We start from the raw sequence: 57080 nt of genomic DNA, 5'->3' as shown, positions 1-57080 counted from the left end.
AGCACCACCACCATGAAGGCGTCGACCACGTAGCCGGTGCCCATATCGGGCGAGACGCTCTTGAGCGGCGACACCAGCGCGCCGGCGAGTCCGGCAAGGCCTGCGCCATAGGCGAAGGTCAGCGCATAGACCCGCTTGGCGTTGATGCCGAACGAGGCGGCAACCGAGCGGTCCTGGATGATGGCACGCAGCTTCATCCCGACCGTGGTGCGGTTCATGAGCAACCAGGTCGCCCCGAACAGTGCGATCGACACGACGAACAGGAACACCCGGTACGACGATATCGGGATGCCGAACACGTCCATGCTGTCGGCCAGCGCCGGCGGCAGCTGCACATAGCGGAGTTCGCTGCCGACCATCAGCCGCACCGCCTGTTGCAGCATGATGCCGACGCCCCAGGTAGCGAGGATCGTGTCGAGCGGCCGGTTGTTCAGCAGGCTCAGGACGTAGCGTTCGATGACCCAGCCGAACGCGGCCACCACCAGGAAGATCGGAACGAGGCTCGCCAGCAGGCCGAGCCCGAGATAGGTGTGGAACACCCAGGCGGCGTAAGCGCCGAGCATCACGAACTCGCCATGCGCGAGATTGATGATGCCCATCGAGCCGTAGATGATGGACAGTCCCAGCGCCACCAGCAGCAGAATCGACCCGATGCTGAGGCCTGTGACAATTTGTTCGATGAGTTGGTCCACGTCGGGATCCGCTTTCGAAGTTGGTTTGGGCGCCCTGCACCCCTCGCATGTGTGCGAGAGGCCGCTTTCGTTGCCGGAAGCCGGCCGCCGGCGCCGCACGCCGACGGCCGTCGTCAGCCCCCGTCAGCTCTTCTCGACCAGGCCCTTCTCGGTGCAGGACTGCCCGGGATAGGCCGCGTACGGCACCGGCTTCAGCCAATCCTTGGCCTCGACGAGAATCTCGAACTGGCCGTTCGACTTCGCCTGCGCGATCTTGGGCCACAGCCAGGTGTGCAGATTCTCCGGCTCGATCCGGACCTTGCCCTGCGGCGCGATCACTTCCTGGCCCTTGACCGCGTCGCGGATGTTCGGCGGCGTGAGGTCGCTGGTCGCGAGCTTCTCGACCGCCTGCTTGAACAGATAGGTCTGGAAGTAGCAGGCCTCGGAGACGAAATGCGTCACCTTGTCGGCGCCCCAGCGCTTCTTGTAGGCCTCGACGAACTTCTCGTTCTCAGGCGACTTGTGCACCATGAAGTACGGCGCCGAGGTGAAGTGACCGGCGGCAGCCTCTCCGCCCATCGCCGCGACCTCGTTCTCGGAAGTCGTCAGGCTCGCCATCGGCATCTTCTCGGGATCGAGACCGGCCGCCTTGTACTGACGATGCAGTGCGACCACGGAATCGCCGACCACGGTGGAGAAGATCACGTTCGGCTGCGTCGAGCGGATCTTGTTGATGACGGAAGAAAATTCGGAATGGCCGAGCGGCACATATTCTTCCGCCACGACCTCGCCGCCGAGCTTCTCGAGCAGCTTCTTGCAATAGTTGTTCTCTTCCTTCGGATAGATGTAGTTGGAGCCGATCAGATAGAACTTCTTGCCGAACTTCTTGACCAGCCAGGGCACGAACTCGTCCTGCTGCTGGTTCGGCACCGCGCCGGTGTAGATGACGTTCTTCGAGCACTCGCGGCCCTCATAGAGCGTCGGATACCAATAGAGATTGTTCTGCCGCTCGAAGACCGGAAGCACCGCCTTGCGGCTCGCCGAGGTATAGGAGCCGAACACGCTCACGCATTTGTCGCCGACGACGAGCTTGCGGGCCTTCTCCGAGAAGGTCGCCGGATCCGACGCAGGATCCTCGACGATCGGCACGATCTTGCTGCCCTTGATGCCGCCGGCGGCGTTGATCTCCTCGATCGCAAGCAGCGTCGCCTTGTTGAGCGATTCCTCGATGATCGCGGTCGTTCCCGTCAGCGAGAACAGCACGCCGACCTTGATCTCGCCGCCCGCGGCGTACGCGAGGTCGGCGTTCTTGATCCAGATATGCGGCAGTCCGGCGCCCGCAAATGCGCCGAGCGCCGCGGTATTCCTCAGCAAAGTCCGCCGTGAAATGCTCATCCCTAGCTCCCTTCAGGACTGAAAAACAAAAAGCCCTCCCGATGCGCGCTTACGCGAGCATTGGGAGGGCTTTGTTGCCGGTTGTGTCGAAGGCGGCGCTGTCGCCGCCGGCCCCGCTATTGGGGCTTACTGTTGATGATCGTAGCCAAGCAGTTCGAACGAGTCAACAATCGCCGCGGCGACTGCACTTGCCGACACGCGACGATCCATCGCCTGTCGTCTGATGAAGCCATAGGCTTCGGTTTCCGGCATTTGGCGCGTCGCCATCAGGATGGCCTTGGCGCGTTCCACCGTGCGCATCGAGCGCAGATTGTCGTCGAGCTTCTCGATCTTGCTGCGAAGCCGCCGTTCGTAACTGAACTGGCTGCGCGCCAGCACGAGGCTGGACAACACTGCATTCTGCGTGAACGGCCGCGGCAGAACGGCGTTGGGCGTTGCGTGACACAGCGCATCGGCGTGAACGGTCTCCGTCGCCGGCAGGATCACGACCAGCGCGGAACGTGCATCGCCTGGAATCCACGGCAGGCGCCGTGCCAGATCCGGCGAGTATTCGCAGTAAACCACGTCGGCATCGGCCGGCACGCTCTCCGGCATAGGCCAGACCTGACGCACCCGCATCCTGAATCGCTGCAATTCGCGCAGCAACATGCCGACCTGATCGTCGACCGGCGCGACCACCACGGCCGACAGATCGGCAAGTTCCTGAACCATGGTCTTGCGTCCGCCGACGTCTCGGCTCAGCGACGGCTTACGCGACTGCTCGTTCATTGGACGCTTCCTGTTTGCGTTGCACGACCATACCCGATCAGGAACGGATCTGCATGCACCGGCTCCTTCGACTGGCTGACCACATCGAACTGTCCCTGGCGGTTGGCGCGCCCGATGCGTGTCCACAGATCGGTGTGGCCCGACATCGGGTTGACGGTGACGGCACCTTGCGGTGCATCAAAGCTGGTGCCGAACACCATGGAGCGGAGCACTTCCGTGTCGAGCGAATTGACCTGCTCGAGCGCCTTCGCAAACAGATGCAGCTGGAAATAGGATGCCTCTGCGCACATGTTGGTCGAGATATCGGCGCCGAACCGCTTCTTGAAGCGCTGCACAAACGCGCTGTTGGCGCTGCCCTCGACACCCTGGAAATAGGATGCCGCGGTGACGTGTCCTTCGCCGACGTCGAAACCCATGGCGGCGATTTCGGCTTCCGTCGTGGTCAGGCTGGCGATCGGCACTTGCTTTGGATCGAGCCCGACATTTGCGTAGGCCTGATAGAGGAAGACCGTGCCCTCCCCCACGACGGTCGAGAAGATCACGTCGGGCCTGACCCGCTTGATGTCCTGGATGATCGGGACAAAGTCCTGCCAGCGCGCGTAGACATTGACGTAGCGTTCGCCCACGACCGAGCCGCCATTGCTCTTCAGCAGTTCGCGCATCACCCGGTTGGACTCGCGCGGATAGATGTAGTCCGACCCCACGAAATAAAATCGTGTTCCGAACGTATCCATCAGATAGCGGCACAGCGCGAGGCTGTTCTGATTCGGCGAGGCGCCGGTGTAGATGACGTTCGGCGACGCCTCGAAACCCTCATAGAGCGTCGGGTACCAAAGCAGGCCGTTCAGCCGTTCGACCACCGGCAGCACCGCCTTGCGGCTCGACGAGGTGTAGCAGCCGAATATAGTGCTGACCTGATCCTCCACCATCAACCGTTTGGCGTAGTGGCCATAGGCGGCCGAGTCCGAGCCGGGGTCGTAGGCGACGGGAACCAGCTCGCGGCCGCAGACCCCGCCCGCCTCGTTCACCTCCTCGATCGCAAGCTGCGTGCCCTGATACTGGGTCTCCTCGATCACCGACATGAAGCCGGTTCGCGAGAACAGCACGCCTATCCGCCATGGAGCGGAGGTCGCTTGGGTAGGATTCGACATGATCAAGCCCTCGACAGAATTGGAGGGACGAGAGGGATTATTGTTCTTGTTGCTCTCGAACAGCATTGCCGGGGGCGAAAGATTGCATGTCATCTGCCGCGAGACAAGGACCCAGGCAGCTCATCCTGTCAGCGCCGCTGACGCGAAAGCAGGCAAACCGCATGTCACCCGCGAATGATCACAGGTGCAGCGATCCACGGACCATCTATCTCCGGTAGACGCGCGATCGATTGCCCGCATCGAGCGCAGGGATCGATAGTAACTCGGGGGAAACCTACGGCCGGCGCCATTGCAGCAAGGAATAAGGCGGGTTCGACTCCGGGTGATGCTCGAAGACCCCTTCGACATCAGCGCCGATTGCAACCGCCTGTTCGGGATCGCCGAGCAGATTGCCGACCATGCGAATGCAGCCGGCATGCGGCAGTTCGACAAGCACCGCGATGTACGGTCCATGCCCTTTCAGCGCCGCATGCGATGGATGCCACGCGCGTTCCCAGCTGAAGATCCGGCCGCGCGGCGCGACCTCGGTCCATGCCGGGTCGAAGGCGTGGCAGTGGTGGCAGAGCCACTCGGGTCCGAACTGCCACGTGTTGCAGCGGTCGCAGCGTTGCACCAGCAGCTTGCCCTGACGCACTCCTTCCCAGTAGGGCGCGGAGAGGCCGTCAGGTTCTGCGACCGGGATCGGCAGACCTGCCGGGAGATAGCGCGCGCCCGGCTTGCTCATATGGTGGCCTCCGAACCCAAAATGAGGTTGCTCGCAGGAGAGACCATCGGACCTCCAATGACCATTGCGACGTCGCTCCGTCGAGCCTGGCTCGTCGAGGTGCCGCGCACCTGGCGAACCGCTTCCAGCACGAGCTCAAAACCGTGCATGTAGCATTCGGCGAGGTTGCCGCCACTGGTGTTGAGCGGCAGCCGCCCGGACGGCGCGATCAGGTTCTCGAAGGTCAGGAAGTCGTTGGCTTCCTCCGGCTTGAAGAAGCCGTGCTCCGCCAGCGCCATCACGACACCGCCGGTGAAATTCTCGTACGCCTGGACGACGCAAACATCGGACGGCCCTACCCCGGCCATGCGATAGAGATCGGGAGCGACGGTGTCGAAGCTCGCCGTGGCGTAGAGCGGCGCATTGTGCGCCGTCGCCGCCGCACGATGTCCGGATCCGAAGGCGGCACCGAGCAGATAGGCCGGCTTGTGCCGGAATTCATTGGCGCGCTCCGCCGATACCAGCAGCAATGCCGCTGCACCGTCATTTTCCATGCAGCAATCGTAAAGATGGAACGGCTCCACGATCCAGCGCGAGGCATCGTATTTCTCGACGTCCAGTGGCCTGCCGTGCATCACGGCGCGCGGGTTGGCCTGGGCGTGGTGATAGGAGGCGAGCGCGATCGCGCGCAACGCCTCTTGCCGCACGCCATGCTCGTGCATGTAGCGCTGCACCCGCATGGCAAAACGCTGCGGCGGCGCCAGCACACCATAGGGCATCAGGTAGGACCGTTCGCCCGAAACCGTGTGGATGCCGCCCGCCTGTCCAAACCGGCCATATTGGCCCTGCGCCAATGAGCGGAACACCACGACACAATCGGCGAGGCCCGCGACGATCGAGGCCGCCGCGTTGGCAACCGCAGCACAGCAACCGCCGCCGCCGCCGCCCCATTGCATGGTGGCGGAGCGCAATCGATGTGTACCCAGCGCCGCGGCGAGCCGCGACGCCTCGCTGCGATCGTCGCTGTAGGACGAGAACCCGTCGATCTCGCGCGGATCGAGCCCGGCATCCTCGCACGCCGCCAGAATGGCTTTCAGCGCGAGCTTGAATTCCGGGTCGGGAGAAGCGCCGTGGCGATAATATTCCGTTTCACCGATCCCGATCACAGCCACACGGCCCCGCAGCGTCCGCTCGTCTCGCCCGCGCGCCGTCACGGCCTGGCATCCTGTCGCGCGGGCTGGCTGCCGAAAGCCCCGCCTGCGGCGAGGCGCGCAATCTCCGCCTCGTCGTAGCCGAGTAACTCACGCAGGACATTTTCGGTGTGCTGCCCAACGGCCGGTGCCGCGACGGGATCAACGATCGGCGTCCGCGAATAGCGGATCGGCAGGTTCACGTTCGGCACCCAACCCACCGTCTCGTGCGGGATCCGAGTGACGATGCCGCGCTCCCTTGCCTCCGGGGAACGGATCGCCTCGCCGACGGTGCGCACCTGACCGCACGGCACCCCGGCCGCCCGCATCCGCGACTGCCAGTGCGACCAGGGCTGCTGCGCAAAGGCGTCGCCAAGGATCGCGAACAGCTCCTCGCGCCGGCGGATTCGATCCGGGCCGGTTGCATAGATCTCGGCCGCCGCGAGGTCCTCGCGCTCGAGAACCTGCGCCATCAGGCGTTGGAAGATCTTGTCATTGCCGCAGTTGATATAGAAGGCGCAATCGCTCGCCAGGAACACACCCGACGGACAGGTGTCCGGGCTGGTGTTGCCGCTTCGCTTCGGATCGGTGCCGCTGAAGAGCGACTGCATGGTCGCGTAGCCGGTCATCAGGACGGCATTCTCGAACAACGACACCTCGATGGCCTGGCCCTGCCCGCTGCGCTGCCGCGCGAACAACGCGCCGAGGATCGCATTGCTGGCCATCATCGCGGTGCTGATATCCATCACCGGCGACAATGCCCGCACGCCCTCCCGGTCGGCATAGCCATTCATCGCCACGAAGCCGCTCTCGACCTGCGCGATCGGATCGAAGCCGAGCCGGTCCGAAAATGCCCCGTCACGGCCATAAGCCGACACCGAGCAATAGATGATCTCGGGTTTGATCTTGCGGCAGCTCTCGTAGTCGAGCCCCAGCCGTGCCATCACGCTCGACGAAAAATTCTCGACCAGAACGTCCGCCGTCGCGATCAGCTCGCGCGCGACCTTGAGGCCCTCAGGCGATTTGAGGTCGAGGGCTATGCTGCGCTTGTTGCGGTTGGTCCAGAGGAACGGCGCACCGTGCCTGAGGTCGGGATGCACCGGGGGATAGCGGCGCAAATCGTCACCGCGGCCCGGCGCTTCGATCTTGATTACCTCGGCGCCCATGTCAGCAAGGATCATGGTCGCAAACGGTCCCGCGATGAAGTGCGAGAAATCGATCACCCGGACCCCCTCGAGCGCCCTTGGCGCATCGACAGGGCGCGGCGTGTGCTCGGGGAAGTCGGCTTCAAGCTGATCCAGCATCGGGGCATCCGTCAGTTTGAGAAGTGTTGATCCGAGGGCCGCAGCCGTCGTCGTCAATTGCTCTTCGGCGGCTCGACGAGCGAGCATCCGCCCTGGTCGAGCGGCCGAAACGCCTCCGGCCCGGACAGCACGCCGACCTGCTCCAGCAGGTCCCACTTGCTCTTCGACGCATTCGGGCTCTTCACTTTGAAGATGTACATGTTGTGAATGGTGCGGCCGTCCGCGCGCACCACGACCGGCCCGAACAAGGCGTCGTCGATCGGCTTCTCCTTCAACTTCTGGATCACGGCCGGCGCGTCATTGGTTCCTGCCGCCGACGCCGCGTTCAGGTAAGCCAGCACAGAGGCGTAGACACCGGCGTGGAACGCCGTCGGCGATTGCCCGTGCTGACGCGCGCTGAACCTGGCCGACCAGGCATGGCTGGCATCGTTGAGGTCCCAGTAGAACGGCTGGGTGATGATCAGTCCCTCGCCGACCGCAAGTCCGCTGGACTCGACATCGTTGGTGGTGGTCAACAGCGCCGCGAAGGTGCGTCCGCTCTGCTTCAGCCCGAACTCGGCGGATTGCTTGATCAGGCTGACCGTGTCGCCGCCGGCGGTCGCGAACGCGATCACGTCGGCGCCGGAGCTCTCGGCCTGCAGGATGAACGACGCGTAGTCCGCATTGTTGATCGGCACATTGACCGATCCGAGAACGGTGCCGCCGCCGGCGCCGATCACCGCGGTGCCGTCGCGTACCATCGACTTGCCGAGCGCATTGTCGGTCGCGATGAAGTACCATTTCCTGGCGCCGTGACGCACGAGATAGGCACCGATGGTGTGCGAGGCGGCCCAGGTATCGAAGGTCCATTGGATCGTGTTGGGCGAGCAGTATTTCCCGGTCAGGTCGGAGGATGCCGCGCTCGATGCAATCAACGCCGCCCTGGTGCCGCGCACGACTTCGTTGACGGCGAGACCGACGGCCGAGTTCGGCACGTCGGCGACTGCGTCGACCTTCTCCTGATCGATCCAGCGGCGCGCGATCGCCGCGCCGACATCCGCCTTGTTCTGATGATCGGCCGAGACAATCTCGACCTTGAAATCCGGATGAAGCCGCATGAAATCCTCGGCAGCCATCCTGGCCGCCGTCACCGAGCCTTCGCCGGCATTGTCCGAGTAAGGGCCGGATGCGTCGTTGAGCACGCCGATCTTCAAGGAGCGCGCAGCATCCGCCGACGCGGGCGAGCCGGCGCAAACGGCCAGCAGGGCCATTCCGGCAATATGCGAAAGATACTTCATTGGTTCCACCCGTCGTATGTTGTTGTTCTAGAGATCGAGCACGAGCGTGCGGGACTTGGCGCCCGAGCAGCAGATCATGACGCTCTTGTTCGCCGCCTGCTCTTCCTTGCTCAGAAACTGGTCGCGATGGTCGGGCGTGCCCTCGAGCACGCGCGTCTCGCAGGTGCCGCAGACCCCTTCGGTGCAGGCGTAGTTCGCGGTGATGCCGGCCTCCAGTAACGCATCGAGGATCGTCTTGCCTGGCTCGACCGCAATCGTGCGATTGCTTCGCGCGAGCTTGACGTCGAAGCCGCCCTCGGTTGCGGGCGCTTCCCGCGCCTGGAAGTATTCGACATGCACGCGATCCGACGGCCGATCGGCCGTCGCCGCCTCGAATGCCGCGAGCATGGGCACCGGACCGCAGCAATAGAGATGCGCGTGGGCCGGCACGTTTCCGACGATTGCCGGCAGATCGAAGATGCGCCCCGATCGCTCGTCGTCGAAATCGACATGCATCCTGGGGCGAAGATCGGATCGGAATGCGTCGAGCTCGTCTAGGAATGCGGCAGCGGCGCGCGTCCTCGCGGCGTAGAACAGCTCCCAGCGACGTCCGATCGCCTCCAGACGCCGGATCATCGACAGCAATGGCGTGATGCCGATGCCGCCGGCGATCAGGACCGAATGCTCTGCCTCTTCGTGCAGCGCAAAATTATTGCGCGGCCCGGAGATCGTCATGATGTCGCCGACCTTCACGGAGTCGTGGACGAAGCTGGAGCCGCCCCGGCTCTCAGCATCCTTGTTGACTGCGATGACATACCGGTGCCGCTCGCGCTGATCGTTCACCAGCGAGTAGCTCCGGATCATGCCGTTCGGCAGATGCAGGTCGATATGGCTGCCGGCCGTGAACGACGTCAGCTCTCCGCCCGTCCGTACGATCAGCTCATAGGAATTGATCCGCTCGGCCTCGTAGCCGATGCGCTTGACCAGCACGTCCTGCGTCACCTCAGCCATGGCCGGACGCGCTCACAGCTCGTATCCGAAATCGGCGCCGAGCTTCGCCCGCATGAACGGCGCGCCGACATCGACCCAGGAATCCTCCGGCGGCAGCCGCAGCGACACCGCCCGCACCATGAACACGTCGGGGTCCAAGACACCCTTCGGCTTGATCGCGTGATCGCGATACGCGCCGAGCGCTTCCAGAATGAAGCGCCGCGTCATCGCGATGCCGGTATCGCTGGAGCAGAGCGTCTCCCTGGTGCGATCGAAGATCGGCGAGATGCCGCTCTGGCAGGCGCCGTCCTGCACCCACAGCCCCGGCAGGCCCGAGAACCAGGTGGTCCGCTGCGCCTCGTAGTCGAATTGAAAGCCGTTCTGAGGATTGTATTTGGTCCAGTAGCCCGCATACGGCACCGTCACCGGGTGCTGGACCAGCGCGTGGCGGCTGGCATGACCGCTCTCGCGGCCCTTGTGTCCTTCGGCGAAGACCTGCCGCGTCTTCTCCAGCAGCGGCTCCGACGGATGATAGGAGAACATGATGCAGAGCGTGTTCTCGTCATCGATCGGCACCCAGGCGTGCCCGCTCAGATCCGGGAACGGCGACAGCGGGGGCACCAGCGTATAGAACGGCAGCATGAACTGGTTGACTCGCCAGTACAGCGTGTTGGCATCGTAGTTGCGACGCGCGGCGATGCTCATGCCGAAGTCTTGCTTGATGCATTCGAAGGTCGGTCGCAGGTCGCGCTTCTGGATCCAGGCGCTCGTCGTGCCCTGGGCGTCGAGCCGACCGTGAAGCAGCGGCGCGTGCGCCGAGTCGATCTCGCCTTCGACCGCCTGCAGCCAGTTGCACTCCTGGACGCGAACCGAGATGTGCACCTGCTCGGCCGGCACCAGATTCCATTCGAGGTTCGGCAGCGGCGGAAGCTCGGCCTGGTCGGGACCCATATAGGTCCAGATCATTCCGTTGCGCTCCTTGCAGGGATAGGCCTTGATCCGCACCCGCTCCTTGAGGCGGCTGCGCATCGGCTCGGCCGGCATGTCCGTCACCGCGCCGGTGACGTCGAATTTCCAGCCGTGATAGACGCAGCGCAGCCCGCAATCCTCGTTTCGTGCGAAGATCAGCGGCGCGCCGCGATGCGGACAGGCCTGATCGACCAACCCGACCCGTCCCTCGGTGTCACGGAAAGCAACCAGATCCTCGCCGAGCAGCCGGATGCGCTTCGGCTGTCCGTCCTTGGCGAGGTCGGCCGACGGCAGGAAGGGAATCCAGTACAGCCGAAACAGCTCGCCGAGCGGCGTTCCCTTGCCGACCCTCACCAGGCGTTCATTGTCTTCGCGCGACAGCATGGATTTGCCTCCTTCAATTGCGTGTGGCCGGGCCCGCCGCACCGCCGAGAAGCGCGGCGACACGGTCAGACAGTCCGAGATCCTGAGCGGTCCAAAGCGGATCGGATGCGGTGAGCGGCTTGCGTGGAACGGGAGGCTGCTTGCCCTCCTCCATCATGCCGACGATCAATTCGATGCGGCGCCGCTCGAGCTGCCGCAATGCGTCCTCGACGACGGCGGCTTCCGCTGTGCATCCCGGCAGCTCCGGATAGGCAAGGCGAACCCGCCACTGCCCCGGCTCGGTTTCGACGGCCTCGGCCTCGAGCAAATAGGGGATCGACAGCAGCTCACGCAGGTCCAAGTTCAACCTCCCTGCACGATGTCTTCGCATCGCATTTGATACGTATACGTACTACATTGCCGGATGGCTGACAAGGACCGAACGCAATTGCATCGGGCCGTGAACAGGCCGGGTGCGGTTCACCGCAGGGTTGAGGACGTCAGGCCAAGCTGCTAACGGCTAACGCGAATTCGAAAAATCGGAGTCCAACGACGGCATGGCAGCCGACAAGGGTATGAAAGCAAGCTCGGCAACGGACATTGCCCGCGACTGGCAGCTCGAAGGCGGCGTCGGGTTTCTGCTGCGGCTGCTGGAGGCTCGCTACGACGGGCTCTATCAGAGCATGACGCGCCAGAGCGACATCACGCCGCGGCAGTTCGGCGTGCTGATGGCGCTGTACCAATTGGGTCCTCTCACCCCCTCAGTGCTGGCGGAACGGATCAGCTGCGACCGCAACACGCTCAGCGAGATGCTGAAGCGGATGGTCGCGCGCCGGCTGGTCTCGAAGAAGAACAATCCGGACGACCGCCGCTCGCTCCAGGTGCAGATCACCGCCAAGGGCGAGGAAGCGCTTCTGGCCGTTATCCCCGCCGCCGCCGAGCTGCAAAACATCATGCTGGCTCCCCTGCGCAAGGAAGACCGCGCGCATTTCCTGAAATGCCTGCTCGCGATCGCGAAGGCTCCGCCGCCGGACGCTCCGTCCGATACCTGAGATCGCCGGCGTCGCCTGCCTAGGCCTGCGCCCTGCCGAACGTGCCCGCAGCCGCGAGCGCCGCGATTGCCTGCGGCGACAATCCCAGGATCCGCGACAGCACATCGTCGCGCTGCGCGCCGATCCCGGGAACGTGACTTCCGATCGAGATATCGGCCCCGGACATCTGCCATGGCGCATTGACGCCGACGAATTCGCCGGCACCATCCGAGACCGTCCCAAACACGCCCCGTTGACGCAGATGGGCATCGGTCAGCGCCGCGCCGGGCGTCCGGTACTCGGCGCAGGGAACGCCGGCGCGATCCAGCGCCGCAATGCATTCAGCGACGGTGTGACGTTCGGTCCATTTTTCGATCACCTGCATCATGGCGGTCCAGTTGGCACCGCGCGCCGGAATGGTCGCAAAGCGTGGATCGTTCGCCAACTCATCCTGCCCCGTCACCTCACATAGCGCCGCAAAATTGCGCGGCGTGACCGGGGCGATCAGGATATCACCATCGCGCGTGCGCACCGGCCCATAGGTCGGACGCGGCGAGCGGATCGGGAATTGCGCTTCCTGGAGTTCATAGACCAGCAGGTTGAGCATGCAGTCCATCAACGCCACATCGACGAGCTGCCCCTTGCCGGTGCGTTCGCGCTGGACCATCGCGGTCTGGATCGCGGAGTAGCCGAAGATGCCGCCGAGGATGTCGGCGACGAAGATCGCTCCGGCCGCGGGACGTTCCCGGTCGCCGGCATAGCGCATCAGCGAGGTATCGAATCCGCTTTCGGCATGCACGATCATGGCGTAGGCCGCGCGCTCGGCGGCAGGGCCCGACTGGCCATAGCCCGAGATCGAACAATAGATCAGGCGCGGGTTGATCTCGCGAAGCGCGTCATAGCCGAGGCCGAGCCGCTCCATCACGCCCGGACGGAAGTTCTCGACGAGAATGTCCGCCTCCGCGACCATGCGATGCACGAGCTTGATGGCATCGGCGTTCTTCAGGTCCAGCGCGAGGCTGCGCTTGCCGGCATTGAGCTGGCCGAAATAGGTGCTGTGGCCTTCGCGCAGCGGCGTCCGCAGCCGCATGTCGTCGCCTTCCGGCGGCTCGATCTTGATGACCTCGGCACCGACGTCGGCGAGCAGCCGCGCGCAATAGGGCCCCGCCACCATGATGGAAAAATCCAGCACCCGCACCCCGGCGAGCGGCGCCCTGTCGCCATCTTTCTGCATCCGATCTCTCCTATCTCGGCAACCCGAGCGCGCGTTGCGCGATCAGGCTGCGCTGAATCTCGTTGGTCCCGATGCTGATGACCCACATCAGCGAATGCCGCAGGTTCTGCTCGAAGCGGCCGTTGTCGATCGCGCCCGGCATCTGTTCGGACAGCGCGGCGCGCATCCCGAGAATGTCGAGCGCGGCCTCTCCGAAACGCTCCATCAGCTCTCCGGAGAACACCTTGCTGATCGCGCCATACTCCAGCGGAGTCATGCCGTCGGCTGCGAGCTCGGCACAATGCATCATCAATAGACGGCCGATTTCGATCTCGGATGCCAGGATCGCCATCCTGTCGCGGACGATGGGGTCATCGGCCAGAGACCGATCGCCCTCCTTGGTCATCACATGCGAACGCAGCTGCTCGAAGGCGTGCGCGACCTTCAGGACGATCCCGCCACCGACCAGCCCTCGCTCGAAGGCCAGCGCGCCGGTCAGCACCTTCCAGCCGCCATTGACCTCGCCAACCAAATTCTCGGCGGGAATGCGGACATTGTCGTAGAAGATGTTGGCAAACGTGCCGTCATACATGGTGACAGATGGACGGATGGTGATGCCCGGCGTATCCATCGGCACGATGAACATGCTGATGCCGGCATGCGGCGGCTTTGCATCCTTGTCGGTCCGCGCGGCGAGGAACATGTATTTGCCCCACCAGGTGGTGGTCCAGATCTTCTGGCCGTTGATCACCCAGTGATCGCCGTCCCTGATCGCGCTGGTGCGCAGCGCCGCGAGGTCCGAGCCCGCCTGGGGCTCGCTGTAACCCATGCCGTGCACGGCTTCGCCGCGCAGGATTTCCGGAAGGTATTTTTGCTGCTGCTCTGGCGTGCCGAACATCATCAGCGCGTTGGCCTGGATCGCCGCACCGATCCGTGGTGCCTCGCCCCGCTCCATCGTCTCCATGAAGGCGATCTGCTCCAGCGGAGAGCGAGCCTGGCCGCCGAACTGCTCCGGCCATCCGAGCCCAATCCACCCGGTCTCGCCGATATCTCGGGCGAAGCTCGCATCGAACTCGCGCTTGGCGAACGGCCTCTGGTCGAACGCCTGCTTCGTGTCGCCGGTCCAGTTTTGTTCGAGCCAGCGCCGGACCTGCTCGCGAAACGCATTTCCGGCGGACCCGAGGTCGTATTGCGGCAGCCCGGCGCCGCCCGCATCCAATAGCCGACCGGCAAGTCTGGGCTTTGCATCCGAGGCGCCGCCGAGCGCGATCATATCGAGATGCACGCGCTTGAAATGGATCGGCGCCTCGTGCTCCTCGGCGTAGCCGATCGCACCGAATGTATGCTGGGTCTCCAGCGAGACCTGCCGCAGCGCATTGCCGGAGAACGCCGATGCGCAATCGGCGAAGTAGCGCCAGTCATCGTCGCCGCCATCATGCAGTCTGGCGGTATGCTCGAGGATCAGCCTGACGCCTTCGAGCGCGATCAGGCAGTTTGCCAGCTTGTGCTGGATGGCCTGGAACTTGCCGATCGCTTGTCCGAACTGGTGCCGTTCCTTGGCGTAGTCCACCGCCAGCTCAAACGCACGCTGCGCCGCGCCGTAAGCGCGCGCGGTCAACGCCGCCTTGCCCCTGATGCGGAGATCGTCCAGATCGGCCGTCCCGACGGGAATGCGCGTGAGCGGCGCGGCGTTCAGCCTGACCTCGGAGAGTCCCCACGCCCCCATCGCGCGGGTCGCGACGCATTCGACACCGGGACCGCCAAGATCGATCAGCGCAAGATGGGCCTGATCGAGCGCGACCAGAAGATGCGTGGCAGCTCCCGCGGCCTCGACGAAGCGAAGCACGCCCGTTGCCTTGAAGTCCGCGACTTCCACCGAGCCCGCGCCCGGATCGCGATCCAGCGCGCCGAACGAGAAGGCGATGATCGCCTTCCCGGAATGCAGCCGCTCCAGCAGATCCACCACGACGTCGTCCGGCGATCCGGCGATCGCAAGATTGGCGAGCGCCGCAGACCACATCGGCGCCGGACACCCGGCGCGGCCGAGCTCCGCCATGACAACGAGGATCTCGGCGAGCCCGCCCTCGCCGCTCGTCGCGCCGAGCGCGGCAACACCCTGCCCGACCAGCCTGCGCCAGATCGCCGACCCCTCGTCCGGCGTTGACGACGCCGTTGCGCCGCGCGGACGCCAATGCTCGTCAAGGAAGCCGCGCAAGGAATCGCGCAGCATCCCCGCGACATCGTCGTTCGACGCTTCGGTCGCGGCCATGGCCCCAACCCCCGAGCTATGCCTGGCCGAACCTCGGCTTGCGCTTCTCCTTGAACGACATCGTCGCTTCCTTGTGGTCGGCGGTCTCGAACGTCACCTGCTCCAGCGCCATCGACGCCTCCAGCAGCATGTTCACGCGCTCCTTGACGATCTGGTTGATCGACAGCTTGGTCCAGCGAATGGCCCAGGTCGGACCGTTGGCGAGCTCGACCGCGATATCGCGAGCCTTGGCCAGTACCTCCGCGCGCGGCGCGACATGGTTGACCAGCCCGATCCGCTCCGCCTCCTTGCCCTTCAGCAGCGTGCCGCGGATCAGGAATTCCTTGGCCTTGTTGATGCCGACCAGCAGCGGCCAGATCACCGTGCCGCCGTCGCCCGCGACCAGGCCGACGCGCGAGACGTGGGTGTCGCCGATCCGCGCATCCTCAGCCATCACGGTGATGTCGCAGAGCAGCGCATGGGTCGCCGCCAGGCCGATCGCGTCGCCGTTGATCGCCGCGATGATCGGCTTGTCGAGCTCGAGCTGCCGGGTAACGCCGCGCCGGCTGATCATTGGATCGTGCACCTCGCCCTCTTCGAGCACATCGCCGCCCGGCCGCTCGGACATCGCCTTCACGTCACCGCCGACGCTGAAGAAGTCGCCGGCGCCGGTCAGGACCACGGCATTGACGGCGTGATCGTCGGCGAGGTCGTCCCAGATCGTCCGCAGCTCGCGGATCAGCTTCTGGTTGATGGCATTGCGCGCCTCTGGGCGATACAAGGTCACGGTCGCGACCTTGTCCGCGACTTCGACCTTCAGGCATTCATACTTGGCGTAGTTGGACACGTTTGCCTCCATTGTTATCGCTGTTTGAGTATTGATCTATTCGCCGGCGCGGCGCGCTACCGGCGCAGCCCGGGCTGCACGTCGGCCAATGCGACATGAAGCGACATGGCTCCCGGGTCCTGCTCCAGCATGCGCTGCACGGATTCCAGGTGCGATCGCAGCAGCCGGCTTGCCAGCGCCACGTCTCGCTCGCTCAGCGCCGCCAGGAATTGCCGCCGCTTCTCGGCGAGCCGCGCCATCGCGACCCCGCTGGAAGCGACCTTGGCGTAGACGAAGCGCATGTGGATCTCGGTGACCGAGTCCACGATCATCGCGATCACCTTGTTGCCGGTCGAGGCCGCGAGCAACTTGTAGAACTCGCGCGAGCATTCGACCCGATCGAGCAGCCTGCCTTCCTTCGTCGCAAGCTCGGTTCGCTCGATATTGGCTTCCAGCGCATCGAGGTCGGTGCGCCGGGCATTTGCACACGCCAACTGCACCACGAGGTCGAGGACGTGGACCCGCGCCTCCGACAATTCCCGCACCGAAATCGTCCCGAGGCTCAGCATGTCGCGCATGACCTCGTTCATGCGTCGGGTGTCGCCCTGCTGGATGAAGGCGCCGCCCTTGACGCCCTTCTGCAGCCGCAGCACGCCGGCCATCTCCAGGCTGCGCAGCGCCTCCCGCAGCACATTCCGGCTGACGCCGAGCTGCTGGGCAAGCTCGCGCTCGGCCGGCAGCTTGTCGCCGGGTTTCAGCACGCCGAGCGCCAGCTGCTCGCGAATGCGCTCGCAGATCTCCTCGAACGTCCGCCTGGTGTGGATCGGCTTGAATGTCGGCGTGGCCGCGGAGCCGGCGGCACGGAGATCGGTGGCCCGCTCCCTGCGGTTCGGCGAGGCGGTGCGGGGGCGCTGCGGCGCGCGAGGGCTTGACTTGGTGCTCATGCGGTGAGTTATTAAATGGATCACCCATTCAATGGAAGCCCCTTTTTTGGCTTCCGGCAAAGAAAACAGACGGGGAGTCCGTATGAGTTTTTCCGAGGAGCAGGTCGCCTTCCGCGACAATTTGCGCAGGATGGTCGCCAGGCATGTGGCGCCGATCGCCGCCGAAATCGACGAGACCGACCGCTTCCCGCTCGAGCTGGTCAAGCTGTTCGGCGAGATGGGGCTGATGCAGCTCTGGGTGCCGGAGCGCTATGGCGGCCCGAACGGCAACCTCACCATGGCCTGCATCGCGCGCGAGGAAATCTCGAAGGTCTCGCCTGCCTGCGCATCGATCGCGGCGCTCAACACCATGTTCATCATGCCGTTGCTGCATTTCGGCTCGGAAGAGCAACGCCAGAAATATTTGCCGATCGTCGCCGAGGGCGGCGTGGTCACGGCGATCGCGATCTCGGAGCCGCAGGCCGGCTCCGACGTGGCCGCACTCAACACCCGCGCCCGCAAGGACGGCGACAGCTATGTCCTGAACGGCCGCAAACAGTGGTGCAGCTACGGCGTCGTCGCCGACTACATCGTGGTGATGGCGCGGACCAGTGACGGCGCCGGCGCGGACGGAATCAGCGCCTTCATCGTCGAGCCGAAGAAGATGCCGGGCATCACGTTCGGCCGCCATGAGCGCAAGATGGGCTTTCGCGGTGCCCCCAACACCCCGATCTTCTTCGACAATGTTCGGGTCCCGGCCGAAAACCTTGTCGGCGAGGAAGGCAAGGGTTTTCGCGCGTCGATGCGCGCGCTCGACCTCAACCGCCCGACCATCGGCGCACAGTCGGTTGGCCTCGCCCAGGGCGCGCTCGATGCGTGCATCGCCTACGCCAAGGAACGCAAGCAGTTCAAGCAGCCGATCGCCGAATTCCAGGGCGTGCAATTCATGCTCGCCGACATGGCGATGCAGATCGAGGCGGCCCGTGCGCTGGTCTACGAATGCGCCCGCGCCGGCGATGCCGGCGACTGGAAGCGGCTCAACGTGCTGGCCAGCATGGCTAAATGCGTCGGCAGCGACATGGCCATGAAGGTGACGACCGACGCGGTCCAGATCTTCGGCGGCTACGGCTACACCATGGACTACCCGGTCGAACGCATGATGCGCGACGCCAAGCTGACCCAGATTTTCGAAGGCACCAACCAGATCCAGCGCGTGGTGATCGCCCGCGAGCTGCTGCGCTAGCGCAGATTGATTGCAACAAGAAACGAATTACAGGGAGGAACGACCTTGAACCAGATCATCGACCGGGCGTTGGCGGCCGTCGCCCTGTCAGCCCTGCTGGCGGCGCCTGCCTACGCGCAGAAGGCTTATGGACCCGGCGCCAGCGACACCGAGATCAAGCTCGGCCAATCGACGCCGCTGAGCGGCCCCGCCTCCGCCTTCGGCGCCGGCGCCGGGCGCGCCGTGGTCGGCTATTTCGAGATGCTGAACGCGAAAGGCGGCATCAATGGTCGCAAGATCAACTTCACCCAGCTCGACAACGCCTACAGCGCGCCGAAAGCGGTCGAGCAATCGCGCAAGCTGATCGAGGACGTCGGCATCTTGGCCGAGGTCGGTACGATCGGCACCGCGCCCAACGTCGCAATCCAGAAATACCTCAACGGCAAGCAGGTGCCACAGCTCTTCATCACTGCCGGCGGACGCCGCTTCAACGATCCCAAGACGTTCCCGTGGACAATCCCGCTCTATCCGGACTTCGAAACCGAAGGCCGCGTCGTCGCCAAGTACATCCTGAAGGCAAAGCCCGACGCCAGGATCGGCGTGCTCTACCAGAATGACGACTACGGCAAGGACTATCTCAAGGGCCTCCGCGCCGGTCTCGGTCCGAAGGCCGACCTGATCGTCGCCCAGGCCTCCTACGAACTTGCCGACCCGACGATCGACTCGCAGATCGTCCAGCTCAAGGCCGCCGGCGTCGACACGCTGATCGAGCAGTCGTCGTCGAAGGCCGCCGCGCAATCGATCCGCAAGGTCTACGAGCTCGGCTGGAAGCCGCTGCACGTGATCGGCGGCTCGACGGCATCGGTCGAAACCATTCTGAAGCCCGCAGGCCCCGAAGCATCGAAGGGGCTGGTCACCACGCAATTCCTCAAGCAGCCCGGCGACCCGGCCTGGGCCAATGACGACGAGGTCAAGGCCTACAAGGATTTCCTGAAGACGTACGCAGCTTCGGCCAACCCGGACGACTATTCCGTGCTCGTTGCCTATATGAACGTGCACGCCGTGGAGCTGGCCTTGCGCAAATGCGGCGACGACCTGACCCGCGAGAACCTGATCAAGCAGGCGACATCGCTCGGCGGCGAGCGACTGCCGATGATGCTGCCGGGCGTCTCGATCAGCACCCGGCCCGGCGACTACACGCCGTTCAGGACTTTGCGGATCGCGACGTTCGATGGCGAGAGCTGGTCGCTGACCGGCGAGCCGCTGTCGGCCGATTGAGCCGGGTTGGCGAGAACCGTCATCAGTGGCTTCTCGCCAACGTCATCTCAGGCGCGCAAGCTCGGCAGATCGAGCCCGTTGGCGCGCGCGCAGTCGATCGCGGTGTCATAGCCGGCGTCGGCGTGACGCATCACACCTGTCGCCGGATCGTTCCACAGCACGCGCTCGAGCCGGCGCGCCGCCTCCGGCGTGCCGTCCGCGACGATCACCATGCCGGCGTGCTGCGAATAGCCGATGCCGACGCCGCCGCCATGGTGCAGCGACACCCAGGTGGCGCCGCTCGCACAGTTGAGCAGCGCATTGAGCAGCGGCCAGTCGGACACCGCATCGGAGCCGTCGCGCATCGCTTCGGTCTCGCGGTTCGGGCTCGCCACCGAGCCGCTGTCGAGATGATCGCGGCCGATCACGATCGGCGCCTTGAGCTCGCCGCGCGCCACCATCTCGTTGAAGGCAAGGCCGAGGCGATGACGGTCGCCGAGGCCAACCCAGCAGATCCGCGCCGGCAGCCCCTGAAACTTGATGCGTGCCTTCGCCATGTCGAGCCAGTTGTGGAGGTGTCCGTCGTTCGGCATCAGCTCCTTGACCTTGGCATCGGTCTTGAAGATGTCCTCGGGATCCCCCGATAGCGCCGCCCAGCGGAACGGACCGACGCCGCGGCAAAACAGCGGACGGATATAGGCCGGAACGAAACCCGGAAAATCGAACGCCTGCTTCAGGCCCATGTCCTTGGCCATCTGGCGGATGTTGTTGCCGTAGTCGAGCGTCGGGATTCCCTGCGCGTGGAAATTCAGCATGGCCTGCACATGATCGACCATCGAGGTCTTGGCGGCCGTCTCGACCGCCTTCGGGTCAGCGGCACGCCGCGCTTCCCAATCGGCGAGCGACCATCCCTTCGGCAGGTAGCCGTTGATCGGATCATGCGCACTGGTCTGGTCGGTGACGATGTCCGGCCGCACGCCGCGGCGCACCAGTTCCGGAAAGATCTCGGCCGCGTTGCCGAGCAAGCCGACCGAAACGGGTTTCCGAGCTTCGGCAGCATCGGCAATGATCGCCAGCGCTTCATCGAGCGTCGTCGCCTGGCGGTCGAGATACCCCGTGCGCAACCTCATCTCGATGCGGCTCGGCTGGCACTCGACGGCGAGCATCGAGGCGCCGGCCATGGTCGCGGCCAGCGGCTGGGCGCCGCCCATGCCGCCGAGGCCTGCCGTGAGGATCCATTTGCCGGCGAGACTGCCGCCATAGTGCCGGCGGCCGACCTCGACAAACGTCTCGTAGGTCCCCTGCACGATGCCCTGGCTGCCGATATAGATCCAGGAGCCTGCCGTCATCTGGCCGAACATCATCAGGCCCAGGCGGTCGAGCTCGTTGAAATGATCGAGCGTCGCCCAATGCGGCACCAGGTTCGAATTCGCGATCAAGACGCGCGGCGCATCCGCATGGGTGCGGAAGATGCCGACCGGCTTGCCGGATTGCACCAGCAGCGTCTGGTCGCCTTCGAGCTTGCGCAAGGAGGCGGTGATCCGGTCAAAGCTCTCCCAGTCGCGCGCCGCGCGGCCGATGCCGCCATAGACCACGAGCTCGCTCGGACGCTCGGCGACATCCGGATCCAGATTGTTCATCAGCATGCGCAGCGGCGCTTCCGTCAGCCAGCTCTTCGCGCTGATGTCGGTGCCGCGGGGAGCACGGATGATGCGTTCGTTATCCAGTCTGCGGTTCATAACGGATATCCCTGTCGGCTACGCAAGTTTTGGAAACGGATCGGACGAAAGAACCGCGATCGCAGCGGCCGGCAACACGTCGGCATCGATGAGCGACGCGGCCCGCGCGAGATCGTCGGCCATGTAACGGTCCGCGGCGAGCGCCGGAACATGCTCGCGCAACGCGGCGATGACCGCAGCGAGTGGCGCGCTCGTCGCGTGCGGCGCACGCAGCGTGATGCCTTGCGCGGCGACCAGAAGCTCGATGCCGAGGATGGCCGCGAGGTTGTCGGCCATGTCGGACAGCCGGCGCGCGGCATGCGCGGCCATCGAGACGTGATCCTCCTGGTTGGCGCTGGTCGGCGTGGAATCGATGGAGCACGGCATCGCGCGCTGCTTGTTCTCGGCATAAAGCGCCGCCGCCGTCACCTCGGCAATCATGAATCCGGAATTGATGCCGGGCTCGGGTGTCAGGAACGGCGGCAAGCCGAAGTTCAAGGCAGGATCGACGAGGGTCGCAATCCGGCGCTCGCTGGTCGCGCCGATCTCCGAGAGCGCCAGCGCGATCTGGTCGGCAGCGAACGCCACCGGCTCAGCATGAAAATTGCCGCCTGAGACGATCTCGCCTGTCTCGACCAGAACCAGCGGGTTATCAGTCACGGCATTGGCTTCAATGGTCAGCACGCGCGCGGCGTGCACGAGCAGGTCGAGCACCGCGCCCGCAACTTGCGGCTGGCAGCGCAAGCAATATGGGTCCTGCACGCGCTCATCGCCTTCGAGATGCGATTGCCTGATGTCGCTGCCGTCGAGCAGGGTGGTCAGCGCTGCAGCCGCGGCGATCTGCCCGTCATGGCCGCGCAACGCCTGGATTTCGGGACGGAACGGCACGGTCGAGGCCATCGCCGCGTCGACCGACAGCGCACCGGTTACCAGCGCGGCACACGCCAGACGATGCGCGCGCAGCAGGCCGGAAATCGCATAGGCAGTCGAGAATTGCGTGCCGTTGATCAGCGCGAGCCCCTCCTTGGGGCCGAGCGTCAACGGCGCGAGACCGGCAGCGGCAAGCGCGTCACGACCCGGCACGATCTTGCCCTCAAGGAATGCCTGCCCCTCCCCGATCATGACGGCGGTCATATGGGCGAGCGGCGCCAGGTCGCCGGAGGCGCCGACCGAGCCCTGCTGCGGCACCAGCGGTGAGACGCCGCGCGCCAGCATGCCCTGCAACTGCTCGATCACATCGCGGCGCACGCCGGACGCGCCGCGCCCGAGCGAGATCACCTTCAACGCCATCATCAAGCGCACGATCGGCTCTGGCGTGGCCGGCCCGACCCCGCAGCAGTGCGACAGGATGAGGTTGCGTTGAAGCAGCGCCGTCCGGTCGGGGGCGATACGCGTCGAGGCCAGCTTCCCGAAACCGGTATTGATGCCGTACACGGGAACGGCGATACGCACGGCCTTCGCCACGATCTCCGCGGCCGCCTCGACGCGCGGCCAGAACGATGGATCGAGCACGATGGGCGCACCTGCGAGCACCCGCGCCAGGACGTCGAGGCTGACCGCTCCGGGCTTCACGACAATAGGGACATCCGGATCGGTCATTGGCCCCTCCACACCCGGCCGTGCAACGGATTGAAGCCGATGCGGTAGACCAGCTCGGCGGGGCGCTCGATGTCCCAGATCGCCAGATCGCACCATTTGCCGGCCTCTAACGTCCCGGTCTCGGCGAGCAGGCCGAGCGCACGCGCCCCTTCCCGCGTCACCCCGGCGAGGCACTCGGCGACCGTCATCCGGAACAGCGTTGCGCCCATGTTCATCGTAAGCAGAAGCGAGGTCAGCGGCGAGCTGCCGGGATTGCAGTCCGTCGCCAGCGCCATGTTCACGCCGTGGCTGCGGAACAGCTCAACCGGCGGCTTCTGCGTTTCGCGAATGAAATAGAACGCACCGGGCAGCAGCACCGCGACCGTCCCGCTCTTCGCCATTGCAACAGCACCGGCTTCATCGGTGTGCTCCAGATGATCGGCCGATAGCGCGGAGAATTTTGCGGCGAGCGCGGCACCGCCGAGATTCGACAACTGATCCGCATGCAGCTTCACGCGTAATCCGAGCGCATGCGCCGCCGCGAACACCCGAGCGGTCTGCTCGCCGGAAAATGCGATGCCCTCCATGAAGCCGTCGACGGCATCGGCAAGGCCGGACTTGGCCACCGCCGGCAGCATCTCGTTACAGACCAGATCGATGTAGCGGTCCTTGTCGCCATCGGCCTCGGGCGGCAACGCGTGCGCCCCCAGAAAAGATGTGCGGATCGCAACCTGCCGCAAGCGGCCGAGGCTGCGTGCCGCCGCCAGCTGCCGCATCTCGGTCTCGGCATTGAGGCCATAGCCGGACTTGATCTCGACGGTGGTTGCGCCCTCCCCGATCAGCGCGTCCAGCCGCGGCAGTGCGCCGGCGACGAGCTCGGCCTCGGTCGCGCTGCGCGTGGCAGCAACGGTCGAGACGATGCCGCCGCCCGCGCGCGCGATCTCCTCATAGCTCGCGCCTTTCAGACGAAGCTCGAATTCGTGCGCGCGGTTGCCGCCAAAGACCAGATGGGTGTGGCAGTCGACCAGCCCGGGCGTGATCCAGCGGCCGCCGCAATCGATCCGCTCCGCGGCGTCCGCATCCGCAGGAAAGTCTGACCGCACGCCTGCATAGACAATGCGGCCGTCGCGCGCCGCGATCAGGCCGCGCTCGATCTCGCCGAGATCGGCGCGATCGCCGCGCATCGTGGCGAGCTGGGCGTTGTGCCAGATGCGGTCGAAACGCTCTGCCATGCGATCGTCCCCCGAGGTGGGATGCTTGACTTATATGTCTAGACATATAATCGTGTCCGGGTTCTGTCCAGCCGGCATGGAAAAATGACACGACTGCATTTCGCATTCGCGCTGCTGCCCTCGGGCTGGGCCAACGACGTGCAAATCGTGGTCACCGACGGCGCGATCGCCTCGGTGACGGCAGGCGTGCGGCCCGCCGCCGGAGATGAACGTCACCAATTGGCAGTTCCGGGATTGGCGAGCCTGCACAGCCACGCGTTTCAGCGCGGCATGGCCGGCCTTGCCGAACTGCGCGGCGACACCACCGACACGTTCTGGACCTGGCGCGAGACGATGTTCCGCTTTGCGCTGACGATAACGCCGGACGACGTCGCGGCCGTCGCGACCCTGCTCTATGTCGAAATGCTCGAGCGCGGCTTTACCCGCGTCGGCGAGTTCCACTATCTCCATCATGATCGGGACGGCTCGCCTTACGCCAATCCGGCCGAGATGGCCGTGCGCATTACGGAGGCGACCGAGGCGTCCGGCATCGGGCTCACGCTGCTGCCGAGCTTTTATGCACACGGCACGTTCGGCGGCGCAGCACCGCATGCCGGGCAGCGTCGCTTCATCTGTTCGGTCGATCAGTTCGCCGCGCTGATGGCGGCCTCGCGCGAGGCAATCCGAACACTCCCCGGTGCCAACATCGGCATCGCTCCGCACAGCCTGCGCGCTGTGGCGCCGGACGAGCTCGCGGCGATCATTCCGCTTGCCGGGACGGATCCAATCCACATCCACGCCGCCGAACAGGTGCGTGAGGTCGAAGATTGCATGGCCTGGTCAGGCCAACGGCCGGTGCAATGGCTGCTCGAAAACGCCCCGGTCAATCAGCGCTGGTGCCTGATCCACGCAACCCACATGACGGAGCAGGAAGTCACAGCGCTCGCCCGCAGCGGCGCCGTGGCCGGCCTCTGCCCCGTCACCGAAGCAAGCCTCGGCGACGGCATCTTTTCCGCGCGCGAATTCCTCGCCGCCGGCGGCCGGTTCGGCATCGGAACCGATTCCAACGTGCTGGTCGGGGTCGCCGACGAGCTTCGCCAACTCGAATACGGCCAGCGGCTGAAGCACCGCGAGCGCAACGTGCTCTCGGGGCGTCCCGGCGCGTCCACCGGCCGCGCCTTGTTCGATCACGCACTCGCCGGCGGCGCGCAAGCCCTCGCACAAACCAACGCCGGGCTTGTGTCCGGCGCGCGCGCCGACATCGTCAGCCTCGACACCACGCACCCGTCCCTGGCGGGGCGATTGGGCGATGCCGTCCTCGACGGCTGGCTGTTTGCAGCCGGAGGCGACGCGATCGATTGCGTCTGGGCTGGCGGCGACAAGGTCGTCGCCGGCGGACGGCACCGGTTGCGCGACATGGCGCGCGAGCGGTTCAACACCTGCGTCCGGAGGCTCGTGGCATGAGCCTCGCTTCCGATCAGGCCAGGCCGGGCGCCGCCGAAAAGCCGACGCTCTACAAGCGGATCCGGCTCGACATCGAGACCCGCATCCTGACGGGCGAATGGCCGCCGGGCCACCGCATCCCGTTCGAGCACCAGTTGATGGCGCGCTACCGCTGCTCGCGCATGACCGTCAACAAGGCGCTGTCGGAACTGGCGCGGGCCGACCTGATCGAGCGGCGGCGGCGCGCCGGCTCATTCGTGCGCCGTCCGCAGCATCTGTCGGCGGTGCTCAAGATCTCCGACATTCGCGCCGAGATCACCGCGCTCGGCCGCAGCTACGGCTATCAACTGATCGATTGCCGGCGACGCACCGCGACTGCGGCCGATCGCGCCCGGCTCGGTATGAGCACGGCCGGCAAGGTGATCGCGATCGCCTGCCGGCACAGCGCCGACAATGTGCCGTTTGCCGTTGAAGACAGGCTGATTGATCTCTCGACGGTTCCGGAGGCCGCGACGGCCGACTTCGCCCGCGAGCCGCCGGGATCATGGCTGCTGCATCACGTGCCTTGGACCGAGGCTGAACATACGATCAGCGCGGTCGTTGCTGACGATCGCACCGCGAAAGCGCTCGACATCGCGGTCGGCGCGCCCTGCCTTGTGATCGACCGCTACACCTGGCGCAGCGCGCGCACGGTAACGGCGGTGCGGCTGCATTATCCAGGCGAGACGCACCGGCTGGTGGCTCGCTTCAAGGGAGGCTGAGACGGCTTGCGCGGCATATTTCATGCAATGCATCATGGGCCACCATCCACCAACGTCTCTGATGCGGCAATCCGCCGCGACTGACGTGAAGACATCACTGACGTGAAGACATCAACAGGGTTCAATCCATCGTCCAAGGGGTCGACAATCATGCGTTCGTTCAAGCTATTGCCCGCAATCGCAGCTTTGCTCGCGTCTACCGCCGCGTTCGCGGATGACGTCAAGGTCGGCGTCGGCATCTCCGGCTGGACCGGGTTCGCGCCGCTGACGCTCGCCAAGGAGGCCGGCATCTTCAAGAAGAACGGCCTCGACGTGACCTTGAAGAAGATTCCGCAGAAGGACCGCCATCTCGCGATCGCTTCGGGCGACATCCAGTGCGCGGCGACGACGGTGGAGACCTGGATCTCCTGGAACGCCAACGGCGTCGCGACCAAGCAGATCTTCCAGCTCGACAAGAGCTATGGCGCCGACGGCATGGCCGTGCGCAACGACGTCGCCGCGATCAAGGATCTCAAAGGCAAGACCGTCGCGGCGTCGGCGCCGGGCACCTCGCCCTACTTCGCGCTGGCCTGGATGCTGAAGAAGAACGGCCTCTCGGTGAAGGACGTCACCGTGGTCAATTTGGAGCCCGCCGCCGCGGCGCAGGCCTTCGTCTCCGGCCAGAACGATGCCGCGATGACCTACGAGCCTTATTTGTCGACCGTGCGCGCCGCCCCCGACAAGGGCAAGATCATCGCGACCACGCTCGACTATCCGATCGTGATGGACACGTTCGGCTGCACCCCGAAATTCCTCACCGACAATCCGAAGGCGGCCCAGGCGCTGGCCGACAGCTATTTCGAGGCGCTCGACATGATCGCCAAGGATCAGGCCAAGGCCTATGAGATCATGGGCGCCGACGTGAAGCAGTCCGGCGAGCAGTTCGGCAACTCGGCAAAGTACCTGCGCTGGCAGGACAAGGCCGCCAACCAGAAGTTCTTCGCCGGCGACTTCCTCAGCTTCAACAGGGATGCCGCGGAGCTCCTGCTCGAGGTCGGCATCATCAAGGCCGCGCCGAAGGTTGAAGACATCTACGACGCCAGCTTCATCAAGTAACGCAGCCATCATTTCGGCCGGTCCCGCCTCGCGACAAGCCGGGCGGGATTGGCGCATGAGATACGCCCGGATCAATTGATGCGTCCCCTTGAGCCCACAACATCGAAGCAGCGCGTGGTCTACGGCCTCGCCTTCTTCGTGCTGTTCGTCGCCCTCTGGTCCTGGGCGACGTTCGGCGGCCATGTATCCAAGACATTCCTCGCCAACCCGCTCACCATGGTGCAGGAAGGCTATGAGCTGCTCGCCAAGCAAGGCTTCCTGTTCGACATCGGAATGACGATCTGGCGCGTCATCGGCGGCTTTGCCCTTGCCGCCGTCATCGCGGTGCCGATCGGCGTGCTGATGGGCGCCTACAAGCCGGTCGAGGCCTTTCTCGAACCCTTCGTATCCTTTGCGCGCTATCTGCCGGCATCGGCCTTCATCCCGTTGTTGATCCTGTGGGCGGGCATCGGCGAGCTGCAAAAGCTGCTCGTGATCTTCATCGGCGCGGTGTTTCAGATCATCCTGATGGTGGCCGTGACCGTCGGCGCCACACGGCGCGACCTGGTCGAAGCGGCCTACACGCTCGGCGCCGGCGACAGCGGCGTCATCCGCCGCGTGCTGCTGCCCTCCGCGGCGCCCGAGATCGCAGAGATCCTGAGGCTGGTGCTCGGCTGGGCCTGGACCTACGTCATCGTGGCCGAATTGATCGGCTCATCGTCCGGCATCGGGCACATGATCACCGACAGCCAGGCGCTGCTCAACACCGGCCAGATCATCTTCGGCATCATCGTGATCGGGCTGATCGGCCTGATCTCCGACTTCCTGTTCAAGGCCTTCAACGCCTGGCTGTTCCCGTGGAAGCTCGCATGACCGCGCTGAGGATCGATCAGGTCTCGCGAACCTTTCCCGCCCGCGCCGGCCACGCGCCGACGAGAGCCCTCGAGCCGACCACGCTCGATGTCGGCGACAACGACTTCGTCACCATCCTCGGTCCCTCCGGCTGCGGGAAATCCACCCTGCTCCGGATCATCGCCGGGCTCGACCGGCCGACCAGCGGACGGGTCACGCTCGATGGCCGCGAGGTCACCGGCCCCGGCGCCGACCGCGGCATGGTGTTTCAGTCCTACACGCTGTTCCCCTGGCTGACCGTGCGCGAGAACATCGCCTTCGGCCTGCGCGAGCGCGGCGTTCCGCAACAAGGGCGCCATGACATCGCCGACGCCTTCATTCGCCGGGTCGGGCTATCCGGCTTCGAACATCATTGGCCGAAGCAGCTGTCCGGCGGCATGCAGCAACGCACCGCGATCGCCCGCGCGCTGGCCAATGATCCGAAGATCCTGCTGCTCGACGAACCGTTCGGCGCGCTCGACAACCAGACGCGCGCATTGATGCAGGAGATGCTGCTCGGGATCTGGGAGCGCGATCAGAAGACGGTGCTGTTCGTCACCCACGACATCGAGGAAGCGATCTTCCTCGGCAGCCGCGTCATCGTCATGAGCGCGCGTCCCGGCCGCGTCAAGGCCGAGATCGCGGTCGAGCTGCCGCATCCCCGCTCCTACAAGATCAAGACCACGCCCGAATTCGTCGCGCTGAAGGAACGGCTGGTCGAGGAGATCCGCACCGAGGCGCTGAAGGTCGCCGAGCAGGCCTGACGATCAGCCACGCCTCTAGAGCCTTTCCCGTTCCGATTGGATCGGAACGGGGCTCTAGGCTTTTGTCTTGACGCGTTTTCTCAACGCGAACCGGTATCTACTTCGCTCGAAAACGCTCTAGTGGCTGATCATCCAGGGACGCGCGGTCGGAAAGCCTTTCGCGCCGCTCTTCGTCTTGGTCATCAGCCGCGCCGGCTTCTTCTTGCCCGTAGAGCAGCAGCCGCAGCCCGGGCCGTGCGCGGCCTTGTACTGATCGAGCGTCTTCGGCGCGTGCCGGCTCTGCTCGTTGGTGGCGTGCGCCTTGCGCTTGTCCGAGGGCATGCAGAAGAACGCCGGCGCAGTGAGGATCACACGCGGCGACGTCGTCTCGCATTGCGGGCAGTCCTGCGGCAGGTCGCATTCCGCCATCGGCCGCATGTCGGTAAAGGGACCGCAATCGTTGCAGAGATATTCGTAGATCGGCATTTCCTTAATCCTTGCGCAGTCGTTGTGACGTCCGGCGATGGATGCGGGGCGGCCAATACGCAGCCGTCCCGCACCCTTCGCGCAGGGATCACTTGAAGGATCACTTGTCTGGCGAGATCGGCATCTGCACGTCGCCCTTGATGTGCTTGATCGGTCCCGCCGACGACGGCATGACGTCGAAGTCGAAGATCTCCGTCGGCAACCACAGCGTGGCGCAGGCGTTGGGCACGTCGACCACGCCGGAGATATGGCCCTGACACGGCGCGGTGCCGAGGATCGAATAGGCCTGGGCGCCGGAGTAGCCGAACTTCTTCAGATACTCGATCGCGTTGAGGCAGGCCTGGCGATAGGCAATGTGGACATCGAGATAGTGTTGCTTGCCCGCCTCGTCGACCGAGATGCCCTCGAAGATCAGATAGTCCTTGTAGTTCGGCGTGATCGGCGACGGCTTGAACACGGGGTTCTTGATGCCGTACTTCGATACGCCGTCCTTGATGATGTCGACCTTGATGTGCAGCCAGCCGGCCATCTCGATGGCGCCGCAGAAGGTGATCTCGCCGTCGCCCTGGCTGAAATGCAAATCGCCCATCGAAAGGCCGCCGCCCGGTACATAGACCGGGAAATAGATCTTCGATCCGCGCGACAGATCCTTGATGTCGCAGTTGCCGCCATGCTCACGCGGCGGCACGGTGCGGGCGCCCTCAAGACCGATCTTGGCCTTGACGTCACCCTTGGCCTGGCCGGCATGCGCGGTCGGCGCGAACGGCGGATTGGCGAGGCCCGGCACGCGGGTCGGGTTGGTCGCGATCAGCTCGGCTTCGCGCTTGTTCCAGGCCGCCAGCATCTTGGCGTCGGGCAGACAGCCGATCAGGCCGGGATGGATCAGGCCGGCGAAGTCGACGCCCGGGATGTGACGCGACGACGTGTAGAGACCCTTGATGTCCCAGATCGACTTCTGCGCGAGCGGGAAATGGTCGGTGAGGAAGCCGCCACCATTCTGCTTGGAGAAGAAGCCGTTGAAGCCCCACAGGCTCTCCTTCAAGGGACCGACGTCGAGCAGGTCGACGACGAGGAGATCGCCGGGCTCGGCGCCCTTGACGCCGATCGGACCGGACAGGAAGTGCACGATCGACAGATCGATGTCGCGCACGTCATCGGCGGAATCGTTGTTCTTGATGAAGCCACCGGTCCAGTCGACCGTCTCGATGATGAAGTCGTCGCCCGGGCTGACCCACTCGACGATCGGAACCTCCGGATGCCAGCGGTTGTGAATCTTGTCGTTTTCATAGGCCGACTTGCTGAGATCGACCTTGATCAGTGTATCAGGCATCGAGATGCTCCCCTTCGCTTACTGGTTAGACGGAAAGATATTTCGAGATCTGCGCGGCATCGACGCTGGCGCGCGAATCGTCGCGGACGATCTCGCCGTTCTCGATGACCAGCACACGGTCGGCGATGTCGAGCGCGAAGCTCAGGACCTGCTCGGAGACGACGATCGACAGCCCCCGTTCATCGCGGATCCGCTTCAGGGTGCGCGCCATGTCCTTGATGATCGACGGCTGGATGCCTTCGGTCGGCTCGTCCAGCAGCAGCACCTTCGGCTTGGTCGCCAGCGCGCGGGCGATCGCGAGCTGCTGCTGCTGTCCGCCCGAGAGATTGCCGCCGCGGCGGCCCTTCATCTCGAGCAGCACCGGAAACAGCTCGTAGATATCGCCGGGCACTTCCGAGCCGCCGGAGATAACGAGGCCGGTCTCGATGTTCTCCTTCACCGTCATGGTGGAGAAGATCATGCGGCCCTGCGGCACGTACGCAAGCCCCTTCGCCACCCGCTCGTAGCTCTTCATCGCGCCGAGTTCGGTGCCGTCCATGGTCACCTTGCCGCTCTTGGCCGGCAGGATGCCCATCAGCGACTTCATCAGCGTGGTCTTGCCCATGCCGTTGCGGCCCATGATCGCGACGATCTCGTTGGGCGCGACGGAGACGTTGAGGCCGTGCAGCACCTCGCTCTGGCCGTAGGCGACATGAAGATCATTGATTGCCAGCATCGCGGTGTTCCTCAGTTCTTGCCCATGATCTTGTCCGGAAACTGGACGCCACTTTCCGGGATCATGGGCTAGTGGCCCAGGTAAACTTCGATCACTTTTGGATCGTTCTTGACGTGCTCCATCGTCCCTTCGGACAGGATCTGGCCCTGATGCAGCACCGTGACCTTGTGCGCGATGTCCTCGACGAACTTCATGTCGTGCTCGATCACCAGCACCGAGCGGTCCTTGATGATCCGGTTGAGCAGCTCGGCGGTCTTGGCGCGCTCGGAGACGCTCATGCCGGCCACCGGCTCGTCGAGCATCAAGAGATCCGGGTCCTGGATCAGCAGCATGCCGATCTCGAGCCACTGCTTCTGGCCATGGCTGAGCTGGTCGGCATAGGTGTTGAGGCGGTCCTTCAGGAAGATCATCTCGGCGACCTCCTCGACCCGCTGCTTGACCGCGTCGTCGCGCTGGAAAGTCAGCGAGCCGAACACGGTGCGGCCGCGCGGGTAGGAGATTTCGAGGTTCTCGAACACGGTGAGGTCCTCGAACACCGACGGCGTCTGGAACTTACGGCCGACGCCAGCCTGCACGATCTCGTTCTCGCGCAGCCGGGTCAGCTCCTGGCCGCGGAACTGGATCGAGCCTGACGTGGCCCTTGTTTTGCCGCAGATCAGGTCGAGCACGGTGGTCTTGCCGGCGCCGTTCGGGCCGATGATGACGCGGATCTCGTTCTCCTCAACATAGAAGGAGAGATCGTTCACCGCCTTGAAGCCGTCAAAGGACACGGTGAGTCCGGAGACCGCGAGCAGGAAATCCTTGGGCTGATGGCCGACGAGCATGATGGTCCCTCCTCACTCGGCCGGTGCGCCGTCGGCGACAAGGCCCGCCGATTTTGATCTTCGCGATGCCAGCAGGCGATCGATGCGCGGCTGGATATGGTCCGCCCAGACACCGGCGAGGCCGTTCGGGAAGGCCAGCACCACCGCGATGAACAGCGCGCCGAGGCCGAACAGCCAGAGCTGCGGGAAGGATTCCGAGAGGCTGGTCTTGGCGAAATTGACCAGCAGCGCGCCCCAGACCGCGCCGAAGATCGACATCCGGCCACCAACCGCGGTGTAGATCACCATCTCGATCGACGGCACGATGCCGACAAAGGAGGGCGACATGAAGCCGACCTCGAGCGTGAACATGGCGCCGCCGATCGCGGCGAACACCGCCGCGGCACAGAACGCGAAGATCTTGAAGTTGGCGACGCTGTAACCGGAGAAGCGCACGCGATCCTCCTGCTCCCTCATCGCCACCAGGATGCGCCCGAGTTTTGTCAGGCGGATGAATTGCGCGGCAACGATGCATCCGAACAGCAACACAACCTCGACAAAATACAGAATGAACTTGGCGTGATCGGTGCGGATGTCCCAGCCGTGCAGTGTGCGCAGATCCGTGATGCCGTTGATGCCGCCGGTGTAACCCTGCTGCCCCACGATCAGAATGGTGAGGATCGCGGCGATCGCTTGCGTGATGATCGCAAAGTAGACGCCGCCGACCCGGCGCTTGAACATCGCGGCGCCGATGATCAGCGCGAAGAAGGCAGGAACCAGCAAGATCGCCAGCAGCGTGACCGGGAAGCTGTGGAACGGCTTCCAGAACAGCGGAAGCTGCGTGATCTGGTTCCAGTCCATGAAGTCGGGGATACCGGGCGTCGACTGGATCTTGGTGTTCGCGACCGAGGACGCCTCGAGCTTGAGGTACATCGCCATGCAGTAGCCGCCGAGACCGAAGAACACGCCTTGCCCCAGGCTCAGGATGCCGCCATAGCCCCAGCACAGCACGAGGCCGATGCCGACGAAGGCGTAAGTCAGGTATTTGGCGACCAGGTTGAGGCGGAAGATATCCAGCGACAGCGGCAGGATGAGAAGCAACAGCACCGCGAGCGCAAGGAAGCCGAGCAGTTCGGAGCGATTGAAAAAGCGCGAGTTGATGACCATGACCTGCCTGCTTGTTCTTATTTGCGGACGTTGAGCGCGAAGAGCCCCTGCGGACGCACCATCAGGATCGCGACGATGGTCAAGAGCGTGATCACCTTGGCCATCGATCCCGACAGGAAGAACTCCAGCGTCGACTGGGTCTGCGAGATCGAGAAGGCGGAGGCGATGGTGCCGAACAGCGAGGCGGCGCCGCCGAACACGACGACCAGGAAGGTGTCGACGATGTAGAGCTGGCCGGCGGTCGGCCCGGTCGAGCCGATCATGGTGAAGGCCGAGCCTGCAATCCCGGCGATGCCGCAACCGAGGCCAAAGGTGTAGCGATCGACCTTCTCGGTATTGATGCCGACGGCGCCCGCCATCACGCGGTTCTGCACCACGGCGCGCACCTGCTTGCCCCAACTGGACCAGAACAGCACATAGGCGACCACGATCGTGATCAGCATGGTCAGCGCCATCACGAACATGCCGTTGATCGGGATCTGGATCGAGTCGGTCGCCTGCCAGGAGCCCATCATCCATTCCGGCAGCTCGACGCCGACCTCGCGCGCGCCAAAGATCGAGCGATAGGCCTGCTGCAGGATCAGGCTGAGCCCCCAGGTTGCCAGCAGCGTATCGAGCGGGCGCTTGTAGAGATGGCGTATCAGCGCCCATTCGACCAGCATGCCGAGTGCGCCGGAGGCGATGAATGCCAGGATCATCGCGATGAAGAAGTAGCCGGGGAACAGCCAGGGCGCGACGTGCTGCACGGCGTTCGACGTCATCCAGGTGACGTAGGCGCCGAGGATCATGAACTCGCCATGCGCCATGTTGATGACGCCCATCTGGCCGAAGATGATGGCAAGCCCGAGCGCCATCAGCACATAGACGGAGAACAGGATGAGCCCGGCAAATCCTTGCATTGCAAGGATGGCGCCGAGATCACTGATCGAATAGTCGCCGAACATCTGGTCCTCCGTCATTCCAAGGGGCACGCGCCGCCGGTCAAGCGACGCTCGTTCCGTGGCGAGGACGATGACGTCCACGCCACGATGCGTTGTGTGCTTCGTTGCCCGGGTGAGCGGGTGCGATACCGGGGACGGCCCCGCATATCGCTCCGCTCATGCGGGCTACTGGCTCACTGGTAGCCCTTGGGGAACGGATCCGGCTCGACGAGATCGGCGGTCTCGTAGATCAGCTCATACTGCCCATCGGCCTTGGCGCGTCCGACGCGGGTCTTCGACCACAGATGATGGTTCTCGTGGATCCGGACATAGCCTTCCGGCGCGCCCTTGAACTCGACGCCGGGGGAAGCCGCCGCGATCTTGTCGATGTCGAAGGAGCCCGCCTTCTCGACCGTCAACTTCCACAGCCACGGGCCGAGATAGGCAGCCTGTGTCACGTCGCCGATCACGGTCTTCTCGCCCCACATCTTCTTGAACGCGGGTACGAAGGCCTTGTTGTTCGGATTGTCGAGCGACTGGAAGTACTTCATGCAGGCATAGGCACCGGCGATGTTCTCGCCGCCGATACCGTCGATCTCGTCCTCGGTGACCGAGATGGTCAGCAGCGTCTGCTTCGACAGGTCGATGCCGGCCGCCTTGAGCTGCTTGTAGAACGCGACATTGGAGCCGCCGACGATGATCGCGTAGATCACGTCCGGCTTGGTCAGCTTGATCTTGTTGATGACCGAGTTGAACTGGGTCGAGCCGAGCGGGAAGTACTCCTCACCGACCACCTTGCAGCCCTGCAGATGGTTCTCGATGTGCTTGCGCGCGATCTTGTTCGAGGTGCGAGGCCAGATGTAGTCCGAGCCGAGCAGATAGAAGCTCTTGGCGCCCTTGGTCTTGTTGACCCAGTCGAGGCCGGCGATGATCTGCTGCGTCGCCTCCTGGCCGGTGTAGATGACGTTCTTGGACTGCTCGAGGCCTTCATAGAAGGTCGGGTAATAGAGCATGCCGTTGTACTGCTCGAACACCGGCAGCACCGCCTTGCGCGAGGCCGAGGTCCAGCAGCCCATCACGGCCGCGCATTTGTCGTTGACCAGGAGCTTCTTGGCCTTTTCCGCGAAGGTCGGCCAGTCGCTCGCGCCGTCTTCCTGGATGAACTTGATCTTGCGGCCGAGCACGCCGCCGGCGGCGTTGATCTGCTCGATCGCGAGCTTCTCGGCCTCGACAGATCCGGTCTCGGAGATCGCCATGGTGCCGGTCACGGAATGCAGGATGCCCACCGTGACTTCGCTATCGGTGACTGCAAGACCCGTGGTGTTGACCGCGGAGGTTGCAGGAACGTCTGCAAAAGCGGGACGGCCCAGCATCGAAACGGCCGGCAAAGCAGCCATTCCCATCAAGAGCTTGCGCCGGAGCGGAGACTTCAGGCCTGGTTTGGTTTCGTCTGACATGAGCACCCCATTGGTTCGAGAACGCTTATTGATCGGGCGAGGATTGCTTACTTTTGTGCAGCGCACTGATACGTGAGATCGCGTATACTGCACCGCAAAATAGCGACGTAGGTTTTTGGTACGGGATTTGCCCGCGATCAGAGCATCGTGGACCAGGAGTAGAGCGAGTGGCAGGGCGGCAGCGGATTGACCGCGTCAGGCGCCAATATAATCAATGGGTCGCCAACCAGACGCTGGAAGACTATGCGCTGCGCTTCACCGCCAAGAGCGCGCGGCGCTGGTCCGCCGCCCGCGTCGCCAACACCGCGCTCGGCGCGATCTCCTTCCTTGCGCTCGAGGCGATCGGTGGCACCATCACGCTGAACTACGGCGCGATGAATGCCTCCGCGGCGATCCTGGTCGTTAGCGTCATCATCTTCCTCTGCGGACTGCCGATCGCCTACCATGCCGCGAAAAGCGGCATCGACATCGACCTGCTGACCCGCGGCGCCGGCTTCGGCTATATCGGCTCGACCATCACGTCGCTGATCTACGCCTCCTTCACCTTCATCTTCTTCGCGATCGAGGCCGTGATCCTGGCCAGCGCGCTGGACATGTGTTTCGGCATCCCGCGGCCGATCGGCTACCTGATCAGCGCGGTCGTGATCATTCCGCTAGTCGTCTACGGCATCACGCTGATCAGCCGCTTTCAGCTCTGGACCCAGCCGCTGTGGGTGATCCTCCACATCATGCCGTTCGCGGCGATCGCCTGGGCCAATCCGCATTCGTTCACCGAGTGGCGCAAGTTCGCCGGCGAGCACGGCGATCCCGCGGGCAACCTCGATCTCCTGCTGTTCGGCACGGCGGCCTCCGTCGTGTTTGCGCTGGTGGCGCAGATCGGCGAGCAGGTCGACTTCCTGCGCTTCCTGCCGCGCGACCGCCGCACCTCGCGAAAGGCCTGGTGGATCGCGTTGCTCAGCGCCGGTCCAGGCTGGATCGTGCTCGGCGCGCTCAAGCTGCTCGCCGGCTCGTTCCTGGCCTTCTTCGCGCTCAGCCACGGCGTGTCGGCCGAGCACGCGGCCGAGCCCGCGAACATGTATCTCGAAGCCTTCCGCTACGTGCTGTCACAGCCGGATCTCGCGATGGCGCTGACCGGGACGTTCGTGATCCTGTCGCAGGTCAAGATCAACGTCACCAACGCCTATGCCGGCTCGATCGCCTGGTCGAACTTCTTCTCCCGCCTCACCCATTCGCATCCCGGCCGCGTGGTGTGGCTGGTGTTCAACGTCGTCGTCGCGCTGCTGTTAATGGAGATCGGCGTCTACAAGGCGCTGGAGCAGACGCTGGCGCTCTACTCCAACGTCGCGATCGCCTGGGTCGGCGCGCTGGTGGCCGACCTCGTCATCAACAAGCCGCTCGGCTTGCGGCCACAACACATCGAGTTCAAGCGCGCCCACCTCTGCGACATCAATCCGGTCGGCGTCGGCGCCATGACGATTGCGACCGTGGTCTCGATCAGCGCATTCTACGGCCTGTTCGGCCCGACCGCGAAAGCGCTGTCGGCCTTCGTCGCGCTTGCGGTCGCCTTCATCGCGGCACCCCTCATTGCCTGGGCGACCGGCGGCAAGTACTACATCGCCCGCAAGCCGAAGCGGAGCTGGCAGAACATTGAATCGATCCAGTGCTGCATCTGCGAGCATGCGTTTGAGCCCGAGGACATGGCCGCCTGCCCGGCCTATGCCGGCCCGATCTGCTCATTGTGCTGCTCGCTCGACGCGCGCTGCCACGACCTCTGCAAGCCGCATGGACGGATCGGCGCCCAGGTCTCGGACGCCCTGGGCAAGGTGATGCCGCAGCCGATCTACGCCCGCATCAATTCGCAGCTCGGCCATTACCTCGGCGTGTTCGCGGTCTCGGCCGGCCTCGTGGCGCTGGTGCTCGGCCTGATCTACCTGCAGACCACCGCAGCCGTGCATGCCAACGAGCTATTAGCCGACGTGCTGTGGAAGGTGTTCTTTGCGCTGACCCTCATCATCGGCGTCGTCGCTTGGCTGTTCGTGCTGGCGCAACAGAGCCGGCGTGCCGCGGAAGACGAAACCCGCCGGCAGACCACGCTGCTAATCCAGGAGATCGACGCCCACAAGCGCACCGACGCCGAGCTGCAGCGCGCCAAGGAAGTCGCCGAGGCCGCCAATCTCGCCAAGAGCAGATACGTCGTCGGCCTCAGCCACGAGCTCCGCTCGCCGCTCAATGCGATCTCCGGCTACGCACAGCTGCTGGAGCAGGACGACAGCCTCCCGGTGCGGCCCCGCGGGCAAGTGCGCGTGGTCCGCCGGAGCGCCGATCATCTGTCGGGACTGATCGACGGCATCCTTGATATCTCCAAGATCGAGGCCGGCCGCCTCTATCTTTCGCGCGATGAGGTGCGGCTGAACGATTTCCTCGAGCAGCTGGTCGGCATGTTCCGCCTGCAGGCCGCGGCCAAGGGCATCGACTTCGTGTTCAGGCGGCCGGCCGTGCTGCCGGTCGTGGTCTATGCCGACGAGAAGCGGCTGCGGCAAATCCTGATCAACCTGCTCTCGAACGCGATCAAGTTCACGCAGACCGGCAAGGTGCAATTCGTGGTGCATTATCGCAGCCCGGTCGCCGAGTTCGAGGTGATCGATACCGGGCCGGGCATCCAGCCCGACGATCTCGAACGGATCTTCGCGCCGTTCGAGCGCGGCGCGCTCGGCGTCACCCAGCCGCAGACCGGCACCGGGCTCGGCCTCACCATCAGCCGCCTGCTCGCGGGTGTGATGGGCGGCGACATCAAGGTCTTGAGCACGGTCGGCACCGGCAGCACCTTCCGCGTCAAGCTGCTGCTCTCCGAAGTCACCAATCCACGCCGCGATGCGCCGGTCGACGCTCCGGTGTACGGCTATCACGGCCCGCGCAAGACGATCCTGATCACCGACGATGACCCGACCCACCGCGACCTCCTGCGCGAGATCCTGGCGCCGCTTGGCTTCATCCTGCTCAGTGCACCGGACGGGCCAGGTTGCCTTGCCCTCGCGCAGCATTGCCGGCCGGACATGTTCCTGCTCGACATCTCGATGGCGGGCATGGACGGCTGGACGGTCGCTGAAACCTTGCGCTCCGAAGGCCATCACCAGGCCCGCATCCTGATGATATCCGCGAGCGCATTGGAAGCCCATGGCGCGCCACTGGCGCAACCGTTCCACGACGGCTATTTGATGAAGCCGATCGACATCCCGCGGCTGCTCGAGAGCATCCGCCAACTGCTCAAGATCGAGTGGCAGTATGAGGCCGAGCAGGTTCCGCCCCCGCAATGGAAGCCCGACACTGGTTCGCGCCCGCCGGTGAAGTATGTCGAAGAGCTGATCAGCCTCGGCCAGCTCGGCTATATCAGGGCGATCCAGCTCAAGCTCGACGAGATCGGCAACGAATGTCCCGAACATGCCGACTTCGTCGGCCAGATGCGCACGCTGATCGACCGGTTCGATCTTGATCAATATATGGCGACGTTGAAAACATTGCACAGCTATGACCATTGAACAGCGAAAGCGCGACGTCGCCCTCGTCGTCGACGACTCGCCCGAGACGTTGCGCCTGCTCACCGACGCGCTCGACGGCGCCGGCATGACCGTGATGGTCGCACTCGACGGCGCCTCCGCGATGCGCATCGTCGACCAGATCACGCCCGATATCGTGCTGCTCGATGCCGTGATGCCCGGCATGGACGGGTTCGAGACCTGCCGGCGGCTGAAGCGCGACGCCGGGCTCGACGGCGTCCCGATCATCTTCATGACGGGGCTGGCCGAAACCGAGCACATCGTGCGTGGGCTGGAAGCCGGCGGCGTCGACTATGTCACCAAGCCGATCGTGGTCGAGGAAATGCTGGCGCGCATCCGGGTGCATCTCGCCAATGCGCGGATGACGCAGAGCGCCCGCGCCGCGCTGGACGTCTCCGGCCGCTATCTGCTCGCGGTCAACAGCTCAGGCACGCTGCTATGGGCGACGCCGCAGGCACAGCGACTGCTGTCGGATACGCTTGCCGACGCCGCCGACAATTTCGTGCTGCCGGAGCCGATGCCGCAATGGCTTGAACAGGCGCAGAAGGGCAAAGCCGGAGCGAAGACCGCAACCGTGGCGCCATTCCCCGGCAGCGAGCAGCTTCGCCTGCAGTTCATGGGCAAGCTCGGGCCCAACGAATTCCTGCTGCGGCTGGCCAAGGACGCCAGCGGCGACATGCCGGCCGAGTTCTCCAGCGAGCTCGGCCTGACCACCCGCGAGGGCGAGGTGCTGTCCTGGCTCTCCAAGGGCAAGACCAACCGCGACATCGCGCAGATCCTGGGCTTAAGCCCGCGCACCGTCGACAAGCATCTCGAGCAGATCTACGCAAAACTCGGCGTCGAGAACCGCACCGCCGCCGCCGCGATCGCGGTCAACGCCAGGCATCGCAAGTCGTAGCCTGCCGCCTCCGCTGCCGGCGCGCGTCCGGAAATGGCCAATCGCCTCGGACCGTGACAGGATGGGCATGATCGCTCATTCCTGTGGAGAATAGCCATGGATCGTCTGGCGGCGATGGAGACGTTCGTGCGGGTGGTCGAGACCGGCTCGTTCTCCGGAGCGGCGCGACAACTCCGGGTCGGCCAGCCGGCTGTCTCGAAATCAGTCGCGCAGCTCGAGGAATTTCTCGGGGTCAAGCTGCTCACGCGTTCGACCCATGGCCTCACCCCGACCGAAGCGGGGCTCGGCTATCTCGAGCGCGCCAGGCGCGCGCTCGAAGAGGCGGCCGAGGCCGAGATCGCCGCGCGCGGCGCCGGAGCCGGCCTCAAGGGCCGATTGCGGATCTGCGCCGCCGTCACCTTCGCCCGGATTCATCTCATTCCGATGCTGCCGAAGTTTCTCGCGCAGCACCCGGAGCTGGAGCTTGAGGTCGTGCTCGACGACCGCCAGATCGATCTCGTGCAGGAAGGCATCGACGTCGCCCTGCGGATGGGCAAGATGACGGATTCGATGCTGACTGCCCGCCGTGTCGCGAGATGCAAGCGCCTCGTTCTGGGCACGCCGGCCTATTTCGACCGCGCCGGCACGCCTGCCACGCCGAGCGAATTGAGCCGGCACCAGGCCGTCGTTTATCTGCGCGAGGGCAGCGTGTGGTCCTTTCAGCGCGAGAGCACCGTACTGGCCGTCACGGTACGGAGCCGGTTGCGGGTCACCGCGGCCGAAGGCGTCCGGGCTGCGGTGCTCGCCGACGCCGGGCTCGCGATCGCCTCGGAATGGATGTTCACCCCCGAACTCAAGGCGCGCACGGTGCGCGCGGTCCTGCCAGAGTGGAGCCTCCCCGCGCACGATCTTTGGGCCGTGCTTCCGACCGGGCGCGCCGCGACCGCCAAGGCCCGCGCATTCGTGAACTTCTTCGAGCGCAGCTTCAATGCATGACGCGTCATCCGCCGGTTGAAGCGGTTCACGCTTATTCCGGACAGGAATAAGCGCTAGTCGAGCGACAGCGCTACCCCGCGCGGCCATCTCCGTTAGCTTCCTGGGTGTGAGTTCAACCGAACAGACGGCGCCGCCGTCCCTCACCCGGAAGCCCAAGGAGACCGCCATGTCGCTTCAAGCCAAGCTCGACGCTTTCAAAGCCGACTTCGGAGCCGGAAAGCCGCCCTACAGCGTTCCGCGCGCCTTCATCGAGACGATGCACCGTGCCACCGCAGAGCTTGTCGCGTCCGGTGCGGCGCAGCGCGCCAAGAAGGCGGGCGATGTGGCCCCGGCCTTCTCGCTCCGGGATCCCGACGGCAATATCGTCAACTCGGCCGACTTGCTGAAACGCGGCCCGCTGGTGCTCAGCTTCTACCGCGGCGTCTGGTGCCCGTATTGCAACATGGAGCTGCAGGCGCTCGAAGCCGCCAAGCCGGAATTCGACAAATACGGCGCTTCGCTGGTCGCGATCTCGCCGCAGACCGCGCCGAACAGCCGGAAGTCGGTGCGGCAGAACAAGCTCTCCTTCCCGATCCTGTCCGACGTCAAGGGTCAGATCGGCGACGCCTTCGGACTACGCTTCCATCTGCCCAACTATCTGGTCGAACTTTACAAGCAGCTGAAGAACGATCTGCCGACCTTCAACGACGATCCGAGCTGGACGTTGCCGATGCCGGCCCGCTACGTCATCGGACAGGACGGCGTGATCCTCTACTCGGAAGTGAACCCCGACTATACCCGCCGCCCGGAGCCCGAGGACATGATCGCAGTTCTCCAGCAGGCGGCCGCCGTGAAGGCATGACAGCGCGCGGTGCGGCCGGTGGCGATCGCCCATCGGCCGCTTGCCTGTCGTGGGTCAAACTGGTACGGCGCCTGGCGGGTCATCCGGTGCGGCGACACCCGTCACGGCATCCGGTTCGGAGGGTTGCGCCTTTCGCCACTGCGCCGGCGTCACGCCCATATGGCTCTTGAAGGCGCGCTGAAATGCGGCCTCGGACTGGTAGCCGACCATCTCCGCAACGGCGCCGGTCGACAGCGATGATCTCCTCAACTCGTTCGCCGCAAGCGTCATCCTGATATCGGTGAGCAGATCGCTGGCCGATCGCCCAAGCTTCTCCTGGAACTGCCGTGCAAGCGTGGCGCGCGACATGTTGCAGAGACGCGCAAGCTCCGGCAGCGACCATGCGCGCGCAGGCTGGTTGAACATGGCCGCCACCGCCGGCGCAAGACGGGGATCGCCGACCAGTGCAAGCAGACCGTGTGACCTGTCATCGGTCTCGCTCGCAAGCCGCAGCACAAGCGCAAACATCGCCGTGGACAACGCGTCCAGCATGGCGCGGCCGCCCAGACGATCGTCGGCCGTTTCGCTGCGCATCAGGGACACGAGCCCGGCGAGCTGTGCGGCCGTTCCCTTTCCCGTGCGCGGGCCGGCATGCACGACAAGACGCGGCGGAAGATAAGTGCGCAACAGACGGTCGTGCGGGGGCGCAATCGCGAAGTGTCCGCACAGCAGGTCGAGCCGTTCGTCCGAACCCAGGTTTTCGCTGATCGTGAAATTCTGTGCCGCCCGGTTGCGCGCCGGCAGCGGCGTCGCCCCGCTGCCGTCATACATCACGTGTCGCGGGTTGCCGGGCAGCAGGAGAATGTCGCCGGTCTTCAGCAGCAACGGCCGACCGCCTGCGGGATCGTCCAGGATCGCCGAGCCGGCAAGCACCGCATGATAGGGGATCTCGTTGGACGCGCCCGGCCCCTGGTCGATGCGCCAGGGCACGCTGTAGCTGCAGCGCAGGTCGAGCCGCCCGCGCACCGGCATCATCGCGAACAGCCCGCTGAGCCAGTCCATGGCAGTCCCCCAAAGCGACCGGATTGAGACGATTGAGCATATATATGAGCTAAACAGACATTCAATGTCTCACATCTCGATCCTATTGTCACTCCACAATCGTTCACCAACCCCAACAAGGAGTGCCACCATGTCCCGTCTCTCAGTCCCCAATCTCGAAACCGATACCGGCCCGTCGGGCCAGATCTACGCCCAGATCAAGAAGGCGGCCGGCAGCGTCCCGAACGCCTACGCGGCGATCGCCGCCCATGGCCCGGCCGCGCTCAAGTCGATGCTCGCCGCCGATGCGGTGCTCGCCAGCGGAAGCCTTTCCAAGCGCGATCGGGAGATCATCAAGCTCGTCATCAGCGCCGCCGGCGGCTGCGACTACTGTGTCGCCGCGCATTCCCATCTTGCCAGGCTCGCCGGCGTGAACGCGGACGTCCTCCAGCAGATCCGCGACGGCGCGCCGACCGGTGACGCCAAGCGCGATGCGCTGGTGCATTTCGTCCGTAAGCTCGCGCAGTCGAGCGGCACCGTCAGCGACGCGGATTTCGCCGCGATCAAGGCCGCCGGCTACAGCGACGCGCAGCTGGTCGAGATCAGCCTGGCGTTCGCGACCATCGTCTTCACCAACGTCTTCAACCGCATCAACGACACCGACATCGACTTCCCCGCGGTCGGCTAGAGCGACCGCGCGGTGTCACACGAAGGGATCACGACCATGACCACGCTTTCCAACACCACGCAAAGTCCACTTGTCCGCACGCTGTACAGGTCCGGCCTGCTCACTGAAGATCTCGACTACCATGTCGTCCGCGCCGCGATGGTGATCATGTTCCTGTTCTTCGGTTACCAGAAGTGGTTTCCGTACGAATTCGAACGGCTGGTCCCGTTCATCAGCAACGGGCCGCTGATCTGGTGGCTCTATCCAGCCTTCGGCCATGCCGGCGCCAGCTACTTCCTCGGCGCCTCGGAGTGGACGTTCGGCTCGCTGCTGCTGGCGGGCTTCTGGGACAAGCGCCTCGGCGTGCTCGGCGCCCTCGGCTCGACCGGCACCTTCATCGCGACCGTCACCATCATCCCGTTCATGCCTGATGGTTGGGACGTTGCCGCAGGAGGCTTCCCTGCAATGACCGGCAACGTGCCCTTCCTGATGAAGGACGTCGTTCTGCTCGCCGTGTCGCTCTACCTGCTGAGGCAGGACGTGGTTCGCCTGACGCGGCAATAGGTGGCGTCCGCTGATGGCGATGGATCGCCGGCGAACCCTGCGTTCGCCGGCGATCGCGCGTTGATCGGGGGTCGGGGGACCGCGGGCGTCGCGACATCGCAGCCATTGTTGCGGTGCGGGCGAAGTCGGATCCTGCTTCGACGTCACGCCATAAGCTGTTGCTGAGTTTGCGGAATGCGTTGCAGTTGCCGGTCCGTTCCTGTGCGGGATCGGACTGGCGACCCCGGATGTTCGATCTCGATCGCATCGGCGTTGCCATGCAGGAATGATCGGTCGCTCTCCCGGCCATGAACATAGCTCTGCCGTGCGGTCCGGGTTACAAGATACCGCCGGTGTTGTTCTGGGGTGAGTTGATGAAGAAGGACGACGTCACATGTCCGCGCTGCGGGGCTGGATTCCGGCGCCTTGAGCTGGCATCCGGATCAGGAAGCAAGGGCGAGTATCGCTGCCCGGTCTGCGAGACAACCCTCGAGCAGTTCGATGGCGACACGCTCGTGGCCTACCGCCTGACGATCCAACCCTCGATTCGCGGGCTGAAAACCGGATAGCCGCCCTGCTGCATGGAATGCCGACGCAATCCCTCGATCACGATCGCCGCTTGAGGACGTAGCTGTCCATGATCCAGCCGTGCCGCTCACGCGCATCCCGACGCGCGGCGACGATGCGAGGGCCCGCCTCGGCCAACTCCCCCGCCATGAGGATCTGATCGGGCATGCCGAGATAGGCGCCCCACCAGATCGTTAAGCCCTCCGGATCCAGCGTCTGGAAGGCGGCGCCGCCGTCGAGCATCACGACGATGGTGTCGACGCCGGAGGGCCAACCGGCCTCGCGGAGCCGCCGGCCGGTCGTGACCAGGAACGGCTCGCCGATCTCGTTGAGCGGCAGCGCATGCGCCGCGCACAGCGCCTGGATCGACGTGATGCCCGGGATCACCTCGATCGATGGCAACGGATCGAGCCGTTGCGCGATCCGCAGGCTCGAATCGTAGAGCGAGGGATCGCCCCAGATCAGCAGGGCGACGCGGCCCTCGCCGCCGAGATGGCGCGCGATTTCCTGTGACCAGGTCGCAGCGACCGCATCGTGCCAATCGTCGACGCCCTTGCGATAGTCCGCCTCGCCGGCGTCACGCATCGGCAGGTCGAATTCGGCAATGCGCGTGCGGTCGTTGTTCAACGCCTCCGCGCAGATCGTTCGGCGCAAGTCGGCGAGGTCCGACTTCGCGGTCCCCTTGCGTGGGATCAGGACCAGGTCGGCGGCATTGATGGCGGCGATCGCAGCAAGCGTGAGCTGCTGCGGATCGCCACAACCGATACCGATCAGGGAAAGCGTCAACATGGCCGTATCAACCTTGCTCCGGCGCCAGCGCACCGAACAGGATAACGGCAGCCGCGGTGGCAGCGCCTGCATGCGTGAGCCGCTCGGCGAGCTCTGCGATCGTGGTGCGGACAAGCCGCTCGTCGGCGTGACCGAGCGACTCCGCCAAGAGTGCAGGCGTCTCGGGGGCGAGGCCATGCGCGATCAGCCTTGCGGCCAAGGCCGGAAAGGTGCGCCGGCCCATATAGACGACGGTGGTCGCTTCCGGATCGGCCAGCGCCGCCCAGTTCAAATCCGCGGGCAACTCGCCCGTGACATCGGCACCGGTCACGAATTGGACCCGGCGCGAGGTCAGCCGCCGCGTCAGCGGAATGCCCGCCTGCGCCGCGGCGACCGAGGCCGAGGTCACGCCGGGAATGATCTCGTAGCCGATGCCGGCCGCGCGCAATGCCGCGATCTCCTCCTCGAGCCGTCCAAAGATGCCGGCGTCACCGGATTTCAGCCGCACCACGCGCACGCCGGCCGCTGCGTAGTCGACCAGCAGCCGGCTGACGTGATGCTGCTTCGCCGAGAGGCGGCCGGCGCGTTTGCCGACCGCGACGAGATTGGCGCCGGAACGCGCGAGATCGAGGATCGCGCCCGAGGCGAGGTCATCATAGAGCACCACGTCGGCCTCGCGCAGCCGCGCGGCTCCCTTCATGGTCAGGAGCTCGGGATCGCCGGGGCCGGCCGACACGAAGGAAACGAATCCGCTCACCGGTCCTCCGCGATCAGATGGAAGAATGTACCCGTTGCATTGCCCCGCCGCGATCCGGTCTCGGCAACGATCGCGCCGGTCGCATCGCGCACCACCGCGATCGGCGTATCCGGCTGCGCGACGATCGTCGAATAGTGAAATTCGTGGCCGCGCAGACGCGCGCCCGGACCGTGCCCCGGCATCGCAGCGACCAGCTCGGCGAGCCGGTAGCCGAGATGCATGCGGCGCTTGGCATAGCTGGTCTCAAGGCCGAGCAAGCCCGCCATCGGGTGGCGCACGCCTTCGGCATCGGTCAACGCGGCGCCCAGCACCATGTAGCCCCCGCACTCGCCGTGCACCGGCTTCGTCTCCGCAAAGGCACGCAACTGCCCAAGAAACCGCTTGTTGGAGGCAAGCCGGGCGGCATGCAGTTCGGGATAGCCACCGGGCAGCCAGCACACATCGGAGTCCGCGTCGGGAGCTTCGTCGGCAAGCGGCGAGAACGTCACGATCTCGGCGCCGGCCGCGCGCCAGGCTTCCAGCATGTGCGGGTAGACAAAGGAGAATGCGGCGTCGCGCGCGAGCGCAATGCGCTGGCCCGGCGGCGTGATGTCGAGGCTGCGCACGGCCGATTGCGGCGACCAGGCGCGCGCCGATTGCATCACGGCGTCGAGATCGACATGCTCGACGACGAAGCGTGCGGCTTCGTCGATCAGGCCGTCGATCTCCGCCTGCTCTTCGGCCTGCACCAGGCCGAGATGCCGCTTCGGCAAGGCGATCTCGGCGTGGCGGGGCAGCGCACCCAACACCGGAATGCCCGCGCCCGCCATCGCGCTGCGCACCAGCGCTTCGTGCCGCGCGCTGGCGACGCGGTTGAGCACGACACCCGCAAACCGCACGCCGGCGCGAAAATCGCGCAATCCCGCTGCGACCGCCGCCGCCGTCTGTGCCTGGCCGGAGGGATCGATCACCAGCAGCACCGGCCATCCCATCATCTCGGCAATGTCGGCGGTGGCGCCGGTACCCGAAACGCCGTGCATCGCGACGCCGTCAAACAGTCCCATCGAGCCTTCGGCCAACACAAGATCGGCGTCCGCGCCGCGGTTTGCCAGATGCGCGATCGCATCGCGCGACATCGCCCAGCTGTCGATGTTGACGGATGCGCGTCCCGTCGCGACCGCATGAAAGGCGGGATCGATATAATCCGGCCCGCTCTTGAGGCATTGCACCCTCAGCCCGCGATTGCGATAGGCGCGCGCCAGCGCCAGGGTCAGCGTCGTCTTGCCCACGCCCGATGCCGGTGCCGAGATCACGAGCCCCGCGGTCATTGCGATGATTCCGGAAAGCGCGGCTCCGCTCCGACCGGGCGATAGCGGCGGTCATAATCGGCCGCATAGAGCCGGCTCTCGGCGAATTCGCCGGCGCCGAGCGTCTTGCCGACCAGGATGAGCGCGGTGCGTTCGAGCTCGGGGCCAACCGCGGCATCGAGCGTTGCGAGCGTCGCGCGCACGATGCGCTGCTCCGGCCAGCTCGCGCGCCAGACGATCGCCACCGGACAATCTGCGCCATAGTGCGGCGTGAGCTCGGCGACGACCTTGTCGAGCAGATGGATCGAGAGATGGATCGCGAGCACCGCACCGGTCGCGGCAAAGGCCGCAAGCGTCTCGCCATCAGGCATCGCGCTCGCCCTGCCCGGCGTGCGCGTCAGCACCACCGATTGCGCAAGGCCAGGCAGCGTCAGCTCGGCCTCCAGTGCCGCCGCGGCCGCCGAGAAAGCCGGCACGCCGGGTGTGACCGAATAGGGAATTTGCAACGCGCGCAACCGGCGCAGCTGTTCCCCCATCGCCGACCAGATCGAGAGATCGCCCGAATGCAGCCGCGCGACGTCCTTGCCTTCGGCATGCGCCGCAGCGATCTCGGCGACGATCTCGTCGAGCGAGAGCGGCGCCGTGTTGACGATGCGCGCATCCTTCGGGCAATGCGCCAACACGCCCTCCGGGACCAACGATCCGGCATAAAGACAGACCGGGCAAGAGGCGATGAGATCGCGGCCCCGCAGGGTCAAGAGATCGGCGGCGCCTGGCCCCGCGCCGATGAAATGCACCGTCATTCACCGTCTCCTTCTGCGATCGCCGCAGTGGCCGTCCGATCCTGCGACACGGCCCTGACCGAAATCAGGCGCGCGCCGCGCCCAGCGGCTGCGATCGCGGCTGCTTCGGCGACCGAACCCGTCCCGAACCTGGCTTTAGCAAATTCGGATTGCGTCGCGGTTTGTATCTCAGCCAATACTTCGGCGGGAATGCCCCGGATCGGCAACCCCAGCTCCTGTGCCAGTGCTCGCAATGCCATCGCACCAGCCTTGTCACTCACTGTCGCAACCGCCGCAAGGCCTTCTGAACCACCGGCCGCGTCGAGCGCGTCGCGCAACGACGCGACACTGGCATTGATCCTGAACCCCAGACCCGCGACCTTCAACGGACTGCGCTCCATTGCACGATCGGCCGCGCGGCTTTCCAGGAGCGGTACCGGCCCAGGGGCTGGGCCCGCGCGATCTCCACTCGCATCAGTTCGCCGCCGTGGCGCTGATGCAGATCGGAAAGCAGCGCCTCGGTTTCCAGGGTCACCGCAAGCGCAACTAGTCTCGTTCCCGATGAAATGCGCGACCAGATCGCATCGAACATATCAGCATCGAGGCCGCCACCGATGAACACGGCATCGGGCGCCCCAAGGTCCGACAAAATGCCGGGCGCCTCGCCCTCGATGACGGTGATCCGGTGGGTCAAGCCGAAGCTTGCCGCATTGCTGCGGATGTTGGCGGCCCGTTCGCCACGGGCCTCGACGGCGATCGCCGTCCCACCGCAGAGCGCCCATTCGATCGAGATCGATCCTGAGCCGGCGCCGATGTCCCACAATCGCTCGCCGGGCCGCGGCGAAAGCGCCGACAGCGCAAGCGCGCGGACCGGCCGTTTCGTCAGTTGCCCGTCATGCACGAAGAGTGCGTCGGAAAGACCCGAGCTGCGCGCGATCCCCTGCGTTCCCGCGGCCTCCAGCGCAACAGCGACCAGACTGTCGCTTGAATCGCCGGCATAGCTGTCAGCGCGATGCTGCGTGATGGACTCACGCGGTCCGCCAAGTGCGGAAAGCGTCCACACCGCCGACAACCCCCAGCCATGGTCCGTCAGCCATTGCGAGAGATCGAAAGCCGCGCTGCCGTCGCGTACCAGGCAAATGATCCGTGCACCACGCGCCAGATGCGGCAACAGCCGTTCGAAGGGTGCGGCATGAAGACCGAGACAGATGACATTCTCGAGACGCCAGCCCAAACGTGCCGCCGCCAGCGAGAACGTCGACGGAGCAGAATGCGCGACCCATTCGCCGACCTGCAATTTCCCGACAAGGCTTCCGCCGACGCCATGCCAGAACGGATCGCCCGAGGCGAGCACAACAGTGGGTCGCCCGCGGCATTCAAGCACGATCTCCGCATCGAACGGCACCGGCCAAGCGCGGCCGTGCTCGGTGATTCCGGCCAGCGCCAGATGCCTTTCGCCGCCGAACACCGTTTCGGCTTCACCAAGCGCCTTTCGGCTTGCGTCGGAGAGGCCGGCAAGGCCATCTTCGCCGATGCCGATGATGGTCAACCAGGGATTACCCATGATGCGCGCCCTGATCCTGGGCGGAACGGCCGACGCCAATTTGCTTGCCGCTGCGATGGCCCGCGCGGGGATCAACGCGGTTTATTCCTATGGCGGACGCACCGCCGCTCCCGCCGAACAACCTCTGCCGACCCGGATCGGCGGCTTCGGCGGCGTCAACAGTCTTGCCGACTATCTCTGTCGCAAAGGCATCACGCATGTGATCGACGCGACGCATCCCTTTGCGGCCGAGATCAGCCGCAACGCGGTCGCCGCCTGCGCGCAAACCGCAACGCCGCTGCTCGCGCTCGAACGCGTGCCCTGGGACAAGACATCCGGCGATCGCTGGATCGAGGTCGCGGATGTCGTCTCGGCGGTCGCGGCGCTGCCGGACAGCCCCGCCAACGTGTTCCTCGCGATCGGCCGCCAGCACATCGCGCCCTTCGGTGGCCGTCCGCAGCATGCCTATACGTTGCGTTTCGTCGACCCACCCGAAGGGGCGCTGCCATTGCCTCGTGCCGACGTCATCGTCTCGCGCGGGCCATTCACGCTCGACAACGAGCTGGAGATGATGCGTGCGCGCTCTATCGCGTGGATCGTCGCCCGCAATTCCGGCGGAGGTGGCGCGCGCGCCAAGATCGACGCCGCCCGCACGCTTGGCCTTCCGGTTATCATGATCACGCGGCCGCCGCTGCCCGAGAGGCCGCGGGTGGAGCGCGTGAGCGAGGTGATGGCATGGCTCGGTCATCGGACCTGCCTCGGGGCATAGACCCAGCGGCCGACCCGTCGCGTCGTCGAATTGCAGACGATCACAAGCGTCCGCATGTCGGCCATCTCGGGCTTGGCGTCGCGCAATTCGACTGTCTCAATGCGCTGCTCGGGTGTGCTGACGGCGCGGGCGAACACCACGATGCGCTCGCCGCAGCCCGCCTCTTTCAAAATCTCGAGCGTCCGCGCAAAGCCATCAGCGCGGCTGGCCGAGCGCGGATTGTACATCGCGATCGCGAAATCGGCCTCGGCCGCGAGCCGCAGGCGCTGCTCGATCAGCGGCCAGGGCTTGAGATTGTCGGAGAGATTGATCGCGCAAAAATCATGTCCGAGCGGCGCGCCGGCACTGGCGGCCGCCGCCAGCATCGCCGTCACGCCAGGTAGAACGCGGATCGGCAGGTCGTGCCATTGCGGTGCGTCCTCGAGCGCTTCGAACACGGCGGATGCCATCGCGAAGACCCCGGGGTCACCCGAGGACACCACGACGACCTGCCGCCCTTCGGATGCAAGCCGCAGTGCCTCACCGGCGCGCTGTAGCTCCACGCGATTGTCCGAGGGATGCAGCGTCAACCCGGCGCGCGGCGGCACGCGCGTCACGTATGGCGCATAGCCGACGATGTCGGTCGCTATTGCGAGCGCAGCGGAGACCTCCGGCGTGATCAGCGCCTCGTCGCCCGGCCCCAGTCCCGCGATGGTCAGCGTGCCGGTCATTACGCCCCCCCCCTGCGCCGGCCCTGCCCGTGCACCAGCACGATCGCAAAATACGGACAGTCGGCCTCAGCGAGATCGGCGAGCCGGGCGACGCGCTGATCCGGCATGGTGCCGCGCTCGACGAGCCACGCATCGTCGAGACGCCCCGCGGCCGCGAGCGCGCGGCGGATCTTCGCCAGATTGCGGCCGGTCTTCATGACAACGAGCGCGTCGGAGCTGCGCATCCGCTGCTCGAGTTCCGCCTCAGGCAGCGTGCCCATCAGCACAGTCGTGACATCGTCTGCAAGCGCGATCGGCTCGCCGACCGCATTCCAGCAACCGACCATACCGGGAATGCCGGCGATCACCTCGATCTCGACCCGTCCCTGCAGGCGCGCATGCAGATGCATGAACGAGCCGTAGAAGTAGGGGTCGCCCTCGCAGAGCACGACGACGTCGATCGCGCGCGCAAGCCGCGCCAAGCGCTCGGCCCATTCGTCATAGAAGCCCGCGAGCAGCCGCGCATAGTCCGGACTGTCGAAAGCAATCTCCGTGGTGACCGGATACTCCATTGGATATTCGCTGACGTCGGCGGCGAGCAATCCGTCCACAATGCGCCGCGCCTGTCCGAGCTGCCCCTTCTTGCGAAAATAGGCGACATGCCGCGCGGCGCGCACCGTCCGGTCGGCACGCACGCTCATCAGGTCCGGATCGCCTGGGCCAAGCCCGCAGCAAATGATGCGTTCCATCGCTATTCGCTCCGGCTCGCCAGCGCATTGACAGCAGCAACCGTGATCGCCGATCCGCCGAGACGTCCCTCGACCGTCAGCGCTGGCACGGGCGGCGCTGCCATCAATGCCGCCTTCGACTCGGCGGCACCGACAAAGCCGACCGGACAGCCGATGATCGCCGCCGGCCTCGGGCAATCAGAATTTTCCAGCATGTTGAGCAGATGGAACAGCGCCGTCGGCGCGTTGCCGATCGCGACGATGGCGCCGGCCAGATGCGGCCGCCACAGTTCGAGGGCCGCCGCGGAGCGCGTGTTGTGCATCGATTGCGCGAGTTCGGGAACCTTAGGATCACCGAGCGTGCAGATGACGGCGTTGCCGGCCGGCAGCCGCGCGCGCGTGATGCCCTCCGACACCATGCGTGCGTCGCAGAGGATCGGCGCGCCGTTCTGCAGGGCTGTCCGTGCGCTTGCGGCCATACCCGGCGTGAAGCGGACAAACGCTTCCAGGCCCACCATGCCCGCGGCATGGATCATGCGCACGACCACCGGCTCCTCGTCGGGCGTGAAACGGGCAAGGTCGCCCTCCGACCGGATCGTCGCAAAGGACTGGCGATAGATCGCCGCGCCATCGGTCTCATAGATGTGCGGCATCAATGGCCTCTCATCAGCACAGAGGGATTCGCGACGAGGTCCGAACGGGTCAGCCCTCGCAGGACCGGCACACCTCGCGTCGTGCCGCGGCGGATCAGATCAAAGCCCTCGCGTGACGCAACCAGGGTGACGTCAGCCGAACCGGAATGGGCACAGCCCTTGGCGCAGCCGGACACGTGAAGCCGGGCATCCGCCGGGACAAACGATGCCAGCGCCGATGCCAATGCACGCGTGTCGGCATGCGCCTCACGACAGCGCGGTGCGCCACTGCAAGCGATCACGCGGAGCGCCGGATCATTGGGATCAGTGACGAGATCCGCGTCACGGGGCATCTCATGCATCGCCTCCGCCAGCACCATCCGCCACGGCGTCACACGGAGAGCCTGCGCGCGCTCGGCGAGATGGCTGAGCGTCTGCTGCGGCATTTGCCCGAAGGCCAGGCCGACCATCGCGCCAGTCGAATAGAGGCCGGGCACAGGGTCCGCCGATCGGGCCACGGGCTCGGCGTCGCCGCGAAGCGACTGCGGCAAGCTCGCGCCGCCGGCCAGATGAGCCGCCATCCGCCGCTTCTCACCCTTGGCTCCGCCAGAGGCGACGAACCACTCAGCCAGCGCCAGCGCGACCTGCACGGCCTCGCTCCGCGCGACAGAAAGCCCGAATTGTGCGCCATCGGCACGCACCAGCAGTCCGCCATTGCGATCGCGCTCGATCCTGATATCCGCCGACGCGCCGCCCAGCACCCGCTCGCTGCCATCATCGATCGCGAAACCGAACTTGGTCGGAAGATCGAGCCGCGCGCTGGCGAGCGCCTGCTCAAGTTCGGCCGCAAGCGAGCGCGTCTCGTCACCGGCAGTCCAGAATGGCGTCACCAGGACGTTGCGCTGCGCCTCGGTATCTGAATCCGCGTCCAGCAACCCGAGCCCGGCGAGCCCATCGATCAAGGCCGGATAACCTTCATCGCTGACGCCGCGGATCTGGAGATTGGCGCGGCTGGTCAGATCGGTCAGGCCGTTGCCGTATCGCGCAGCGAGCTCAGCAATTCCCGTCGCCTGCGACGCGTCCAGCCGCCCGCCGCGCGGGCGAATGCGCACCACGAGGCCATCGCCTGATAGCATCGGCCGCAGCGCGCCCGGACACCAGCCCTTGATCGCGACCGCGCTCATGAGGCCTCCTGCAGCGCCGCCGCAATCGAATTGCGCCGCGTCTGCCAGAGCGACGCGTCGTGCAGCCGGGTGAAGCAGGTTTCGATCGCAGCCAGCGCCGCCGGATTCTCGCGCGCCATGAAGCCACGAACGTCGTCATTGCCGAGCGTCGCGTCGTAATAGAGATCGAATAGATGCGGCGGCACCGCACCTGCGAGATGCGCGAACGCCGCCATGTGCTCTAGCGTCGCCGATATCTCGGCGGCGCCGCGGAAGCCGTGGCGCATCATGCCCGCGATCCATGCAGGATTGGCGGCGCGCGCCCGCACCACGCGCGAGATTTCCTCGGTCAACGAGCGGGCGTGCGGCTGATCCGGCCGCGTCGCATCAAGGTGATAGAGCGACGGGACTTTTGCGCCGAGCCGCCGCGCCGCGGCGGCGATGCCGGCCTCATGCGCTGCATAGTCCGCCGCCAGCAAGAGATCGGTCTCCGGCAAGTCCTGGGTGTGGACGAAGCTGTCGGCAGCAGCGAGCCGTGCCTCGATGCCGGCGCGGTCAGGCCTGATCTCGCCATCAGATGCAGTGGCCCAGGACGATGCCGACAGCCAGGCTTCGCCGGCCGCCTCGCGCGCCTCCTCCGTGAAGACATCCGGGACAGCCGCGATGCCGGCGCCATAGTGCCCGGGGCGAGGCCCGAACACGCGCGAGATGCGCTGCCGGTAAGGATTCTCATCGCTCTCCTCGCTGCGTTCGGACAACGCCTCGGTCGCCGCTTCGAACAACTGCGCAAGCCCCGAGAAGACGTCGCGGAACAGCCCAGACACGCGCAGCGTCACGTCGATGCGCGGACGGCCGAGCTCCGCCGGCGCGATGATGTCGTAGCCCGACACCCTGCCCGATCCATGATCCCAGCGCGGCGCGATCCCGGCGAGATGCAGCGCCATCGCAAAATCCTCGCCGGCGGTGCGCATCGTCGACGATCCCCAGAGATCGACGACCAGCCCTTTCGGCCAGTCGCCGTGATCCTGCAAGTGACGGCGCAGCAGCTCCTCGGCGAGCTTCACGCCCTGCGCATGCGCCGACGGCGTCGGCACCGCGCGCGGATCGACTGCAAACAGATTGCGTCCGGTCGGCAGCACGTCGCTTCGCCCGCGATAGGGCGAGCCCGACGGTCCCGGCGCAACACGCCGTCCCGCGAGCGCATCGCGCAACGCTGCCCTCTCCGCCTCGCCGCAAGCACCTTGCCCGAACACATGCAGGCCGTCGCCGAACTGGCTTTCCTTGAGATCGCAGACGAAGCGATCGATCTGCGGAATGGCTTCGGCCGCCGAGACCGACGCCGCGAGACCGAGATCGTCCTCCAGCCCGGCGATGCGCGCTTCTTCGCGGATCGCAGCGATCAGGCGCTGCCGCCGCGCCGGATCGAGGCCGTCCGCAGTCGAATATTCATCGAGCAACCGCTCGAGCCTGCGCAAGCCCTCCGGCACCGCCGCCTGCGCCAGCGGTGGCGGCAGATGGCCGATCGTCACGGCACCGATCCGGCGCTTGGCCTGCGCGGCCTCGCCGGGGTCATTGACGATGAAGGGATAGACAATCGGCAGATCGCCGATCAGCGCTTCCGGCCAGCATGCGGATGACAGTGCAACCGACTTGCCGGGCAGCCATTCCAGCGTTCCATGCGCGCCCATATGGACGACGGCATCGATGTCCTGCTGCCTGAGCCACAGGTAGAACGCGACATAGGCATGGCGCGGCGTGCGTGAGAGATCGTGATAATCGGCATCGCGCTGACCGACCTCACCGCGTTCCGGCTGAACCGCGATGATCGACTTGCCGCACCGGATCGCCGCGAAATGAAACGCGCCGTCGCGGCAATCGGGATCATCCTCCGGCGCGCCCCATGCGCGCGCAAGATCGTCCTGGAGCAGCTCGGGAAGGCTGGAGACCGCTGCGCGATATTCAGCCACGTCCCATGTCAGCTTCCGGTGCAGCAGCACGCCACCTAGCGACTGCACCGGCTCAAGATCAAAGCCCGCAGCCGCGAGATCGGCCAGCAACGTCTCCACCGAAGCCAGCGCATCGAGGCCAACGGCGTGCGCGATCTGGTGCGGGCGGCCGGGATAGTTCGAGAGCACGACCGCAAGCTGCTTGTCTCCGGCGGGCTTGCCGGCAAGCCGATGCCAGGCTGTCACGCGCGCGGCGACCGCTGCGACGCGCTCGGCATCCGGCCGATGCGCAAGATGCGCGAACTGCAGATCGGGATCGCGCTCGCCTGGCGACTTGAAACTCACGACGCCCGTGAACACGCGACCGTCGACCTCCGGCAACACCACATGCATCGCGAGATCGCCGGGCGACAGACCGCGCAGCGACAAGGCCCAATCCTCGCGCCGCGCCGTGGACAGAGCGACCTGGAACACCGGACATGAAGCAGCGTCGAACGGCGTCGTGCCGTCATCACCCGCCGCGGAGAACGCGGTCACATTGACGATGGCGGCCGGCGAGCATTGCGCGAACTGAGCGCGCAGCCAATCGGCCACGCCCGCCGCCTTCAACGAGATGACGAACACGCCGTGGGCGTCAAATCCCCGTTCGCGCAACGCATCGATCAGCGCATCGACCGGCGCGGTGTCGCCGGCCGCCAGATAGGAGCGATAGAAGGTCACGAGCACAAGCGGCCGGCCATCCGATGCCGGCAGCGCCGCGACGGCGCCGCGCCGCGTATCGTAGACGCCGATCTCGGGAAGATCGATCTCACCGACGACCGGTCCGGCATAAAGGCCGGACGCCAGCGCCAGTTGCGCGATCACGGCCTGCGCGGCAACGGGGCCGCCCTTGTCGCATAGCACCTTCAGGCGGCGCAACGTCGAGACCGGCAAGGTCGAGAATTCATCCAGCCGCAAATCGTCGCGGCCATCCGCCGGCAGCACCACCAGCGCAATTCCGCGTTCCTTCGCAAGACGATGCACCGCGGCCAGCCCGTATGACCAATAGGGTTCGCCGCCGATCAGCCGCACCAGGATGCCGCGCGCATGCGACAGCGTCCGCTCGATATAGGTATCGACCGACAACGGATGGCGCAACTCCGCGAGGTTGGCGAGCCGCAGCGACGGCAGCGCGG

General features: G+C 65.4%; 53 protein-coding genes (1 of these 53 running past the window's edge). 16 read left to right on the top strand and 37 right to left on the bottom strand.

Translation table 11 applies throughout. The features are described 5' to 3' along the window. The 11 genes from urtB (H8B02_RS02315) to H8B02_RS02265 form a co-directional block, all read right to left on the bottom strand. Positions 1–692 carry the 5' portion of an urea ABC transporter permease subunit UrtB gene (urtB, locus tag H8B02_RS02315; RefSeq protein ID WP_229164622.1) on the bottom strand. Its footprint begins 178 nt before the window's first position, so 692 of the gene's 870 nt are visible here — the first part of the coding sequence; its start codon is at positions 690–692; its stop codon lies beyond the left edge, outside the window. A gap of 123 nt (positions 693–815) precedes the next feature. Next, a complete protein-coding gene (locus H8B02_RS02310; RefSeq protein ID WP_173641995.1) occupies positions 816–2066 on the bottom strand; it encodes a transporter substrate-binding domain-containing protein in 1251 nt (416 codons plus the stop codon). Positions 2067–2192: 126 nt separating this feature from the next. Then, entirely contained in the window at positions 2193–2747 is a 555-nt protein-coding gene (locus H8B02_RS02305; protein ID WP_229164621.1) for an ANTAR domain-containing response regulator, read from the bottom strand. An 83-nt stretch (positions 2748–2830) separates the two neighbouring features. Beyond that, a complete protein-coding gene (locus tag H8B02_RS02300; RefSeq protein ID WP_074127061.1) occupies positions 2831–3985 on the bottom strand; it encodes a transporter substrate-binding domain-containing protein in 1155 nt (384 codons plus the stop codon). 274 nt (positions 3986–4259) lie between these two features. After that, the gene (locus H8B02_RS02295; protein WP_229164620.1) at positions 4260–4709 is read right to left on the bottom strand and encodes a Zn-ribbon domain-containing OB-fold protein; all 450 of its coding nucleotides are present in this window, start codon (positions 4707–4709) and stop codon (positions 4260–4262) included. After that, complete coding sequence (locus H8B02_RS02290; RefSeq protein ID WP_229164619.1) at positions 4706–5902, bottom strand: thiolase C-terminal domain-containing protein; 1197 nt, start codon at positions 5900–5902, stop codon at positions 4706–4708. Before H8B02_RS02290 ends, H8B02_RS02295 begins: the two co-directional genes overlap by 4 nt. Continuing rightward, entirely contained in the window at positions 5899–7182 is a 1284-nt protein-coding gene (locus tag H8B02_RS02285) for a CaiB/BaiF CoA transferase family protein (protein WP_229164618.1), read from the bottom strand. The genes H8B02_RS02290 and H8B02_RS02285 overlap by 4 nt, the downstream gene beginning before the upstream one ends. Before the next feature lie 53 nt (positions 7183–7235). Then, on the bottom strand, positions 7236–8459 hold the full coding sequence (locus H8B02_RS02280; protein ID WP_229164616.1) for an ABC transporter substrate-binding protein: 1224 nt from the start codon (positions 8457–8459) through the stop codon (positions 7236–7238). Between the two features lie 27 nt (positions 8460–8486). Next, a complete protein-coding gene (locus H8B02_RS02275; RefSeq protein WP_229164614.1) occupies positions 8487–9449 on the bottom strand; it encodes a PDR/VanB family oxidoreductase in 963 nt (320 codons plus the stop codon). A 12-nt stretch (positions 9450–9461) separates the two neighbouring features. Continuing rightward, positions 9462–10781 (bottom strand): Rieske 2Fe-2S domain-containing protein, encoded by a 1320-nt coding sequence (locus H8B02_RS02270; RefSeq protein ID WP_229164613.1) that lies wholly within the window; start codon positions 10779–10781, stop codon positions 9462–9464. A 13-nt stretch (positions 10782–10794) separates the two neighbouring features. Beyond that, positions 10795–11121: a hypothetical protein gene (locus tag H8B02_RS02265; RefSeq protein ID WP_229164611.1), complete on the bottom strand. Its 327-nt coding sequence runs from the start codon at positions 11119–11121 to the stop codon at positions 10795–10797. A gap of 196 nt (positions 11122–11317) precedes the next feature. Here H8B02_RS02265 and H8B02_RS02260 point away from each other — a divergent pair, with 196 nt between their 5' ends. Further along, entirely contained in the window at positions 11318–11812 is a 495-nt protein-coding gene (locus tag H8B02_RS02260) for a MarR family winged helix-turn-helix transcriptional regulator (RefSeq protein ID WP_229164609.1), read from the top strand. 19 nt (positions 11813–11831) lie between these two features. On the opposite strand, the gene H8B02_RS02255 is transcribed toward H8B02_RS02260, so the two are convergent. Genes H8B02_RS02255 through H8B02_RS02240 form a run of 4 tightly spaced genes read right to left on the bottom strand, consistent with a single transcriptional unit; the run spans position 11832 to position 17022 of the window. Further along, entirely contained in the window at positions 11832–13025 is a 1194-nt protein-coding gene (locus H8B02_RS02255) for a CaiB/BaiF CoA transferase family protein (protein WP_229164602.1), read from the bottom strand. 10 nt (positions 13026–13035) lie between these two features. Further along, on the bottom strand, positions 13036–15273 hold the full coding sequence (locus H8B02_RS02250) for an acyl-CoA dehydrogenase family protein (RefSeq protein ID WP_229164599.1): 2238 nt from the start codon (positions 15271–15273) through the stop codon (positions 13036–13038). A 16-nt stretch (positions 15274–15289) separates the two neighbouring features. Further along, a complete protein-coding gene (locus tag H8B02_RS02245; protein WP_229164597.1) occupies positions 15290–16099 on the bottom strand; it encodes an enoyl-CoA hydratase/isomerase family protein in 810 nt (269 codons plus the stop codon). A gap of 56 nt (positions 16100–16155) precedes the next feature. Further along, positions 16156–17022 (bottom strand): FadR/GntR family transcriptional regulator, encoded by an 867-nt coding sequence (locus H8B02_RS02240; RefSeq protein ID WP_207836797.1) that lies wholly within the window; start codon positions 17020–17022, stop codon positions 16156–16158. Between the two features lie 82 nt (positions 17023–17104). Here H8B02_RS02240 and H8B02_RS02235 point away from each other — a divergent pair, with 82 nt between their 5' ends. Both H8B02_RS02235 and H8B02_RS02230 read left to right on the top strand, forming a co-directional pair. Beyond that, positions 17105–18244, top strand: coding sequence for an acyl-CoA dehydrogenase family protein (locus tag H8B02_RS02235; RefSeq protein WP_229164590.1), 1140 nt, complete (start codon positions 17105–17107; stop codon positions 18242–18244). Positions 18245–18298: 54 nt separating this feature from the next. After that, positions 18299–19501, top strand: coding sequence for an ABC transporter substrate-binding protein (locus tag H8B02_RS02230; protein WP_229164705.1), 1203 nt, complete (start codon positions 18299–18301; stop codon positions 19499–19501). Between the two features lie 47 nt (positions 19502–19548). Here the strand turns inward: H8B02_RS02230 and hutU are convergent, their stop codons facing one another. Genes hutU through hutI form a run of 3 tightly spaced genes read right to left on the bottom strand, consistent with a single transcriptional unit; the run spans position 19549 to position 24008 of the window. After that, complete coding sequence (hutU, locus tag H8B02_RS02225) at positions 19549–21219, bottom strand: urocanate hydratase (RefSeq protein ID WP_229164587.1); 1671 nt, start codon at positions 21217–21219, stop codon at positions 19549–19551. Between the two features lie 18 nt (positions 21220–21237). Continuing rightward, positions 21238–22797 carry a histidine ammonia-lyase gene (hutH, locus tag H8B02_RS02220; RefSeq protein ID WP_229164586.1) on the bottom strand — a complete coding sequence of 520 codons (1560 nt, stop codon included), beginning with the start codon at positions 22795–22797 and terminating at the stop codon, positions 21238–21240. Next, complete coding sequence (hutI, locus tag H8B02_RS02215; RefSeq protein WP_229164585.1) at positions 22794–24008, bottom strand: imidazolonepropionase; 1215 nt, start codon at positions 24006–24008, stop codon at positions 22794–22796. Before hutI ends, hutH begins: the two co-directional genes overlap by 4 nt. An 84-nt stretch (positions 24009–24092) precedes the next feature. Between hutI and H8B02_RS02210 the strand changes: the two genes are divergently transcribed. The 5 genes from H8B02_RS02210 (at position 24093) to H8B02_RS02190 (ending at position 28920) form a co-directional block, all read left to right on the top strand. After that, positions 24093–25451: a formimidoylglutamate deiminase gene (locus tag H8B02_RS02210; RefSeq protein ID WP_229164583.1), complete on the top strand. Its 1359-nt coding sequence runs from the start codon at positions 24093–24095 to the stop codon at positions 25449–25451. Further along, positions 25448–26191, top strand: a complete 744-nt coding sequence (hutC, locus tag H8B02_RS02205; RefSeq protein WP_229164582.1) for a histidine utilization transcriptional repressor HutC — start codon at positions 25448–25450, stop codon at positions 26189–26191. Before H8B02_RS02210 ends, hutC begins: the two co-directional genes overlap by 4 nt. Positions 26192–26341: 150 nt before the next feature. Beyond that, entirely contained in the window at positions 26342–27286 is a 945-nt protein-coding gene (locus tag H8B02_RS02200) for an ABC transporter substrate-binding protein (RefSeq protein WP_229164580.1), read from the top strand. Between the two features lie 78 nt (positions 27287–27364). Then, entirely contained in the window at positions 27365–28138 is a 774-nt protein-coding gene (locus H8B02_RS02195; protein ID WP_229164578.1) for an ABC transporter permease, read from the top strand. After that, complete coding sequence (locus H8B02_RS02190; RefSeq protein ID WP_229164576.1) at positions 28135–28920, top strand: ABC transporter ATP-binding protein; 786 nt, start codon at positions 28135–28137, stop codon at positions 28918–28920. The genes H8B02_RS02195 and H8B02_RS02190 overlap by 4 nt, the downstream gene beginning before the upstream one ends. A 117-nt stretch (positions 28921–29037) precedes the next feature. Here the strand turns inward: H8B02_RS02190 and H8B02_RS02185 are convergent, their stop codons facing one another. From H8B02_RS02185 to urtA, 7 genes are all read right to left on the bottom strand, one after another. Then, the gene (locus tag H8B02_RS02185; protein ID WP_173641971.1) at positions 29038–29385 is read right to left on the bottom strand and encodes an FmdB family zinc ribbon protein; all 348 of its coding nucleotides are present in this window, start codon (positions 29383–29385) and stop codon (positions 29038–29040) included. Positions 29386–29485: 100 nt separating this feature from the next. Next, entirely contained in the window at positions 29486–30715 is a 1230-nt protein-coding gene (gene fmdA / locus H8B02_RS02180; protein WP_229164574.1) for a formamidase, read from the bottom strand. Positions 30716–30740: 25 nt separating this feature from the next. Continuing rightward, complete coding sequence (gene urtE, locus H8B02_RS02175) at positions 30741–31430, bottom strand: urea ABC transporter ATP-binding subunit UrtE (RefSeq protein WP_229164573.1); 690 nt, start codon at positions 31428–31430, stop codon at positions 30741–30743. A 68-nt stretch (positions 31431–31498) separates the two neighbouring features. After that, on the bottom strand, positions 31499–32254 hold the full coding sequence (gene urtD, locus H8B02_RS02170; RefSeq protein WP_063695194.1) for an urea ABC transporter ATP-binding protein UrtD: 756 nt from the start codon (positions 32252–32254) through the stop codon (positions 31499–31501). A gap of 12 nt (positions 32255–32266) precedes the next feature. Further along, complete coding sequence (gene urtC / locus H8B02_RS02165) at positions 32267–33400, bottom strand: urea ABC transporter permease subunit UrtC (RefSeq protein ID WP_229164571.1); 1134 nt, start codon at positions 33398–33400, stop codon at positions 32267–32269. 17 nt (positions 33401–33417) lie between these two features. Then, positions 33418–34344 carry an urea ABC transporter permease subunit UrtB gene (urtB, locus tag H8B02_RS02160; RefSeq protein ID WP_229164569.1) on the bottom strand — a complete coding sequence of 309 codons (927 nt, stop codon included), beginning with the start codon at positions 34342–34344 and terminating at the stop codon, positions 33418–33420. A gap of 170 nt (positions 34345–34514) precedes the next feature. After that, positions 34515–35777: an urea ABC transporter substrate-binding protein gene (gene urtA, locus H8B02_RS02155; RefSeq protein WP_050400067.1), complete on the bottom strand. Its 1263-nt coding sequence runs from the start codon at positions 35775–35777 to the stop codon at positions 34515–34517. Between the two features lie 167 nt (positions 35778–35944). Between urtA and H8B02_RS02150 the strand changes: the two genes are divergently transcribed. From H8B02_RS02150 to H8B02_RS02135, 4 genes are all read left to right on the top strand, one after another. Next, positions 35945–39313, top strand: coding sequence for a hybrid sensor histidine kinase/response regulator (locus tag H8B02_RS02150; protein WP_229164567.1), 3369 nt, complete (start codon positions 35945–35947; stop codon positions 39311–39313). Further along, positions 39303–40229 (top strand): response regulator transcription factor, encoded by a 927-nt coding sequence (locus H8B02_RS02145; protein WP_229164565.1) that lies wholly within the window; start codon positions 39303–39305, stop codon positions 40227–40229. The genes H8B02_RS02150 and H8B02_RS02145 overlap by 11 nt, the downstream gene beginning before the upstream one ends. 96 nt (positions 40230–40325) lie before the next feature. After that, positions 40326–41204 (top strand): LysR family transcriptional regulator, encoded by an 879-nt coding sequence (locus H8B02_RS02140; RefSeq protein WP_229164563.1) that lies wholly within the window; start codon positions 40326–40328, stop codon positions 41202–41204. A gap of 166 nt (positions 41205–41370) precedes the next feature. Further along, positions 41371–42045, top strand: coding sequence for a peroxiredoxin-like family protein (locus H8B02_RS02135; RefSeq protein ID WP_229164562.1), 675 nt, complete (start codon positions 41371–41373; stop codon positions 42043–42045). 54 nt (positions 42046–42099) lie between these two features. On the opposite strand, the gene H8B02_RS02130 is transcribed toward H8B02_RS02135, so the two are convergent. Next, positions 42100–43086, bottom strand: a complete 987-nt coding sequence (locus H8B02_RS02130; RefSeq protein WP_229164560.1) for an AraC family transcriptional regulator — start codon at positions 43084–43086, stop codon at positions 42100–42102. Positions 43087–43216: 130 nt separating this feature from the next. On the opposite strand from H8B02_RS02130, the gene H8B02_RS02125 reads away from it, so the two are divergent. The 3 genes from H8B02_RS02125 (at position 43217) to H8B02_RS02115 (ending at position 44844) form a co-directional block, all read left to right on the top strand. After that, positions 43217–43753: a carboxymuconolactone decarboxylase family protein gene (locus H8B02_RS02125; protein ID WP_229164559.1), complete on the top strand. Its 537-nt coding sequence runs from the start codon at positions 43217–43219 to the stop codon at positions 43751–43753. A 36-nt stretch (positions 43754–43789) separates the two neighbouring features. Next, complete coding sequence (locus H8B02_RS02120; RefSeq protein WP_229164558.1) at positions 43790–44296, top strand: YkgB family protein; 507 nt, start codon at positions 43790–43792, stop codon at positions 44294–44296. Between the two features lie 353 nt (positions 44297–44649). Beyond that, complete coding sequence (locus tag H8B02_RS02115) at positions 44650–44844, top strand: hypothetical protein (protein WP_229164557.1); 195 nt, start codon at positions 44650–44652, stop codon at positions 44842–44844. A 37-nt stretch (positions 44845–44881) separates the two neighbouring features. On the opposite strand, the gene cobF is transcribed toward H8B02_RS02115, so the two are convergent. The 6 genes from cobF to cbiE are packed head-to-tail and all read right to left on the bottom strand — an operon-like array spanning position 44882 to position 49999. After that, the gene (gene cobF / locus H8B02_RS02110; protein ID WP_229164555.1) at positions 44882–45631 is read right to left on the bottom strand and encodes a precorrin-6A synthase (deacetylating); all 750 of its coding nucleotides are present in this window, start codon (positions 45629–45631) and stop codon (positions 44882–44884) included. Positions 45632–45638: 7 nt separating this feature from the next. Beyond that, entirely contained in the window at positions 45639–46367 is a 729-nt protein-coding gene (cobA, locus tag H8B02_RS02105; protein WP_229164553.1) for a uroporphyrinogen-III C-methyltransferase, read from the bottom strand. Continuing rightward, a complete protein-coding gene (locus H8B02_RS02100; RefSeq protein ID WP_229164552.1) occupies positions 46364–47674 on the bottom strand; it encodes a cobyrinic acid a,c-diamide synthase CobB in 1311 nt (436 codons plus the stop codon). The genes cobA and H8B02_RS02100 overlap by 4 nt, the downstream gene beginning before the upstream one ends. Then, positions 47671–48456: a precorrin-4 C(11)-methyltransferase gene (cobM, locus tag H8B02_RS02095; RefSeq protein WP_229164551.1), complete on the bottom strand. Its 786-nt coding sequence runs from the start codon at positions 48454–48456 to the stop codon at positions 47671–47673. The genes H8B02_RS02100 and cobM overlap by 4 nt, the downstream gene beginning before the upstream one ends. Further along, entirely contained in the window at positions 48453–48821 is a 369-nt protein-coding gene (locus H8B02_RS02090) for a cobalamin biosynthesis protein (RefSeq protein WP_229164550.1), read from the bottom strand. The genes cobM and H8B02_RS02090 overlap by 4 nt, the downstream gene beginning before the upstream one ends. Further along, a complete protein-coding gene (gene cbiE, locus H8B02_RS02085) occupies positions 48818–49999 on the bottom strand; it encodes a precorrin-6y C5,15-methyltransferase (decarboxylating) subunit CbiE (protein WP_229164549.1) in 1182 nt (393 codons plus the stop codon). Before cbiE ends, H8B02_RS02090 begins: the two co-directional genes overlap by 4 nt. On the opposite strand from cbiE, the gene H8B02_RS02080 reads away from it, so the two are divergent. Further along, positions 49998–50747: a cobalt-precorrin-6A reductase gene (locus H8B02_RS02080; RefSeq protein WP_229164548.1), complete on the top strand. Its 750-nt coding sequence runs from the start codon at positions 49998–50000 to the stop codon at positions 50745–50747. The two genes, cbiE and H8B02_RS02080, sit on opposite strands and share 2 nt — an antisense overlap. Here the strand turns inward: H8B02_RS02080 and cobJ are convergent. From cobJ to cobN, 5 genes are all read right to left on the bottom strand, one after another. Continuing rightward, positions 50723–51457 carry a precorrin-3B C(17)-methyltransferase gene (gene cobJ / locus H8B02_RS02075; RefSeq protein ID WP_229164547.1) on the bottom strand — a complete coding sequence of 245 codons (735 nt, stop codon included), beginning with the start codon at positions 51455–51457 and terminating at the stop codon, positions 50723–50725. The genes H8B02_RS02080 and cobJ overlap by 25 nt on opposite strands. Then, positions 51457–52185 (bottom strand): precorrin-2 C(20)-methyltransferase, encoded by a 729-nt coding sequence (locus H8B02_RS02070; protein WP_229164546.1) that lies wholly within the window; start codon positions 52183–52185, stop codon positions 51457–51459. The genes cobJ and H8B02_RS02070 overlap by 1 nt, the downstream gene beginning before the upstream one ends. A gap of 2 nt (positions 52186–52187) precedes the next feature. Next, complete coding sequence (locus H8B02_RS02065; protein WP_229164545.1) at positions 52188–52817, bottom strand: precorrin-8X methylmutase; 630 nt, start codon at positions 52815–52817, stop codon at positions 52188–52190. After that, the gene (gene cobG, locus H8B02_RS02060; RefSeq protein ID WP_229164543.1) at positions 52817–53980 is read right to left on the bottom strand and encodes a precorrin-3B synthase; all 1164 of its coding nucleotides are present in this window, start codon (positions 53978–53980) and stop codon (positions 52817–52819) included. Before cobG ends, H8B02_RS02065 begins: the two co-directional genes overlap by 1 nt. After that, a partial coding sequence (cobN, locus tag H8B02_RS02055; RefSeq protein ID WP_229164541.1) for a cobaltochelatase subunit CobN occupies positions 53977–57080 on the bottom strand: 3104 nt, incomplete at its 5' end. The genes cobG and cobN, both read right to left, overlap by 4 nt.

The organism is Bradyrhizobium altum (genome assembly GCF_020889705.1).
GTDB classification, from domain to species: Bacteria; Pseudomonadota; Alphaproteobacteria; order Rhizobiales; family Xanthobacteraceae; genus Bradyrhizobium; species Bradyrhizobium altum.
The sequence above is the reverse complement of the archived record's forward strand: the minus strand, read 5'-3'. Positions and strand labels throughout refer to the sequence as shown.

What these genes read in the sequence shown, in the direction of transcription:
- cbiE (WP_229164549.1), bottom strand. Translation starts at nt 49,999, where the DNA reads ATGGGTAATCCCTGGTTGACCATCATCGGCATCGGCGAAGATGGCCTT.
- cobF (WP_229164555.1), bottom strand. Translation starts at nt 45,631, where the DNA reads ATGTTGACGCTTTCCCTGATCGGTATCGGTTGTGGCGATCCGCAGCAG.
- fmdA (WP_229164574.1), bottom strand. Translation starts at nt 30,715, where the DNA reads ATGCCTGATACACTGATCAAGGTCGATCTCAGCAAGTCGGCCTATGAA.
- H8B02_RS02250 (WP_229164599.1), bottom strand. Translation starts at nt 15,273, where the DNA reads ATGGCCGCGACCGAAGCGTCGAACGACGATGTCGCGGGGATGCTGCGC.
- H8B02_RS02310 (WP_173641995.1), bottom strand. Translation starts at nt 2,066, where the DNA reads ATGAGCATTTCACGGCGGACTTTGCTGAGGAATACCGCGGCGCTCGGC.
- H8B02_RS02185 (WP_173641971.1), bottom strand. Translation starts at nt 29,385, where the DNA reads ATGCCGATCTACGAATATCTCTGCAACGATTGCGGTCCCTTTACCGAC.
- H8B02_RS02115 (WP_229164557.1), top strand. Translation starts at nt 44,650, where the DNA reads ATGAAGAAGGACGACGTCACATGTCCGCGCTGCGGGGCTGGATTCCGG.
- H8B02_RS02140 (WP_229164563.1), top strand. Translation starts at nt 40,326, where the DNA reads ATGGATCGTCTGGCGGCGATGGAGACGTTCGTGCGGGTGGTCGAGACC.
- hutC (WP_229164582.1), top strand. Translation starts at nt 25,448, where the DNA reads ATGAGCCTCGCTTCCGATCAGGCCAGGCCGGGCGCCGCCGAAAAGCCG.
- H8B02_RS02255 (WP_229164602.1), bottom strand. Translation starts at nt 13,025, where the DNA reads ATGCAGAAAGATGGCGACAGGGCGCCGCTCGCCGGGGTGCGGGTGCTG.
- H8B02_RS02295 (WP_229164620.1), bottom strand. Translation starts at nt 4,709, where the DNA reads ATGAGCAAGCCGGGCGCGCGCTATCTCCCGGCAGGTCTGCCGATCCCG.
- cobJ (WP_229164547.1), bottom strand. Translation starts at nt 51,457, where the DNA reads ATGACCGGCACGCTGACCATCGCGGGACTGGGGCCGGGCGACGAGGCG.
- hutH (WP_229164586.1), bottom strand. Translation starts at nt 22,797, where the DNA reads ATGACCGATCCGGATGTCCCTATTGTCGTGAAGCCCGGAGCGGTCAGC.
- H8B02_RS02135 (WP_229164562.1), top strand. Translation starts at nt 41,371, where the DNA reads ATGTCGCTTCAAGCCAAGCTCGACGCTTTCAAAGCCGACTTCGGAGCC.
- H8B02_RS02145 (WP_229164565.1), top strand. Translation starts at nt 39,303, where the DNA reads ATGACCATTGAACAGCGAAAGCGCGACGTCGCCCTCGTCGTCGACGAC.
- urtD (WP_063695194.1), bottom strand. Translation starts at nt 32,254, where the DNA reads ATGCTCGTCGGCCATCAGCCCAAGGATTTCCTGCTCGCGGTCTCCGGA.
- cobM (WP_229164551.1), bottom strand. Translation starts at nt 48,456, where the DNA reads ATGACGGTGCATTTCATCGGCGCGGGGCCAGGCGCCGCCGATCTCTTG.
- cobG (WP_229164543.1), bottom strand. Translation starts at nt 53,980, where the DNA reads ATGAGCGCGGTCGCGATCAAGGGCTGGTGTCCGGGCGCGCTGCGGCCG.
- H8B02_RS02270 (WP_229164613.1), bottom strand. Translation starts at nt 10,781, where the DNA reads ATGCTGTCGCGCGAAGACAATGAACGCCTGGTGAGGGTCGGCAAGGGA.
- H8B02_RS02130 (WP_229164560.1), bottom strand. Translation starts at nt 43,086, where the DNA reads ATGGACTGGCTCAGCGGGCTGTTCGCGATGATGCCGGTGCGCGGGCGG.
- urtA (WP_050400067.1), bottom strand. Translation starts at nt 35,777, where the DNA reads ATGTCAGACGAAACCAAACCAGGCCTGAAGTCTCCGCTCCGGCGCAAG.
- H8B02_RS02240 (WP_207836797.1), bottom strand. Translation starts at nt 17,022, where the DNA reads ATGAGCACCAAGTCAAGCCCTCGCGCGCCGCAGCGCCCCCGCACCGCC.
- urtC (WP_229164571.1), bottom strand. Translation starts at nt 33,400, where the DNA reads ATGGTCATCAACTCGCGCTTTTTCAATCGCTCCGAACTGCTCGGCTTC.
- H8B02_RS02190 (WP_229164576.1), top strand. Translation starts at nt 28,135, where the DNA reads ATGACCGCGCTGAGGATCGATCAGGTCTCGCGAACCTTTCCCGCCCGC.
- hutI (WP_229164585.1), bottom strand. Translation starts at nt 24,008, where the DNA reads ATGGCAGAGCGTTTCGACCGCATCTGGCACAACGCCCAGCTCGCCACG.
- H8B02_RS02065 (WP_229164545.1), bottom strand. Translation starts at nt 52,817, where the DNA reads ATGCCGCACATCTATGAGACCGATGGCGCGGCGATCTATCGCCAGTCC.
- H8B02_RS02195 (WP_229164578.1), top strand. Translation starts at nt 27,365, where the DNA reads ATGCGTCCCCTTGAGCCCACAACATCGAAGCAGCGCGTGGTCTACGGC.
- H8B02_RS02235 (WP_229164590.1), top strand. Translation starts at nt 17,105, where the DNA reads ATGAGTTTTTCCGAGGAGCAGGTCGCCTTCCGCGACAATTTGCGCAGG.
- H8B02_RS02080 (WP_229164548.1), top strand. Translation starts at nt 49,998, where the DNA reads ATGATGCGCGCCCTGATCCTGGGCGGAACGGCCGACGCCAATTTGCTT.
- hutU (WP_229164587.1), bottom strand. Translation starts at nt 21,219, where the DNA reads ATGAACCGCAGACTGGATAACGAACGCATCATCCGTGCTCCCCGCGGC.
- H8B02_RS02280 (WP_229164616.1), bottom strand. Translation starts at nt 8,459, where the DNA reads ATGAAGTATCTTTCGCATATTGCCGGAATGGCCCTGCTGGCCGTTTGC.
- H8B02_RS02070 (WP_229164546.1), bottom strand. Translation starts at nt 52,185, where the DNA reads ATGGAACGCATCATTTGCTGCGGGCTTGGCCCAGGCGATCCGGACCTG.
- H8B02_RS02275 (WP_229164614.1), bottom strand. Translation starts at nt 9,449, where the DNA reads ATGGCTGAGGTGACGCAGGACGTGCTGGTCAAGCGCATCGGCTACGAG.
- urtB (WP_229164569.1), bottom strand. Translation starts at nt 34,344, where the DNA reads ATGTTCGGCGACTATTCGATCAGTGATCTCGGCGCCATCCTTGCAATG.
- H8B02_RS02300 (WP_074127061.1), bottom strand. Translation starts at nt 3,985, where the DNA reads ATGTCGAATCCTACCCAAGCGACCTCCGCTCCATGGCGGATAGGCGTG.
- H8B02_RS02100 (WP_229164552.1), bottom strand. Translation starts at nt 47,674, where the DNA reads ATGACCGCGGGGCTCGTGATCTCGGCACCGGCATCGGGCGTGGGCAAG.
- H8B02_RS02120 (WP_229164558.1), top strand. Translation starts at nt 43,790, where the DNA reads ATGACCACGCTTTCCAACACCACGCAAAGTCCACTTGTCCGCACGCTG.
- H8B02_RS02210 (WP_229164583.1), top strand. Translation starts at nt 24,093, where the DNA reads ATGACACGACTGCATTTCGCATTCGCGCTGCTGCCCTCGGGCTGGGCC.
- H8B02_RS02200 (WP_229164580.1), top strand. Translation starts at nt 26,342, where the DNA reads ATGCGTTCGTTCAAGCTATTGCCCGCAATCGCAGCTTTGCTCGCGTCT.
- urtE (WP_229164573.1), bottom strand. Translation starts at nt 31,430, where the DNA reads ATGCTGGCAATCAATGATCTTCATGTCGCCTACGGCCAGAGCGAGGTG.
- H8B02_RS02125 (WP_229164559.1), top strand. Translation starts at nt 43,217, where the DNA reads ATGTCCCGTCTCTCAGTCCCCAATCTCGAAACCGATACCGGCCCGTCG.
- H8B02_RS02285 (WP_229164618.1), bottom strand. Translation starts at nt 7,182, where the DNA reads ATGCTGGATCAGCTTGAAGCCGACTTCCCCGAGCACACGCCGCGCCCT.
- H8B02_RS02260 (WP_229164609.1), top strand. Translation starts at nt 11,318, where the DNA reads ATGGCAGCCGACAAGGGTATGAAAGCAAGCTCGGCAACGGACATTGCC.